Here is a 53,219-nt window from a genome sequence, read left to right as displayed (position 1 = left end):
GGCGACGCGGTGGGTGTAGCGCGAGAGATAGGCCAGCACAGCATGCGGCCCGGCGAAGGGCGGCTTGGCATAGACCACCCAGCGCTTCTTCCGGATCGGCGACAGATGCCGCAGGAAGGCCTTGCGTGTCGCGAGGCCCGCCAAGGTGCTGAAGAAAGCCAGCTTGCCAGCATCGAACAACGCCAGCAGGCGCGTAAGGAACAGCCGACGGAACAATGCGCCCAGCACGCGCACCGGCAGCAGGAATGCGGGGCGCGACGATATCCACCGCGTGCCGTCAAGCGCGATGCCGCCGCCGGGTACGATCATGTGCACATGCGGATGGTGCGTCAGCGCCGATCCCCACGTGTGCAAGACAGCGGTGATGCCGATCCGCGCGCCGAGGTGTTTGGGATCAGCGGCGATGGTCAGCATGGTGTCCGCAGCCGCGCGAAACAGCAGATCATAGACCACCGCCTTGTTCTGCCATGCTATATCCGCGACCTCTGCGGGCACGGTGAAGACGACGTGGAAGTAGATGGGGTGGTTGCCGCCCTCCCCAGACGGCATCGCAATGTGCCAGGTTAGTGGTGTTGAGGCCACTGAGCGGAAAGGACGGCAACCGTGTCAAAGGATACGATGATCGGCGTGGATTTGGCCAAATCTGTTTTCCAGCTGCACGGCGCATCGATGACCGGGCAGCCGACGTTTCGAAAGAAGCTGTCGCGGCAGGGTTTCGCTGAGTTCATGGCCAAGCAGCCTCCTACCATTGTAGTCATGGAAGCTTGCGGCAGCGCGCATTACTGGGCGCGCGAGATGAGCAGGCGCGGCCATGAGGTGAAGCTGATCGCTCCGCGTTACGTGAAGCCCTTCGTCAAGCGGCAGAAGAACGACGCGGCGGATGCCGAAGCCATCGTGATCGCTGCACAGCGGCCGGAGATGCGTTTCGTCGAGCCCAAGTCTGCGGAGCAGCAAAGCCGTACCATCCTGTTTGGCGCTCGAGAGCGGCTGGTCCACCAGCGCACGGAGCTGGTGAACGCTCTTCGAGCGTGCCTCTACGAATTTGGCCATGTCGTTCCGCTGGGAATTCACCAGCTGGGCAGGATCAAAGGCATCCTGGATGAACCAAACAGCGACCTGCCCGAACTGATGCGCGAGGAGTGCGGCGATCTGATAAAGCAAATTGCCGAGAAGACGGTCCGCATCGATGCCCGGACGGCAAAGATCAAGGCTCTCGCAGCTGAAGCGGATACTGCGCGGCGCTTGCAGACAATCCCGGGAGTTGGTCCGTTGACCGCCCTGGCTGTCGAAGCCTTTGCTCCACCAATGGAGAGTTTCCGCTGCGGCCGCGACTTTGCCGCCTGGCTTGGCCTCGTCCCACGCCAATTCTCCTCTGGCGGGAAAGAACGGCTCGGTCGGGTATCGAAGGCGGGGCAGAGCGATATCCGGAGACTTCTGTTTATCGGAGCAATGTCGCGCCTGAACTGGCTCGGCCGAAAATCAATTCCGGAAGGCTCGTGGCTGGCACGCATCGCAGCGCGAAAGCCCAGGATGCTTGTCGCGATCGCCTTGGCCAACAAGATGGCGCGGACAATCTGGGCTATGTTGACGAAAAACGAGGATTACCGAGATTCGGCGCAGGCAGCCGCAGCATGATCGACATGCCGCAAAAACTACCTGACGCCGGATAATGGGGGTGTGAGAAGGCGAAGGCTCGAATGGGCACAATGATCGAACAGATCTGGATCAGGAAAACCAGCCGGTTGGCATGAGCGATCAAGCTCGGGAAGTAGATTTGGACCTGATCCGCAGATCACCATACTGGCCCGCGGCTTCTGCAAAATGCCGCATAGGAAGGCCTGACAGAAGACCGCACTCGATCACGCGCGCATTCGATCAAAACCCTCTTGCACATCGGGCGGCAACCACAGAAGCCCACCGGCAACAGGTCGGCCTCACGCGCGGCCAGCCAGGTGCGCGCGGCCGCGCCCTGACACTTGGGGCAGTGCCGGTTGCGGCAGGAGTTGTAGGCGATCCGCCAATGCCCGCAGTCGTCGCAGGCCTCGACGTGACTGCCCAGCGCGGCGGTGCGGCAGTTCTCGATCGCTGTCATGACCTTGAGCTGGCCAAGGCTCATATGTCCGGCATGGGCCACCCGATAGGAGGGCCCGGCGCTGCGAAAGATATCGGCGACCTCGAGCGAGGCGCGCACGGGCTCAGCCGGGAGGTGCTCTGCCTTCCATCAAAGCCACGATTTGGTCGAGCGGGCTGGCCACCGCGCGCATGGTCTTGCTCGAAACCTTGGTATAGATGGCGGTGGTGTCGATGTTGGTGTGGCCCAGCAACACCTGGATGACGCGGATATCGACACCCTGCTCAAGCAGGTGAGTGGCAAACGAATGCCGCAATGTATGCGGGCTCACCCGCTTGTGGATCCCGGCGAACTCGGCCGCCCCATGCACGGCGCGGTTCAACTGGCGCGCCGAGATCGGATCCGTGCAGTTGCGGCCCGGGAACAGCCAGCCATGAGGTAACATCACTCCGCGGCGTTTGCCTTCACGCCACCATTGCCGCAGCAAATCCAGCAAATGCGGTGAGAGCATCGCGTTACGGTCCTTGCGTCCCTTGCCTTGCTCGACACGGATGATCATGCGCTCGCTGTCGATGTCTCCAACCTTGAGGTGGGTGACCTCCGACACACGCAGGCCCGCACCGTAGGCCACGCTGAAAGCCGCTTTGTACTTGATGCCTGGCGCTGCCTCGATGAGCCGCGCGGCCTCTTCGACGCTCAGGACATCTCGAAGCTTGGGTTCACACCGTATGACGGAAAGGCCCAGCGCAATCTCCGGCCGCTTGAGCGTCATGGTGAAGAGGAAGCGCAGAGCCGATACTGCGGCGTTGATTGTCGCCGGTCCAACGGCGCGCCGATGCTGGTCGAGTTGAAATCGCCGGAGGTCTTCTGCGTTTGCGGTGTCGGGAGGGCGGCCCAGAAACGCGGCAAAAGATCGGACGTGCCGAATGTAGTCCTGCTGCGTATGCGCCCCAAGACCCCGAAGCTTCATATCCTGCAGCATCCGCTGGCGCAGTGAACCGATCGGGGCGGAAGTAATCGTCGTGTCCATGGTGAGTTCCTTTGCGTTGAAGGAACCTCACAATCTCATGGCGACTCCGCCTCGCCCAACGCCCCGCAATTGCAGCGCGACCCTAACCCGAGCGCCCCTCCCGCGGAGCGGGTTCGTCCATGTCTCACGATGCGGCGTTCGCTTCCTGCGGCACGCGACCAGTTCTCAGCCGCGTGAATGTCTGTTCCTGATAGAATCTGCCGTTGCAGACGCACGCAGCTGATTGGCCGTTCGCATGCCAGCATGCCAGGCTAAGGGCTCCCAGATTGCCCCTCATCTAGCCTCTCCAGCCAAGTAACGCTTTGCCCGTCTGCAACTTCCGACACCGCCACATGCGTCATTGCGCGTTTCGGCTTCGCTCCATGCCAGTGTTTCACGCCCGGGCCGATCCAAACGGTGTCGCCCGCCTTGATTGTCCGAACGGGTCCACCTTCCGCCTGCACCAGACCTTCACCGGCAGTCACGATCAGCAGCTGACCGAGCGGATGAACGTGCCAATTGGTGTGGGCGCCGGGCTGGAAAGTCACGGTGCCACCGCCAAGGCGGCTCTCACCTGTGCCCTTGAAGCGGGAAGTAACCACTGCAGAGCCGGTGAAGTTCGATGGGGGAGCAGCGGCGCGTGTCTGTCCCGGCGGCAAAATTCGGACACCCGACTTGGCCGCACCTCGAGACGCCTGTGGCGCTGCGGTAACCTGCACCGCGGCCATAGCCTTCGGCCAGCCTGCATAGAAAGCGAGGTGAGTAAAGGCTTCGACCATATCGGGCCTCGTCAGCCCGTTCTCGACTCCGCGCTCGACATGGAGTTCGAGTTGACCGGTGTCGCCGTTGGCAGCCATTGCAGCGATGGTAACAAGGCTGCGATCCCGCGGCGCCAAATCGGTGCGGCGCCATAGATCCCTGAACAGCACGCTATCGGTCAACCGCGCTAGCTTGGCCGCGGTCGGTGCGACCTGATCCTCCAACGATTTCGCGCGGGCCGTGGCGGATGCGGGCAGTGACGACGGCGCACTAGGGGGCTGTCGCAAGGCTCGCGCATCGATCTTCCGCTCCGCAAAGACTTGCTCGACGACATTGAGCGCCGAAACTGCATTCGGCCAGCCGGTATAGAATGCAAGGTGGGTGACTATGCCGGCCAACTCGGTAGGCTTGATGCCGTTGTCCAATCCGCGTCCGAGATGACCATTGAGCTGCGCTGTTTTCCCTGTCGCGACAAGAACGGAGATCGTAACCAAGCTGCGGTCGCGCGGGCTGAGCTCGGAGCGTTCCCAGATGTCTCCGTACAGCACGTCATCGGTATAGTCGGCGAGAGCGGGCGCGATGGCCTGCATGTTCTTCGGCGCTACAGACGGTCGCTCCTGGGCCTGCACCGGCGTGATCATCATTGCCGATGCCCCGAGTACGGCTTGGAGTATCTGTTTCATCATTCCTGTCCTTGAATTTGACCAAGCCAGCCCTTCACCTGGGTCATCGTCCGGCGCTCCTGATCCGCTTCCATGACGAACGGCGGCTTGATAATCGCGCCTGGGGCATGGCTGGCGAGCACAGCGAGGCTGTTGCCGAGGCCGTAGCCGCCATGGGTGATGAAGGGCCGGATCGTCTTGCCGCGTAGATCGTGGGCTTTGAGAAACGAGCGGATCACGGGCGGCGCGGTTTCTCCCCAGATCGGCAGGCCTAGGTAGACTTCGTCGTGGCTTGCGATATTGGCGACCCGCCCGGCGAGCGGCGGCTCGAAGCCGCTGTCGCGCTCACGCGTTGCCTGCGCAACGGTCTCCTCATAGTCCTCCGGATAAGGACGTGCGGGCCTGATCTCGAAGAGTTCGGCACCAAGCGCGCGCTGGATTGTGCCTGCAATCACCTTCGTATTCCCCGAGCGAGTGAAGTAGGTGACGAGGGTCCTGCCACCCTGTGCAGTGGGAGCAGGCGTTGGCTGCGCGCACGCTTCTGTGCCGGCCAGCGCCAGCGCGGTGGCGCTGGCGAGCATCGTGCGCCGGGAGAGTTCGTCGCCTCCTGTCATGACGGCGATCTTCCGCTTTTGCGCGGCGCTTCCACATCCGAGAACGCTTGCACAGCAGCGGGCAAGCGGGCGCCTCGCACTTCGATTGCGCGTACCGCCCGGTTGAGTTCGGCCGCCTCTGCCGGGGTAAAGCGCACCGCTGAGGCGCCGATATTCTCCAGCATGTGCGCCATCTGGGTGGTGCCTGGTATGGGCACAATCCAAGGCTTCTGCTCCATCAGCCATGCCAGCGCGACTTGTGCGGGCCTCGCCTGCTTGCGTTCCGCCCATTGTTTCAGGAGCACCACCAGAGCCAGATTGTGCGGCAGATTTTCCGGCGAGAACCGCGTCTCGTTGCCGCGGATGTCACCGGGAGCGAACCGTGTCTGCTCATCGATCGCGCCGGTAAGGAAGCCGACCCCGAGCGGGCTCCACGGGACGAAGCCAATGCCTAGTTCCTCGCAGACCGGCAGCACGGCCTTTTCCGGACCGCGCCAGAGCATCGAATATTCGTTCTGCACGGCGGTGACGGGTAGTTCGGCGTGTGCGCGGCGAAGTGTATTCAGACCCATCTCGCACAAGCCCCAGTGCAGAACCTTGCCCTGCGTCAGGAGGTCCTTGATCGCTCCGGCCACATCCTCGATCGGCACCTGAGGGTCGACGCGGTGCTGGTAGAGGAGGTCGATGCGATCGGTCTGCAAGCGCTTCAGCATGTTGTCGACAACTTGCCGAATGTGCTCGGGACGGCTGTTTAGACCGGGCAAACGTCTCCCGCTCTGCTGGTCGATGTTCCAGCCAAACTTGGTGGCGATCACGATCTTGTCGCGGAAGGGCTTTACGCCTTCCCCCAGGATGCGCTCGACTTCCCAAGGGCCGTAGGCCTCGGCGGCGTCATAGAAAGTTACACCGCGGTCGAATGCGGTGCGGATGATGTTGTGCATCTCGGGCCGGCTGGGGATCGTGGTGTGATAGGTGCGGCTCATGTTCTGCACGCCAAGGCCGACGCTCGACACCTCGAGCGACCCGAGCTTCCGGCGCCCGCTCGCTGCTGCAGGCTGGTGCTGCGGAGTGCCTTGATCAGCAAAGGCCGGAGTCGCGCAGCCGCCAAGTAATGGTGCGGCGACAATGCCGCCCGCCACACCAAGCAGTGTACGGCGATTGAGAGTGTTCTTTGTCTCGGACGTCATGGCAGCCTCCTTGTTCAGCGATTGACGAAGCGCTGGTGTGACGCGGGGTAGCGGTCGCCCACAACGCGAACGGTGCCCAGCGCCTGTTCGATCCTGGCGAGGTCCTCCGTCGTCAGGTCGACGTCGATCGCACCGAGGTTCTCCTCCAGGCGGTGGAGTTTCGTCGCGCCCGGAATCGGTACGATCCAGGGACGCTGCGCTAGCAGCCAGGCGAGTGCAATCTGAGCAGGCGTTGCGCCCTTCGATGCCGCGATCGACTTGATGAACTCGACGAACGCCTGATTGGCGGCAAGGGCTTCAGGCGAGAAGCGCGGCACGGTGCTGCGGAAATCGCCATCAGCGAAGGTGGCGGTCTGATCGATCTTGCCGGTCAGGAAGCCTTTCCCGAGCGGCGCGAATGGCACAAAGCCGACCCCGAGTTCTTCTAGCAGCGGCAGGATCTCGGCTTCGGGTTCACGCCACCACAGCGAATATTCGCTCTGCAACGCGGCAACTGGCTGCACTGCATGGGCGCGCCGGATTGCGTCTGGTCCAGCTTCGGAAAGGCCGAAGTGGAGGACCTTTCCGGCGTCGATCAGCTCCTTAACCGCGCCGGCAACTTCTTCGATCGGAACTTCGGGATCGACGCGGTGCTGGTAAAAAAGATCAATCCGATCCGTCCGAAGCCGCTGCAAGGCTTCGTCGGCGACCCGCCGGATGCGCTCGGGACGGCTGTCGAGTCCTTCGGACGGAACGCCGCTCTTGAACCCGAACTTGGTTGCAATCACCACTTGGTCGCGCACCGGCGCCAGCGCCTCGCCGATAACTTCCTCATTAAGGCCGGGGCCATAGGCTTCCGCGGTGTCGAAGAAGGTGATGCCACGCTCATGGGCAGCGCGGATGAGCTTAATGGCGTCTTGCCGATCGGTGGAGGGGCCGTAGCCGTAGCTCAGGCCCATGCAACCGAGACCGATAGCCGAGACCTCAAGCTTGCTTGTGCCGAGGGTGCGCTTTTCCATGCCAATGCTCCTGTCTTGCCGGCGCAGCGCGAGAACGCCTGCAGGCATCGACGTGCGATCCGGCCAATCTGTTGCTGGCATTATTTAGGGCTCGCTTGAGGCTGCGATTAGGCGATATAATCGGGAAAGCTAGATTAGAGAGGCTAATGAATGGCGAGCGAGAACTTCAACAATCTTGCCGCGTTCGTTGCGGTGGCCAAGGAGCGAAGCTTCACGCGCGCCGCTGCGAAACTGGGGGTTTCGCAGTCAGCGCTCAGCCAGACGATAAAGGGACTAGAAGCACGTCTCGGCATGCGGCTGCTCACGCGCAATACGCGCAGCGTCTCGCCTACCGATGCCGGCGAGCGGCTACTCCAGACGCTGGCGCCTCGCTTCGAGGAGATCGAGCAAGAGGTGTCCGCGCTGAGCGACTTGCGAGACAAGCCCGCAGGCACGGTCAGGATCACAGCAGGCGAACACCCAGCCATTTCACTCCTGCAGCCGGCGCTGAAGCGTTTCTTACCCGAACATCCGGACATCAAGGTCGAGGTTATCACTGACTACGGCCTCACCGACATAGTCGCTGAAGGCTACGACGCGGGGGTCCGCATGGGCGAGCAGGTGGCCAAGGACATGATCGCGGTTCCAATCGGACCTGACATGCGCATGGCCGTGGTCGCGGCCCCGAGCTATTTTGAGAAGCATCCCCGACCAGTAGTCCCACAGGATCTTACCGGTCACAATTGCATCAATATCCGGTTGCCGACTTATGGGGGGCTGTCGGTCTGGGACTTCGACAAAGATGGGCGTGAGCTGCGCGTGCGTGTCGAGGGCCAGCTGGTCTTCAACAATGCCCCGATGCGGCTTGCCTCTGCCTTGGACGGACTTGGCATAGCCTATATGCCTGAGGATTTCGTGCTCGAGCACATCGCGACAGGTCGGCTGATCCGAGTCCTCGAAGATTGGTGCGAGCCTTTTCCAGGCTATCATCTTTATTATCCAAGCCGAAGACATGGGTCGTCTGCATTCGCCGTACTGATCGAGGCGCTGCGCTACCGTCGACCATCGACTTAGCGGCGGGAGCGGTCACCTTTCGCAGCGATGCGGGCCAACTTGCCGCCCGGTTTTATCGTCATGTCGGTGCTCGCCGGCCGGACTTAGTAGCTAAACTTATGATGCTATGCCGATTGTAGGCTGAAACGCGGATCGCGATCAGACGTTACCAGTTAGCGCTCGCTGCTGCTGGCGGAGCCCCCATCTGTTGACTCCCTACTTCGGAAGTCTGGAGAGCCAAATGTCCGACGACCGATTCCTACCTGTCTCCCGCCGCGGTGTACTCGCTACTGGCGCCGCTACGATGGCGGTCAGCGTCACACCGGCCTTCGCGCAAACTCATGAGCTGACCCGATCGCGTTCGAGCGCGGGCAAACCGTCGATGGCGAAGGTGTCGTTTCAGGTGAATGGCGAGCCCCATTCGTTGGAACTCGATACGCGAACCAGCCTCCTCGACGCACTGCGCGAACACCTGGAACTCACCGGCAGCAAGAAAGGCTGCGATCATGGTCAGTGCGGTGCCTGCACCGTCATAGTCGACGGCCGCCGGATCAATTCATGCCTGACTCTGGCAGTGATGAACGAGGGCCGGCAAATCACCACGATCGAGGGCTTAGGCAGCCCCGAGGCAATGCATCCGATGCAGCAGGCGTTCGTCGAGCACGACGGCTATCAGTGCGGGTACTGCACGCCCGGGCAGATATGCTCGGCGGTAGCGATGCTGGACGAGGTCAAGGCGGGCGTACCGAGCCACGCCACAGCCGATCTCACCGCCTCACCTAAGCTGACGAATGCCGAACTGCGAGAACGGATGAGCGGCAACATCTGCCGCTGCGCAGCCTATTCCAACATCGTCGAAGCGATCGAGGAAGTCGCGCGAGGTGCGGCATGAAGGCTTTCACCTACGAGCGCGCTTCGTCGCCGGCACAAGCCGCAGCGATCGTGGCGCGGACGCCGGGCGCCAAGTTTATCGCCGGCGGAACCAATCTCCTCGACCTCATGAAGCTCGAGATCGAAACACCCACGCACCTTGTCGACGTGAACGGGCTCGGGCTCGACCAGATTGAGCCAACCCCGGACGGCGGCCTGCGCATCGGAGCTATGGTGCGTAACACTGACCTCGCGGCCGACATGCGAGTTCGACGCGACTACGCAGTCTTGTCGCATGCGTTGGTCGCCGGCGCATCCGGCCAGCTGCGCAACGCGGCGACTACCGCCGGCAACCTGCTCCAGCGAACCCGCTGTCCTTATTTTTACGACACCAACATGCCCTGCAACAAGCGTAAACCCGGCAGCGGCTGCGGCGCCATCGGCGGTTATACGCGCCAGCACGCAATCATCGGTCATAGCGAGGCCTGCATCGCCACGAACCCCAGCGACATGGCCGTGGCGCTTCGCGCCCTCGACGCTACAGTTGAGACCATCCAGGCGGATGGGAAGACACGATCGATCCCCATCGCGGACTTTCATCGTCTCCCCGGTGATACGCCTCACATCGAGACGGTGTTGAACCGCGGTGAGATGATAACCGGAGTGGTTCTGCCTAAGCCGCTCGGCGGCGTGCAGCTGTATCGCAAGGTGCGCGACCGCGCGTCCTATGCTTTTGCGATCGTGTCTGTTGCGGCGGTCATGCGTCCAGACGGCGGCTCGCGTGTGGCGCTCGGCGGCGTGGCGCACAAGCCCTGGCGCGTGGAGGCAGCCGACGCGCGGCTGCCGGACGGTGCTCGCGCAACCACCGCTGAACTGCTCAGGGGCGCACGGCCTCAGCAGGAGAATGCCTTCAAGGTCATCCTGGCGGAACGCACTGTGGCCGCCGTGTTGGCGAAAGCGAAAGCCTGATCCATGAAATTCGAGACCGCAGCCACGACGAACCCCATCGATCAGTTGAAGGTGGTCGGCCGGCCGACCAACCGCACCGACGGCCCGCTCAAGACGACGGGGCGCGCGCCCTACGCCTACGAGCATCAGGTTGCCGCGCCCAACCAGGCGTATGGTTATGTCGTGGGCAGCGCCATCGCCAAGGGCCGGATCACAAAGCTCGATGTCAGCCGCGCGGAGGAAGCGCCAGGGGTCATCGCAGTGGTCACCGCAAGTAACGCCGGCCCGCTGAAGAAGGCTAACCGGAACACCGCCACGCTGTTCGGTGGTCCCAAGATCGAGCATTATCACCAGGCGATCGCGGTCGTGGTGGCGGAGACGTTCGAACAGGCACGGGCTGCAGCGGGGCTGCTCCAGATCGAATACGCCCGGGAGCAGGGCAAGTTTGACCTTGAGGCAAGCCGCGCGTCTGCGACTGATCCCAAGAAGATCACGGCCGGTGCGTCCGATACTTCCGTCGGCGACTTCGAAGGCGCCTTCGCCAAAGCGGCGGTCAAGCTCGATGCGACCTACACCACGCCCGACCAATCGCATGTGATGATGGAGCCGCCAGCGACCATCGCGACTTGGGAAGACGGCAACCTCACGGTGCGGACCTCGCATCAGATGGTCGATTGGGCGCGCAGCGATCTAGCGACGACGCTCGGGCTGGAAAAAGAGCAGGTCCGGGTTATCACGCCTTATGTCGGCGGCGGGTTCGGTGCGAAGCTGTTCCTGCGTGCCGATGTCATTGCAGCGGCCCTGGGCGCGCGCGCCGCCAAGCGGCCGGTCAAAGTCGCGCTTCAGCGACCGCTCAGCGTCAACAACTTGGTGCATCGTCCCGCGACCATTCAGCGCATCCGCATCGGGGCAGAACGCAGCGGCAAGATCACGGCGATCGGGCATGAATCCTGGTCGGGCGATCTGCCCAACGGAAAGCCTGACGGCGCGGTCCACCAAACACGGCTGCTCTATGCTGGCGCCGACCGCATGACCAGGACCAGGCTCGCGATCCTAGATCTGCCCGAAGCCAATGCCATGCGCGCGCCCGGCGAAGCCACCGGGCTGATGGCGCTGGAGATTGCCATGGACGAGATGGCTGAGAAGCTGGGTCTGGACCCAGTCGAGTTCAGGATCATCAACGACACGCAAGTTGTCCCGGACGTGCCTGCCGAGCCAAGCAGCGATGATCCACAGGCGCGCAGCGATAGCGGCGGTACCGACGAGCATTCGGCCAAGGAGCTCCGCTTCTCGCAGCGCCATCTTGTCGAGTGCCTGCGCACGGGCGCCGAAAAGTTCGGCTGGAGTAAGCGCAACAAGATACCTGGACAAATGCGTGAGGGCGATTGGCTCATCGGGCACGGTGTGGCCGGCGCGATCCGCGGTAACAAGCAGATGAAGTCTGCCGCACGGGTGCGACTTGACCGTGGTGGCGTGGTGACCGTCGAGACCGATATGACCGACATCGGCACTGGCAGCTATACGATCATTGCCCAGACTGCGGCAGAGATGATGGGCATTCCAATCGATAAGGTCGTGGTTCGGCTCGGCGATTCTGCCTTTCCCGTATCGGCCGGTTCCGGCGGTCAATGGGGCGGCAACTGCTCGACTTCGGGGGTCTATGCGGCCTGCGTTAAGCTGCGCGAGGCAGTAGCCCAGAAGCTCGGGTTCAACGTTACTGACGCGGCCTTTGAAGACGGCCAAGTGCGCGCGAGCGGCCGTGCGCTCCCGCTGGCCCAGGCGGCGCGCGATGGCGAACTGGTCGCTGAGGACGTGATCGAGTTCGGCGGTGTGACCGAGGAGTCCGAGCAGGCGACCTTCGCCGCGCACTTCGTCGAGGTCGCAGTCGATGCTTTCACCGGCGAAACGCGCATCCGCCGCATGCTTTCCGTATGCGATTGCGGCCGCATCCTTAATCCCAAATCCGCGCGCAGTCAGGTGATCGGCGGCATGAGCATGGGCGTCGGCGCGGCGCTCACCGAGGAATTGGCGGTCGACAAGCGGTTCGGCTTTTTCGTCAACCATGACCTCGCCAGCTACGAAGTGCCGGTTCACGCCGACATCCCGCACCAGGAAGTGATCTTCTTTGGAGACGCCGATCCAATGTCATCGCCGATGAAGGCTAAGGGTGTTGCGGAACTCGGCATCTCGGGCGTCGCGGCTGCGGTCGCGAACGCGGTCTACAATGCAGTCGGGGTGCGTGTTCGGGAATATCCTCTAACGATGGACAAACTGCTCGCCGGATTGCCGCAGATCGCTTGAGCAAGCCGCTGAGCCAAGCACACTAAGGACACGATATGACCAATAGCCCTCCCACGGTGACGCTGAACAATGGCGTTGAAATGCCTGTTCTAGGCTTCGGCGTCTTTCAGGTGACCAACCCGGCCGAGTGCGAGCGTAGCGTGTGTGATGCGATTGACGTGGGCTATCGTCTGCTCGACACCGCCGCATCCTACATGAACGAGGAGGCCGTAGGAACGGCGATCCGCAGCAGCGGCATCGATCGCGCCGAGCTTTTCGTCACTACCAAATTGTGGGTGCAGGATGCGAGCTATGAGGGCGCGAAGACCGCGTTCGAACGGTCGATCAACAAACTGCAGCTGGACTATCTCGACCTCTATCTGATCCATCAGCCCTATGGCGACGTTTATGGCGCGTGGCGCGCGATGGAGGAACTATACCGCGCCGGCCGCATTCGCGCGATCGGCATAAGCAACTTCTACCCCGACAGGACGGTGGACTTTGCGCTCCACAACGAAGTCATTCCGGCTGTCAATCAGATCGAGATACATCCGTTCCATCAGCAGGCCGAAGCGCAGACTTTGCTGAAGGAGTACGGCATTCAGGCCCAAGCGTGGGGGCCATTCGCCGAAGGCAAGAACGGCCTGTTTCAAAACGAAGTGCTTCAGTCCATCGGTCGCAAGCACGGCAAGAGCATCGCGCAGGTCGTGCTCCGTTGGATCACCCAACGCGGCGTCGTCGCGATCCCCAAGTCGGTGCGCAAGGAGCGTATGGCTGAAAACATCGACGTCTTCGACTTCGAACTCGATGATGACGACGTGGCAAGGATGGTAGAGCTGGACGAGAAGACCAGCAGCTTCTTCGACCATCGCGATCCGGCGATGGTGAAATGGCTGGGGACGCGCAAGCTGGACGCTTAGGCAGCGCGAGGGCGTCTGCATTGTCGCTCGTCTACGTCGCTTTCGGACAATAGCTGCCGTCCACCGCGATTGGCGCAATGGCGGGAAAGTCCCCAGACCCGGTCGTAAGGGATCACACGTGGTTCGTGGAGCCATGGGCAGGTTTCAGGTCGCGCCCCGCTGATTTGCGGTGTTCGCTATCACGGCGACAGCGGCCGCGCTTTCGTCCGTTACAGAAAGCGCTGCCCTGCGCTCGTGCACATGAAGTTAGGAGCCTCATGCTCGGATGAGGATCGCCTCTGACGATTCGCGAATCGACGCGCGGGGTGCTCGATTCCGGCTTTAAGAATCGAACCCAAACTGAAATCCGCTTTGATGGTATGACTGATGGACAGGAACCTGGAAATAAAATTATAGCTTTTTAAATCAGCATGTTGGCGGTCCAATTCGATTCCGGCTCGGTCCATTTTTGCTTCCAGAGATGCTCAAGTGCGTCCGCCAATTGGCTGCTCTCTGCGTAGTTTTTCGCAGTCCCCTACCCTCCCTAACCGATCGAGTTCCGGTCCATGCATGGGCCCGCATGGCGAATTGAGTGATCAGCCGTCGATTGGTTCCCCGAGGTCCATCAATCCCGGGGAGCGTAATCGTTCCTGCGGAGCCGAAGAGGGAATCCGCTGGGGCGGATCGTGTGAACTCCAGGGCTCTCCCAGATAGGCGGAGATGGCCTGCCAAGCCTGCTCAAAGCTATTCGCAGGGCTAAGGGCGCTATGTGGATAGTCGGAGTCCGATCCGGCAGGCAGCGACGACATTCGATGTAAGCATCTCCGACGTCGATTAGGCGGCGCAGGACTGGCGATGGAAGGTCATAGTGCGGCCGATTTAAAGGGTGGCCGCTGCTCAAAGGCGAATCACGAGTTTTTCAGCGAACGGTCGGTCCGTTCGCTGCTCCCAGCACGCGATCGAGCGTATTCTGGAAATCCGGCCTGGACCAGAGTGTGAGCAACATCGTGTAGATGTGCAGAACGGTCCTCGCCGCTTCGTCGTTGAGGATCATCGGATCGAGAGGCCCGCTCGCCTGCAATGCGTCCGGGACGCGCAGCCGGATGACCTTGGGAAGTGCCAGCACGCGGGCGACGCCCATCATGCCGACGTGAACGAAGAAGTGCTGCTTGAGCCCATCCGCGTCGATCGCGGGGCCGCCATGCAAGCGGTATTCTTCAGCGAACAGTGTAATCAATGCATCAAGGTGGCGCGTTCCCATGTCCAAGTGCGCCGCGCTGAGGCAGCCCCATAGGGCTGCGCCGAAGGTGATCTGCGACACTCGCCCCCAGTCCATCAGTCCGCAATGGAGCGCAGCCTGCCGGTCCCGCCAGAACCAGGCATTGTCGATGTGTGCGTTCCAGTGGCACAGGGCAATGAAGTCCTGGCTCCCAACGAGGTACTGCGCCAGCAGGTCGCGATGTTCGCGGATCATCAAGGCGTCGGCGAGAAGCCGATCATAGAACTCCGGCGCCCGCAAATCAGGGGGAAGCAGCTGGGGCAGATCTTGCGCGAACTGCCGAGCGCCTTCAACCACCTTGCGCAGGGCCGCTTCGTCGTAGGTGATGGGATCAGGCCCGGCGCGCGCGGGGTTCAGGGGAAAGCGTTCTTCAATATCGTCGACAAGCTGCCCCGCCTTGTGTGCCGCGGCGAGCCGAGCGAGAGCCGTAATCAACGCTTGGTAATAAGGCAGAGGATCATCGATCTCGTGATCGCAGCATTTTTCATGCTGTGCTTCGATTCCGTCTTTGCCGAACGCCACCCGCTCGGTGATCAGCAGCCCTGTGCCGCTCGCATGCTCGAAGTCGCCGAAGTATGCGGCGGGCACCCGGATCGGGAAGCCTGACGCGCGTGAAACCGGCGCGAAGCGAGCCTCGCTCTCCATCTCGTGGCGCGCATGGTCACGCCGGCTGTCGTCGAAGTCGCGCGAGAACTTGACGAAGAGATCGCGCTGCAGGCCCGGTTCATCGAATGCGTATTCGACCGACAGGAACAGCTTGTGGCCTGTGCTGCCGCCAGGGCATGGATCCAGCCGTGTAATCCGGGCTACGCTGTTCATGCGCGAGATCGAGCCAAACGCACGGAACGCCTCGGTCAGGAATGCCTCGCCAGCGGCCCGAAAGGCCGCTTCGTGCGCGGGCATCAGAATACCGGTATCGTCACCGCACGCGTAGTCGATCACCTCGGTCGTCAGGATTTTCGGATCACTCACCGGATCATGCCAGCGACGGGAGCTGGTCCAGGCGGAAGTCGCAGTGTTCGGCGGTCTGCTGCAGCTCGATCAGATTGCCTTCCGGATCGCGACCATAGACGGACTTCACATGCCCCATATCGATTGGAGCAGGCGCGCCGAAGGTCATGCCCAAGCCCTTCAGGCGCTCGTACTCGCCCTCAATGTCGCTGGCGACGTCGACGCAGAAGTGAGTGTAGCCCTTGTCATTCGGAGACAGCGGCGTGGTGTTGCCCTGTGGAGCCTGAAATTCAAACATCTCTATGTAGCAGCTGCCTGCCCGCAGCATGGCGCCGCGTGCCGCCGATCCTTTCACGTCGATCAGGCTGTCGAGCACGGGTTCATCCTTCCAGCTGAACTGCTCGCCCACCACTTCGAACCCGAACGCATCCTTATAAAAGGCGATCATCCGATCCAGATCATGAACGTGGATCGAGACGTGATGGATTCCTCTGATCATGGCTGCCTCTCCGGGGTGTCTGCCGGTGAAGTGCCGGAGCGGCCGCCCCGGAACAACATCGCCGGTAACCGCTGGCACGGGCAGACAAGTCGCGATGCATATGACGTCATCGGGCACGGAGGCGCGAGCCGGTAAAGCAGAATGCTGGAAGCGAAATGGCAGAGAGGCTGGTTCAATGGGCATCACAGTGATCCGCGGCGCTACCATCTGGGATGCCACCGGCGCCGATCCTTTCGCCGGCGACGTGCTGATCGAAGGAAATCGCATCCGCTCGGTATCGCGTGGGTCCGGTGGCTTCGCTACTGATGGAGCCGCAATCATCGACGGTGCCGGCCTGTTCCTGATGCCGGGCATGGTCGAGGGTCATGCGCACCTCTCATTCGAGAACGTCACACGGACCGAAGACCTCATCGGCCCCTCGCCGGAGCAGCAGGTGTTCACCGCCGCGCGCGGCGCCAAGGCGCTCCTCGACGCCGGCTTCACCAGCGCATACGGCGCCTCCGAAGCGAAACTGCGCCTGGCGGTGGCCGTGCGCGACGAGGTCAACGCCGGTCGCTTGCCGGGTCCGCGCATCCGCGCAGGTGGGCTGGAGATCAGCGTGACCGGCGCGATGGGCGATGAGGGCAAGGAGCACGATCCGCGGACCGGCCCATCGACCATCGTGGATGGCGTCGAAGAGATGCGCCGCGCGGTGCGACTCCACTGCCGCGAGGGCGTGGACAACATCAAGCTCGATGTGTCCGGCGACCCCTTCTATCCCTCGACGCCGGCCCATACGACACCGATGACCTTCGACGAAATCCGGGTCGCTGCCGAGACGGCACATGCCTATGGCCGCAAGATCAATGCGCACACCCGCTCCATCGAGGGCTCGAAGGCCTGTGTTCGGGCCGGCGTCGATGGGCTGTTTCATTGCGAGTACTCCGACGAGGAATTGCTCGACATGATGGAGGAAGCGAAGGACCGCATCTTCATCGTTCCGACGGTCGGCTTGTTTCATCAGATCTTGCAGGGTGAGGCTTCGGCTCACGGGCTCACGCCTGAGGTCGGCGGCTACATGAACATCCCGGAACTGATGGAGAATTCGATCCGCACCCACACGGAGCTGCGCAAGCGGGGCGTGCGCCACCTGATCGGCGGCGATTACGGCTTTGGCTGGAGCAAGCAGGGCGAGCAGGCGCGCGACCTGCAGTTCTTCCTGGAATACTACGGCTACAGCCCGGCCGACGCGCTCGCGTGCGCGACGCGGAACGGTGGCCTCGCCATGCGCGCTGAAGGCGATCTCGGGACCCTGACCGAGGGCGCGCTGGCGGACATGATCCTGGTGGACGGCAACCCGCTTTTGGACATCGCCGTACTGACCGACACCTCTAAGCTCGTCCTCATCATGAAGGACGGACAGATCCACAAGAATGAGAGCGCCACCCGCGTGAACAAATCCGCAGTGGCGCGAGACCTGGAGAATGTGGGATGAATTTCGAGACCGGCACCTTTGCGCTTGGCGAAGCGCGCTGCCCAGCGGAGAGCACGCAGGAAATCATCGCTCGCGACAAGATTCCGGCTCCTGAGTGGGCCCGCTCGGAGTCTTACCGGTACCTTGGCAGTGAAGACGTCTCGAAGGACCGCTACATCGATCCCGAGTTCCAGAAGCGCGAATTCGAGCGGCTCTGGACGCGCACCTGGCAGATGGCCTGTCGCGAGGAGCACATCCCCGAGGTCGGCGACTATTACGTCTATGACATTGGGCCCTACAGCTTCATCGTCACCCGGGTCGCCGAGAACGAGATCAAGGCTCACTTCAACGCCTGCCTGCACCGCGGCACGAAGCTGAAGCCGTCGAACACCGCCGGCTCGGCAAGCGAGATCAAGTGTCCGTTCCATGGCTGGACCTGGAACCTCGACGGCACCAACAAGAACATTCCCTGCCAGTGGGACTTCGGCCACGTCGACAAGGAGCGTATGCGCCTGCCCGAGGCGAAAGTCGAAACGCTCGGCGGCTTCGTCTTCATCAACATGGACCCGAACGCGCCCACCCTGGCGGAGTACTTCGGGCCCGAAATCATGAAGCACTTCGCGGCGTGGCGGCTCGAAGACCGCTACATCTACCTGCACGTACAGAAGAGCTATCCGGCCAACTGGAAGCTCACGGTCGAGGCATTTCAAGAGGCCTATCACGTTGCTGACACGCATCCGCAGGTCGCGCCGGCGAACGGCGACGTGAACTCGCAGTACGACGTCTACGGCGAACACGTGAACCGCTTCATCTCCACGCTCGGCGTGGTCAGCCCGAACCTCTACGGGCAGTACAGCGAGCAGGACATCGTCGACAATTTCACCATGGGCGACAGCTCGGCCCTGGGGGGCGCCAAGCCGCAGCTCAAGGAGGGAGAGCGCGCCCGCCAGGTGATGGCCGACATGTTCCGCTCGATGTTCGAGCAGGCGGCGAATACCGACCTCAGCCACGTGTCCGACACCGAGTTGCTGGACACGTACTCCTACACGATGTTCCCCAACCTCTACGTGTTCCCCGGCATCTCACTGCCGATGCTCTACCGCTTCCGTCCGGACGCGCGGGACCATCGCCGCTGCATCTACGAAGTCATGTTCATGCGGCCGATCCCCAAGGATGGTCCGCGCCCCGAAACTGCCGAAGTCGAGATCCTTGATGACGACCAGTCCTTTGCCGAAGCTGAAGGTATGGATCCGGGCTTCGGCAAGATTCTCGACCAGGACACCGACAATCTCTACGCCCAGCAGGAGGGCCTGGAGGCCAGCGCCAAGCCCGGCATAACCCTCGCCAATTACCAGGAAATCCGCATCCGGCACTTCGAGGCTGCGGTCGACAAGTACATGGCGATGGAACCGTTCAAGCCGGAATGGTGACTTGAAAAGACGGCACACTTGTCTGCCATGGCCAGCGGACACGCTGTGCCTGGCGCTTACGCAAACGTTGCGCTCAAGGTAGCCCGTGACCAAAACCGTCGTGACATTGCAGGACCGCTTCGAGCAGACCTCGGGACAAGTGTTTCTAACCTCGATGCAGGCGCTCGTTCGCCTGCCTCTCGACATGGCGCGGCGCGACCGTGCCGCCGGCCATAAGACTGGCGGCTACGTCACCGGCTATCGAGGATCACCGATCACGACGCTGGATGCCCAGTTGTGGGCGGCAAAGACGTTGCTGGATGCGCAGGACATCCACTTCGAACCCGGCCTCAATGAAGAGCTTGCGGCCACAAGCCTTCGCGGGACGCAGCAAGTACACTGGTTCGGCAACTCGCCTTTCGAGGGCGTCTTTGCAATGTGGTATGCCAAGGGCCTCGGCGTCGACCGCGCCTGTGAGGCTCTGAAGCTCGCCAATTTCGAGGGGACCCACGAGAAGGGCGGTGTGCTGGTTGTCGCGGGTGACGATCATGCGGCCAAGTCTTCTGCTTCGGCGCATCAGTCCGAACACACCTTGATCGCCGGCTTCCTGCCGATCCTCGCACCCTCCACGACGGACGAGATCATCTCCTACGGCCTGCTCGGCTGGGAGATGTCACGCTTCAGTGGCCTTTACGTCAGCCTCAAGTCGGTCACGGATGCGCTGGACCTGACCTCGTCGGTGATCCTGCCCGAACTCTCGATCGTTCGGCCCGAACTGCCCGGCGGCACGCAGCTCAACATTCGCCGCAGCTTGCCGCCGCTGGTGCAGGAATCGCTCGTCGTGAACGAGCGGCTGCCCGCCGCCGTACAGTTCGCGCGGGTCAATGGCTTGAACCGGGTGGTCATCGCGCCCGAGCAGCGCAACCTCGTCATCCTTACCGCCGGCAAGGCCTATCTCGACGTTCACGAAGCACTTCTGGCGCTAGGGCTCGACGAAGCACGCTGCCGCGCGCTCGGCGTGTCGCTGGTCAAGCTCGGCATGACCTGGCCGATGGACCAGGAATTCCTCCGCAGCGCATGCGCAGGCGCGCGCGAGATCCTGGTGGTCGAGGAGAAGCGCCCGGTCATTGAGGAACAACTCGCCGCCGCGCTCTTCGCCATGCCCGGTCCTAGTCCCATCATCGTGGGCAAGCGCGACGAGCAAGGACGCGCGCTCCTGCCGCTGGACAATGTGCTCGACGCCGGTCTCGTACGCCGTACGATCGTTGCGCGTCTGGAGGGGCTCGGCGTACTCGATGCGCCAGCTCGAGCCGATGCGGAGCGGTGGGCCGCCATGGAGGCCGCCACTGTCGCTCCCGCAGGGGCAGTCCGCCCCGCGTTCTTCTGCTCGGGCTGTCCGCACAACACGAGCACGAACGTGCCGGACGGCAGCGTGGCGATGGGCGCTACCGGATGCCACGGCCTTGCCGCCTTCATGCCCGAACGCCGCACGATGAATGTCGTGGGCATGGGAGCGGAAGGCCTACCCTGGCTGGGCGCGCAGCATTTCACCGAGACCGGGCACGTCTTCTCGAACATGGGCGACGGCACATACACGCACTCCGGGATTCTCGCGATCCGGGCCGCGCTTTCGGCCTCGGCGAACGTGACGTTCAAGATTCTTTACAACGACGCGGTGGCGATGACCGGCGGCCAGCCGTTGGAAGGCAACATACAGCCCGATCAGATCGTCGCGGAACTGATCGCGGAAGGCGTCAAGCCCGTGGCATTGGTCAGCGATCAGCCGGAGAAATGGCGGGGCAAGCTTCCGGTCGGAGTCCGCGTGCTCGAACGCGACCGGCTCGACGCCCTCCAACGCGAACTGCGCGAGGTTAAGGGCGTCTCAGCCATCATTTACGAGCAGACTTGCGCCAATGAGAAGCGCCGCCGCCGCAAGCGTGGCACCTATCCGGACCCCGACATGCGGCTCTTCATCAACCCCGCCGTTTGCGAAGGCTGCGGAGACTGCTCACGCCAGTCAAATTGCGTCAGCATAACGCCGCTGGAGACCGAATTCGGTCGTAAGCGCGCGATCGACCAATCAAACTGCAACAAGGACTACAGCTGCATCAAGGGCTTCTGCCCGTCCTTCGTCACGGTGCGCGGCGCCCGGATCGCCAAGCGCGCAGTCGACTCAGGCGCGCTGGAGCCGCTGGTCGCGAAGCTGCCTGATCCGGACGTCATCGACGTGTCCGGCAGCTATTCCATGCTAGTGACCGGCATCGGCGGCACCGGCGTACTGACCGTGGGCGCAGTGCTCGGGATGGCGGCGCACATCGAAGGCAAGGCCGCCAAGGTGCTCGACATGACCGGCATGGCGCAAAAGGGCGGCGGAGTGATGAGCCACATCCGCTTCGCCTCCAACGCCGAGCGGATCCCCAGCGCACGACTGGGCGTCGGTCAGACAGACCTGCTGATCGCCTGCGACCTTGTCGTCGCCGCGAGTCCGGACGTAGCCAAGACAGTCCGGGCCGACAGCCGCGTCATCGCCAACGAAGACGTCGTACCCACAGGTGAGTTCCAGACCCGCAAGGACCTGGACTTCCGTGCATCCGCCTTCATTCCGGCTATCAGCAGCCGCGTCGATGCGCAAAACATCGCCCTGGTGCGCGCCAATGCGCTGGCCGGCAAGCTGATGGGCGACACGATTTTCACCAATCTGCTCATCGTCGGCTACGCCGCTCAATCGGGTCTGCTGCCGGTGGGCATCGACGCGATCGCCGAGGCCGTCCGCCTGAACGGCACGGCTGTCGAGGCCAACCTGCGCGCACTGATGCTGGGCCGGATCGCCGCAGCCTTTCCGGACGAGATGGAGCGGTTCGCCCAGCTTGACCCCGCCTCCCCCTTCCCCGAGACGTTCGACGCGATGGTCGTAAGCCGCAGCCGGCACCTCGCCAGCTATCAGAGCGAAGCTTATGCCGCCCAGTATCGGGCATTCCTGGATGATGTCGCCGCCCGGCTGAATGCCCGTGAAATCGACGCGAACGGCCCCTTCCTCACGACAGTCGCCGGAGAGCTGTCGCGGCTGATGTCGTACAAGGATGAGTACGAAGTTGCACGCCTCTATAGTGCGCCCGAGTTCAAGGCCGGCCTCACCGCTCAGTTCGAGGGCGACTACAAGCTGGAAGTGAACCTCGCCCCGCCGTTGCTTGCCTTCCGCAAGGATCTCAAGACCGGGCGCCCGCGCAAGATCGCAATGGGGCGCTGGATCTTCCCGGTCTTCGGCCTACTGGCCAGGATGAAGCGATTGCGCGGAACGCCACTGGACATATTCGGCATGACTGCCGAGCGTCGGATGGAGCGTGCCCTTATCAGCGAGTATCGCGAGCTGATCCTGTCCCTGGCTGATCGGGCGACTGAGGAGAACCTGGAGCTCTGCACCGAGATCGCCGCGTCCGCGTCGCTGATCGCCGGCTTTGGTCCTGTGAAGGAAGCGGGTGTCGTGGCTTATCGTGAGCAGTTATCGAAACTGCTGGGGCGCCTGGACCAGCAATCCAATCCGCAGCCGACGCGACGAGCGGCGGCCTGAACGTCGTTCTCTCCGCATCGTGAGAAATCGGACGAGGCCTTGCCGTACCACCTTGTCGCTCGGGCGCGGGTTGAAGAGGTGCTAAACCCCCGGCCGAGCCCGCCACCGGGCTCAGGGGGAAATCCACTCAGTAGCCGGTCGGCGCGACCTCGACCTTGAGGCCGTCGAGTTCGTCTGTGAGAGGAATCTGACACGACAAACGGCTGTTAGGCTTATGGAATTCGGACACGAGATCCAGCATCTCTTCCTCGATCGAGTCCGGCGCTCCGACTTTCTCCATCCAGGCCTCATCGACATAGACGTGGCAGGTTGCGCAGGCGCAAGCTCCGCCGCAATCGGCGAGAATGCCCGCTACACCGTTGGTGCGGCCGACTTCCATCAACGATTGCCCCGTACTCACATCCTCAAACGTACGCTCCGTACCGTCTTCTTCGACAAACGTGACCGTGACACCCATTTTCTTTTATTCTCCGTCCGCCATGGCCGAGGCACGCGCGTCCATCAGCTCCTTGAAGTGATTGACTGGATCGCCTGCCGATATCCCGCCGTCAACCGCCAGCACAGTGCCGGTAATCTGCGCAGAACGATCGCTGGCCAGGAACAGCGCTGCCTGCGCCACATCATGGGGTACACCTTGCCGCTTGAGCGGCTTGTTGGCGTCCCAGACCGATTTCATCGCCACCTGAACCCGCGCTGCCTGCTCTGGAGTGGCTCGCGGAGGAGCAAAGGCGTTGAGATCCGTGGGGATGTGTCCAGGCGCGAGGCAATTTACCCGGATGCCATACTGGGCAAGATCAATCGCCATCGATTTGCTGGCGTGAATCGCCGCCACCTTCGACGTGCGGTACGCGAGCATTGCCAGACCTGGGATGAGGCCGGCGATCGAGGCGTTGTTGATTACGGAGCCGCCGCCGTTCTTCGCCATGTGCCGGGCCGCGCGTTGCGTCCCCAGGATAACGCCCAGCACGTTGACCTGCATGACACGCGCGAAGTCCGGCAGCTCGTCATCCAGGAAGTTTATACTCGGCTTGCAGGAGACGCCCGCGTTGTTTAACATCACGTGCAGGCCTCCGAACCGGTCGATGGCGGCGGCGACAAGTGCGTCGATGTCTTCGGCCAAACCGACGTCGGCGCGCTGGTAAATCGCCGCATGCCCCAACTCGCGTGCCACCGCTTCGCCGGCCTCATCGTTTATGTCGGCGATAACCACGCGAGCGCCTTCAGCCACGAACAGTTCAGCCGTTGCCCGCCCGATGCCACACGCTGCGCCAGTGACGATCGCCACTTTGCCTGCCAGTTCCTGCCCCAAGTCTCGTACTTCCCTTTTGTTCAGCTGCGATCCGGCACCTATGGGATCAGACCCGCTTCGTGAACGTGATCGGCAGGCTCGCAAGCGAGTGGGTGGCGACAGTGGGCAAGTACCGCAGGTCTTCGACCGGAACTGCCAGCTTGATGTCCTTGAGCCTCCGGATCACTTCCCGCGCGGCAACCCGGATCTCCATGCGTGCAAGCGATAAGCCGATGCAGCGGTGGGGACCGCCGCCGAACGAGACGTGGCGGCCGAGATTGCTACGCTCCATGTCGAACTGGCGTGGGCAGGCGAAGACGTCGTCCTGATCGTTGGCCGAAGCATACATCAGCAGCAGGTGCGCGCCGCTCGGCAAAGTCTTGCCGCCGAGCTCGACCTCCTTGGTCGTCATGCGCGACAGTCCGCGGACGGGCGGTTCGATGCGGAGCAGTTCCTCCACGAAACGCGCCAGCAGGCGATCGTCATCGGCAGCACCCTGCAGCAACTGCGCGACATCCGGCTGCGTGGCGAGGATGTAGAGCAGATTCGACATGGCCGTCGCTGTCGTTTCGTTGCCCGCGATCATCAGTGCACGCACCAGCGACACGACTTCTTCGAACGTCAGCGTGGGGTTTTCCTCGCCGTCCGCCCGCGCATGGACAAGGTCGGAGATCATGTCTTCCTTGGGGTTCGCCTCCCGATCCCGGATCTGGGCGATAAGGAAGTTCTGCAGGTCGCAGATCTCGCGGGCATTCTCTATCATCTGCTCGCGATCCTGCATGCGGCCGATCTGCTGCGTGACGGCATGCGACCATCGCTGGATCTTGTCGGCGTCGTAGGTTTCGATGCCAAGCTGCTTGCAGATGACGCGGATAGTCACCGGAACGCCGAAATCCTGGACTCCGTCGCACTCGCCGCGGTCGATAAAATCGTCGATGCACTCGCGCACGATGTCTTCGATCAGCGGCTCGAGCTGGCGCACCCGGTGCGCGGAGAACGCATTGTCCATCAGCTTGCGGATGCGGGTATGGTAAGGCGGATCGGACATGATCGCGTCGGGGAAGTAACCCTGCCCGTCGCGTTTGAGGATTTCCTGGAACTCGGCGAAGAATCCGGCGGCATATTGCGCCTTGTAGCCATGCTCGACCGAGTAGGTGATCGGATCGCGCTGGACTGTCTGGATGTCCTCGTAGCGCGAGATCAGGTACATGCCGAGCTTCTCGTCATAGTGCACCGGATCGCCTTCGCGCATCGCGGTGTAATAAGCCGCCGGCTGAGCCGAGATGGCTGGGTCGATCAGCGAAACGCCCTGCAGCAGGTCCGGCCCATGCGCGACGGGGCATTGCGGTGCGGCTTGATTGTCAGTGGCAGCCATGTCGAGTCTCCGGATTAGCCGTTCAACGCCGCGCTGGCGGGCTGCGAGGGTACGCGATCCAGCACAAGCGCGTCGTTCACCAGGAATTTTGTGGTGGTCCAGCCGCCGTCGAGAGCGATCGACTGACCGTTGATGTAGCTACCTTCCGGAGAGGCCAGGAAGAACACGGCGTTCGCCACGTCCTCGGGTGTACCCTCGCGGTCGAAGGGCGTCATCTCGTGGTTGAGGCGCTGAAACCCGCGGGCATTCCAGTGATCCTTGGTCATGTCCGTCTTGATGACGCCCGGCGCCACCAAGTTGGAGCGGATTCCCTGCGAGCCATACTGCGCGGCGAGAGTCTGGGTCAGGCCCACCAAGGCCGCCTTGACGGCGCAGTAGATTCCTCCGTCGAGCCCGCCGATCAGGCCGAACGTCGAGCCCACCGTCACGATGGCGGAACCGGGGCGCAGCACCGGCACCGCCTCGCGGCAGAACCGGAAGGTGGCCTTCAGGCTGACGTCGATCACCTCGTCCATCGCCTCGTCGTCCGTCTGGTGCACTGGAGCCCAGCGACCGGACCCGGCATTGTTGACGAGGCAGTCGAGCCGACCGAATGTGTCGATGGCAAAGGAGACGGCGCGCGCCGCGCTGGAAGGGTCGCTCACGTCGAGCGACAGTGTCGCGACTTCCGCTTGGCCGGCGAGCCCTTCGGCCAGGGCGGCCAGCTTCTCCGGGCGCCGGGCAACTGCGACGATCCGGTAGCCCGCTGCCGCGAAACGGCGCGTGATCGCCTCGCCTATCCCAGCACTCGCGCCGGTGATGAGGACGACCGGCCTCGTAGTCGGATCCTGAACCGACGACCCTTCCAAGACCGCTTGCTCTCCCATTCCCACTCCCACTCCATTCTGCCTCACTGCTGAGGCCACGGGTCGGCGCAAGATGCACCGCGTGCTCCTCGACATAGCCCCAAGGGAGAGCGCGCGGCCAAGGCAAAACGGACTTTTCACCTCCGCTGACAGGCAAGAGCAAGTGCCATGTCAGTTTCGGGCAAAGGGAAGGAACCTGGCGCGACATCTCGCCGACAGGCGCGTGCCATTGCCAGTGCAGACATGGCATGTCACTTTCAGGCAACTTATGACTTCTCGGGCAAATAGAGTGTCCTGCAAGGGCCATCTGGGAGGATCACGTGAAGCTGCAGCCTGACCGATCGCGCTCCAGGTTCGGCAGCGGTGCGACGCTGGCTGTTGCATCTCCTCCTTCGCCCGCAGCCTTGGAGCATGACTGCAGAGGCGACATCGCGGTGCGCCAGGACGGGGCAGGCAATCTAGATGTTTCGGAGGCGCGCGTGACGCACGCGTCCGTCACCGATTCCGTTCCTCATGACTTCGATCTGTAATTGATTATACATCGTCAACACGCCGCAAGAGCGTTCCAAGGAGAAGGATAAGCCCATGCCAGTCCTCGCATTTGACATGACGACAGCGAACCACGAGTCCCGGCGATTTGAATTCCGGGGCACGAACAAGGCGGATTACTACGACGGGGACCTGAAGCCGCTTTCGTCGCATAATGTCGATGTTCGCATCGAGAAGAGCCTCGCTGGCGAATACGCCATCTGCAAGGAAGTCTCGCGCTCGGGCCTCGCATTCCGGCGCTCCTGGGGACATATCCGCAACGACAAGACGAACCTCGTCATCTTCTGGTTCATGCGCCGTGGCCACATGAGCATCGCTCATGCAGGGGGACGCCATACCGTTCATGCCGGGGAGTGCGCGATCACCCGCTCCACACGCCCGTTCTACATGGAACTGGTGCCGCCCGAGAACGGCGAACTGGAGGTGATGCACGTCATCGTGCCCTCACACAAAATCTACTCGGTACTGGGTGACAACATCGAAGTCGGCCGCCCGTTTCCAACATCCAGCGGCGAACTGGCGCTGACCGACCGCATCCTCGACCTGGTGTTCGAGCAGGACGACCAGATCGACCAGGACATGGCCGAGCAACTGGTGCAGGCGCTGCTCACCGGGATCAGCAAAACAATCACCCGGCTCTCCGGCAACCCGCCGGCGCGGGAGTCCATCTCCGACAAGCGGATCCGCGACATCACCCGCTACATCAACCAGAACTTCGCCAATCCCGATCTCAATGCGAAAATGGTCGCGGACTGCTGTGGCATCTCGCTGCGCTACCTGTGCCACGTCCTCAAGAAGAGCGAGTTGTCGTTCTCCAACCTGGTCTGGGACAAGCGCATGAGCACCGCGCACGATTGGCTTAGCGACGAAAAGATGCAGCACCACGCCATCAGCGAGATCGCCTACCTCGCAGGTTTCAAGAGCAGCGCCCACTTCAGCCGCATGTTCAAGGCGCGCTACAACGTCGCCCCGCGTGAATTCCGTGGAATGCAGGCTTCGGCGGGCTCGCAGCCAGCGTTATAGTGCCAGTCGGTTCGGGTGGGTCCAACACGTCCCACCCTGGGAGGCCCTCCGCCGCACATCGCAAGCTGGAGCCCTCTACACCGCGACTTCGATCCAATCGTCCGCGACGCGCACCGGGTAAGTTGCGATCGGCCGCTTCGCGGGCGGGTTCTTCGCCTTGCCGCTTGCCAGGTCGAAGCGCGCGCCATGGACAGGGCAGGCAATCCAGCCGTTGCCCATCCGCCCGCACTCCAGCTTCTCGTCGGCGTGCGAGCAGATATTGGACACCGCGAACAGCTTGTCCCCCACCTGGCAGACGAGAATGGACTTGCCGGCAACCTCGACGGCCTTCTTCTCTCCAGGTTGCAGTTCGCTCTGCGGCAGGGCGCGCAGGAATGTCGGTTGGGTCATGAAATACAAACGTCCGTTCGCGTGAACACAGCCTGCAGGCGCTAGCATGCGTCCCGCCTTAGGCGCTGTGCTCACACTGCACTCTGTCTTGCCGGATGTGGCAGCAGCCGCGCCGTTGCTTGCGGACCATCTGGGCGCCGCTTAGCGAACAGGCTGAAGATGCACGTCACCATGGGCGGTGCTCGGGAGAATTGCAGGATGCGGCGAAGCTCAAGAAAGGACTCCGGCAACGGCGCTGTCGTTCCGCAGCAGGCCAAGCCCGCCACAACCCGCGGCGTCGATCTCGGCCTTGCCTTGTCGGTCTACGGCAAGCGCGAGGACGGCTCGCTGTTCGAGATCGGTGACGCCACGTCGCCGCTCGCCCAGCAATCCGCGGACGGCACCTGGCCGACGGAGCAGTGAGAAAGGATTCGCCTCATGTCCTTTGAACTCAATCGCAAGCTCGCGGCCAAGCCGCCGGCATTGAAGACACAGGCCAATATCGATCCGGTTACCGCCGATATCATCCGTGGTGCGTTCGAGACGGTCTGCTTTGAGGCGGCGACGCATCTCGGCCGCGCCGCTTCGTCGCCCATCATCAACCAGTCGAACGAGCGTAATGCGGCTATCGTCGATGCGCACGGCCGCCTGGCCATGGGCGCGATCGGCACTCCGCACCTGACCTTCGTCAATCAGATGATGGTGCGCTGGGGCTTGCTGAACTTCGACACATACGATTGGGGGCCCGGCGACGTCTTCGTGGCCAACGACCCCGACCACGGTGGCGGCCACTTGCCGGATTACTGCGTCTATGCGCCCGTCTTCGACGATGCAGGCGAGTTGATCGTGGTACAGACGCTGCAAGCGCACCAGGGCGATACCGGCGGCAAGGACCCTGGAGGCTTTACGCTGGAGGCGACGGACATCTTCACCGAAGGGGTGTCCTATCCTTGCCTGAAGCTGGTCCATCGCGGCGCCAAGCGCCTCGACGTGATCCGCATGGTCGAGCGCAACAACCGCTTCCCCTCGTTCTCGGGCGATCTCGCGGCCATGATCACCGGCGTGCAGAAAGGCGCAACGCGGCTTCAGGCTCTGATCCGCAAGTACGGCTCGGACATGGTGAAGGCCGCGATCAACTACTCGATCGATCACACCGAGGCACGCTGTCGGCAGGAGGTTTCGAAGTGGCAAGACGGCACCTACGAGGCGACCGTCTTCATCGATCACGACACGGCCGGGACGAAGGACGTCAAGATCCACGTCACCTGCCACATCGAAGGCGACCAGTTGACCGTCGACCTGACCGGCACTGACGATCGCCCGGAGCTGGTCGGTGTCTGGAACACCTTCGCCAACACGCGCAGCTACATCATGACGCAGGTCGTGGCAGCCATGGATCCCGACATCGTCAAGAATGAAGGATACTTCAACGCAGTCGATATGGTGATACCCGAAGGGTCCATCGCCCAGCCGCCGCCGAACAAGCCTGCTGCGCTTGGCTCTTTCCATCCGGCCTGCGAGATTACCGAAGCGGTGTGCCTCGCGTTGAGCCATGTGGCGCCGGAACGCTCGGCACCGCAACTCTACAAGATCGGCATGCCCAACTCTGTCATCGGCTTTGACGAGGCGGGGGCGATGTGGATGGACCAGGGCGTCGACTGCCGCTCGATGGATGTGTCCGCAGTGGCCGGCATCGACGGCTGGGGTTCGTGTCCCGTCAGCCTGGGCAACCTCATCCTGTCCGAGGCTGAAGATGCCGAAACACGCTTTCCTATCCTCAACATCAGCCGCGAGATGACGACGGACGGAGGCGGAGCCGGACAGTGGCGCGGCGCCCCCGGCAGCCTCAACGTCAAGCAGGTGCTGCAGCCCGCCACGGCGATGGCCTGGATGGTTTCTGCCGCCCACCCCTTGCGCGGAATGTGCGGGGGCGACGACGCCCTTCCCTACTCCAACCACTTCGAAGTCGGCACGTCGAACGAGCGCAAGATCGAGCACACGGCGCAAGCCATGCTGCCCGCTGGCGCAGTCATCGCGTACCAGCACGGAGGTGGCGCCGGTTTTGGGCGTCCGCTTGAGCGGGACGCCGAAGCGGTGAAGGAGGATGTGCTCGACGAGTACGTCAGCATCGAGGCCGCACGCACCAAGTATGGCGTCGTACTGACCGGCAGCATCGAGGATTATGACCTCGCCGTTGACCTTGCTGCCACCGCCGCGTTGCGCCGCGAAATGACTACGGCTGCGGCCGCTTGAGGGGGAATTGATGGGTTATCGCGTCGGCATCGACATCGGGGGAACGTTCACCGATTTCGCGTTACTCAAGGGAACAGAGGTCCGGCTCCACAAGAACTTGTCGACTCCGGAGGACCGCTCCATCGGAGTTATGACCGGTCTGCAGAAGCTGGCGGACATGGAGGGGCTCACACTCGCCGAGTTCCTCGGCCAGTGTGATGCCATCGTTCATGGCACAACCGTTGCGGACAACACCCTGATCGAGATGAACGGTGCGATCACCGGCCTCATCACCACCGAGGGTTTCCGCGACGAGATCGAATACCGACGCGGCTTCAAGGAGGACATCTGGGATGTTCGCCTGGAACCTCCCATACAGATCACGCCGCGCCGCCGCCGCCTGACGGTGCCCGAGCGCGTGCTGCACGACGGTACCGTCCACAAGCCGCTGGACGAAACCGCGGTGCGCGAAGCCTGTGCCCGACTGCGGAAGCAGGGCGTGGAGTCCGTGGCGATCTCGCTGCTGTTCTCGTTCGTCAACGCGGTTCACGAGAAGCGCATCGCGCAGATCGTTGCTGAAGAACTGCCGGGCGTGCAGATCTCTTCCAGCCACGAAGTGCTGCCCCGCGCCCCCGAGTACGACCGCACCAGCACCACCGTGGTAAACGCCTACGTGGCGCCGCGCGTGTACTCCTACCTCGAGAAGCTGGTGCATCGCGTGCGTGATGCAGGCTACACCAATCAACTGATGGTCATGCAGGCGAGCGGCGGCGTCATGACCGTCGACTACATCGAAGGCTCACCGATCCGGGTGCTGGCCTCCGGACCGGCCGGCGGCGTGATTGGGTCGGCCCACGTCGGCTCGGCCAAAGGCTACGACGACATCCTGTGCGTCGACATGGGCGGCACCTCTTACGACATCTCCGTGGTGATCGGCGGCAGGGCACCTGCCGAGGCAGGGTGGAACATGCACCACCGCTACCTTGTCGGCGTGCCGATGGTGAAGGTGGAGACTCTGGGAGCCGGTGGTGGCTCGATTTGCCACGTCAACAACGGGGCGCTCCAGGTCGGCCCCGCTTCGGCTGGGTCGGAGCCGGGCCCGATCTGCTACGGACGGGGCGGCACCCAGCCGACGATCACCGATGCGCTCGTTATGCTTGGCATTCTCTCGACGGATGAAGGGTTCGCAGGCGGAAGCTTCTCGCTCCGTCGTGACGGCGTCGAGGAAGCCTTCGCGGAAATCGGGCGGCAGATGGGCTATGGCGCCGAAGAAGCCGCGTTCGACTGCTGGCGCATGGTCAACGCCAACATGTCGCAAGGTGTGCGCCGGACCACCGCAGGCAAGGGCATCGACCCCGCGGAAATGGTCATGCTGGCCTACGGAGGCAACGGCCCGGTTTTCGCTGCAATCCAGGCCGAAGACCTGGGCATCGAGCGTGTTCTTGTGCCCAAAGCCTCACCGACATTCTCGGCTCTCGGTACGCTCGTGGCCAATCCGAGCATCGACGAAGAACGCTCGTACATCGTACCGGCCATGTCCGCCGACAGGGCAAGGCTGACTTCGATTTGGCGGGAGTTGTCGGATCGCGCAGAGGGCTACTTCAAGGCGGCAAACTTCGCGTCCGACCAGATCACTGCGCGTTACCAGATGAACATGCGGTACCCGGGACAGAACTTCGCGCTCACTTTCGACGTGCATGTCGGTGAAGGCCTCGGTGACCTCAGCTTCATCGACGATGAGATTTCCACTCGTGCGATCGAGCTGTTCAACCAGCGTCACCAGGAAGAATACGGCCACGTCCGCGAACACGAATTGCCGGAGATCACCGGCCTGCGTCTCGCCAGCGTGGTGGAGACGACCTCCCCCCACGCGCTGAAAGGCACGAGTGTTTCGCCGCGAGCGGCAGAACCGGCCAAGCGGCGCCGCGCCAATCTGGGTAACGGGTTTCGGGAGACGCCGATCTACTCCGGCGCCACGTTGGCTCCGGGGCACGAGATCAAGGGTCCGGCCATCATCGAAGAGACCTTCACGACCATCGTCGTCTACAGCGGCTGGAAGGCGGTTGTGGACGATGCCGGCGACTATGAACTCGTGCGGGATCGCACCTGAGACAGATCCTCGCCCCCTATCGCGGGGGGCGAGGCTAAACGGGGCAGGGCAGGAACCAGCTCCGGCGCGAAGGAACGCTTGCACGCTGGTGCAATCAGGACTGCCCTTCGACTTCGCGAGGGACTTGCTTAACGGAGCGCCCCAGCCTCCCGCAGACGCTCCTGTTCCTCTACGCCCAGTCCCATGATCTCGCCCAGAACATAGGCGTTGTGCTCACCCAGGCGCGGCGCCGCCCGGGTGATCTCGGCCGCATCGGACATTTGCCACGACGGGCCGAGCACGGGCCGCGCATTGCCGTCCTGATCATCGACATACCGGTAGAAGCCGCGGGCCCAGAGGTGCCCATCGCCGATCAGATCGACTGAATTGGCGCTCTTGGCCGCCGCCACGCCGGCCGCCTGCAGTTCTTCCGCCAGCTGGACCGCATCGCGGCCGCGCGTCCATTCTGACACGATCCCATCCAGTTCCGCCTCGCTCGCCTTGCGCTGTGTGAGCGTAGCGAACCGCAGTTCGTCAGCGATGCCGATGCGGGCTGCGAGGGCCTGCCACTGCGCGTCCGATTGCGCAGCGATCGCGATCCAGTCGTCACCAGCGCAGCGATAGAGACCGTGCGGCGCCATCTCCGCGTGGCGATTGCCGTCGCACGACGCAGCCCGGCCATTCAAGCTGTAGTCCATCACAGTGTCGCCGATCAGGCTGGTGAGGATCTCTACCGCGGAAACGTCGACGAACTGGCCTTCCCCAGTGGCCTCACGGTGCCGCAAAGCGACCAGCGATGCGAACGCTGCAGCCGCACCAAAAGAGGAATCGGAGTAGCGGATGTTCATGCCTGCAGGCGCCTCACCGTCATAGCCCACCAGCGAGCTCAATCCGCTCAGCGCCACGAAGCACGGGGCATAGCCGGTCTGGTAGGCGAGGGGCCCATCGGCGCCGTACATGCTCATCGAACTGAGAATGATATTGGAGCGCACTTCCTTCAGGGCCTCGTATCCCAAGCCGAGCCGCTCCAGAGCACCCGGTCGCATGTTTTCAATGACGATGTCGCAAGTGCCGGCCAGCTGCTTGAGCAGCCTGAGGCCTTCCTTGCTCTTCATGTCGATCTGCACGGAAAGTTTCTGCGGATTGACCGCAAGGAAACCGGGCGCCTTGTTCATGTCGCTGACGCCGAAAGTGCGGGTCACGTCCAGCGAACCGAGGCTTTCGACGCGGATCACCTCGGCACCCAGGAACGCCAGCAACTTGCCAGCGAACGGGCCTGCCCAGACCTTCGTGAGCTCCAGAACGCGAACGCCGGCGAGCGGCCCCTTCCCCGGCTCCTGCAACGCTCGCGACCGTGCGGATCGTTCGGCAACCTCTGCCGAGTTCGCGAGCTTGGGAGCCGGTGTCTCGATCTTCGCAGCCGAAGCGCCGAGCTTGTAGCCGACAGTCGGATAGAGCGTGGGACCCGCGTCCGGGTGCTCGAGCTTCTGGAAGTAGCCGCGGTGCTGGACTTGCGGCGACTTGGCGAGGTCGCTCATGTTGTTGACCGGCACCAGCGTGATGCCATTCTCCTGAGCGACAGCGGCAGCCTGATCCTTGTCCAGCCCAGCCAGCCAGAGCACCAGATGCTTGCGGCACAAGGTTATGCGATCCGGAGTCAGCCCGCGTTCCAGCCAATCCTCGGGGAACTCACGCAGTTCCTCGGGATCGCCCATCAACGTGCGCAACGCCCGCCAATGGGCGGGGGTCGATAGGAATATGTAGATGAAGCCATCGCGGCACGGGAAAATCCCGGCCGGCCCTCCAAGATCGAACTGCTGGCGGCTTTCGCTCACGTCCATGTCACCGGCGATCATCTGACCCAGCACATAGTCCAGCCGTCCCGCCAGCACGTCTTGCGCGGAGACGTCTATGAAAGTGCCGCGCCCGGTGCGTTCCTGGCGATGCAGCGCCGCGGCGACGCACAGCGCCCCCTCCAGCCCTGCCTCGTAACTCGCATGGAAGCGCCCTGCCCCCTTGAGCGGCGGTTTGGACGGACCGGCGGCGCTCGGCGTGTGATAGCCCAGCCCGCTGGCATGCATGACCGTCAGGTCGGTGGCGTGCGCACGCTCCGCAGGAGCATCGAGCCCGAACGGCGTCACCGAGCAAAGGATGACACCGGGATAGTCATCGAGGAAGCTGTCAGGCGCCAGTCCTGCGGCTTCAAGCCACTGCTGCCCATGATCGTCTATCACCGCGTCGGCACCGGCCACGAGATCGCTCAGCCTCGCTCGGCCCTCTGGCGTTTCGACATCCAGAACGAGCGACTGCTTGTTGGTATTGAGGTAGGCGAACAAGCCACTGCGCTCAGGCCCCGGCTGGTCGCCAAGGAAGGGGCCGAGGTGCCGCGTGGGGCTGCCCTGGGGGCGCTCGATCTTGATAAGCTCTGCACCGAAGTCGGCCAGTAGCTTGCCGCAATACTCACCCGCCACATGCTCGGCGAGTTCGATGATCCTGAGGCCCTTCAAAGCCGACACTGGCTCTCCCCTGCATGCTGATGCGCTTTCAGGACGCGGTATATGCTGGCCCTGCCCCAGGGTAGTTGTCCTGATTAGCAGCCCAACCAGCCCAGCGGCGCAGTGCGGCATGAAGAACAGTCGAACCCCGTCCCAATCATGGCTACGCCCTCGGGTCGACAGGGAGTGAGATAAAGAGGATGGCGATGAGCGAGACCTTTGACGTGATCGTTGTCGGTTCCGGCGCGGCAGGGATGACTGCGGCCCTGCGCGCCCGCGACCTCGGCTTGCAGGTGCTCGTCGTGGAAAAGGCGCACAAGTACGGCGGCACCTCGGCGACATCCGGAGGCGTGGCATGGATTCCGAACCACGGCCTGGGCGGAAGCACCGACACCCGCGAAGAGACGCTGACGTATCTGGATGCCGTCATCAAGGAGCCCGTCAACCGGGAACGGCTGGAAGCCTATGTCGACACGGGCCGCGAGATGCTCGGCTGGCTGGGCGGCGAAGGCATCAACATGATCTCGATGCCTTGGCCCGACTACTTCGCAGAGCTGCCCGGCTCGCGCACCGACCGCAGCCTGGTCATGCCGCCATGGGACGGCCGCCAACTGGGTGACAAGTTTCCGCTCGTGCGCGAGCAATACCCCCGGTTCAAGCTCTTCAACCGCTACTCGATGAACCTGGAAGAGACCTTCACGATCGCGGCGCGGGCGCCCGGATGGAAGAAGAAGGTCGCCACTGTGATCGGTCGGTACTGGAAGGATCGCAGCACCCGCAAGATGACCAAGCGGGACCGCTTGTACGTCTCGGGAGCGGCGCTCATCGGCCCGCTCCTGGCAAGGCTGGACCACAAAGGGGTCAAGATCCGCCTGGAAACCAAGCTGGAGACGCTGATCACCACCGGAGACAAGATCACCGGCGTCACCGTCAGCCACCTGGGCCGCATCTATGATATCGAGGCCCGCCACGCCGTGGTGCTCTGCGCCGGCGGGTTTGAGTGGAACCAGGAACTGCGTGACCGCTTCTACCCGGTCAGAACCTCGATCTGGTGGACCAGCACTCCCCAGGGGGCAAACACCGGCGACGCGCTGATCGCGGCCGAGAAGATCGGGGCGGCAACTGAGCATACCGCCGAAGGCTGGTGGGCGCCCACCATGATCCTGCCCAACCGGTCGGCCTCGAACTTCGAGGAAGTGCACCAGGCGGTGTTCGATGTCGGCCGCCCCTACAGCGTTTGCGTGAACCGCAACGGCGATCGCTTCGTCAACGAGGCGTGCAGCTATGACCGCTTCGGCGCGGCGATGGCTTCGGATCAGCTCGCGACCGGCGCCAATACGCCATGCTGGCTGGTATTCGACGCGGTGTTCCGCCAGAAGTTCACCGCTGGCGGGATCCTTCCCAGTGCGATCATGTCGGACCGCTCGATCCCGATGGACTGGTGGGATCACTACATTTTCAAGGCCGACTCTGTGGCGGAACTGGCGCGCAAGATCGATCTCGATCCGGCCAAGCTTGAAGATGTGACCCGGCGCATGACCGAGTATGCCGCCAAGGGCGAGGATCCAGAGTTCGGCCGCGGCTCCACCATTTACGACAAGACCTTCGGCGATCCGACGTGCCAGCCCAATCCAGCGCTGGGCGCGATCTGCAAGGCACCGTTCTACGCAGTGCAGATCCACCTCGGCGACCTTGGCACCAAGGGGGGCCTCAAGGCGGATCACAAAGCGCGGGTCGTGGACGGCAGCGGCAACCCGATCCCCGGTCTCTACGCCGCCGGGAACGCCACCGGCAGTCCGTTCGGACTTAACTACCCGGGAGCAGGCGGCACGATCGGCCCGGCGATGGTGTTCGGCTATATCGCCGCCAACGACATCGCCAGCCGCGCGACGAACCGGGACGTCGCCAGCGCCCGCGAACCGGTGGCGACCTGAGTTGGCCAGGGAACGGGCAGTGGGATGATGCACACGGCCAGGACGTTCTGCCGCAACTGCAGCGCCTTGTGCGCGATGGAGATCGACGTGGAGAACGGGGTGCCGCTGCGCGCGCGCCCTGACGCGAGCGCGTCGCCTTACGGCGGCTACTTGTGCCCCAAGGGCATCTCCAGCATCGAGTTCCAGCAAGGCGCGGAGAGCCGCCTGTTCGGCAGCCTCAAGCGGGGCGCGGACGGAGAGCTGCAACCGATCTCCAACGATGCGGCAACGGCAGAAATCGGCGACAAGCTCGCCGCTCTGCTGGCAGAGCACGGCCCGCGCGCGATCGCGGTCTATCATGGCACCGGCGCGTATCGCAGCACGCTGGGCGGGTTGCTGGAGCGAGCCTGGGTCTCGGCGATCGGCACACCGAACTTCTTTTCGTCCATGACCATCGACCAGTCCGCGAAGTGGGTGACGATGGGCCGGATGGGTATCGTCGCCAGCGGACGGCACGCTTTCCGCGATGCCGATCTGGTGCTGCTGGCAGGCGGCAATCCGGTCGTCACGCACCAGGGCGCTCCTTTCGCGCTCTCCGAAAGCGGCGCACCGGGCCGCGCGTTCGAGCATATCAAAAAGAAGGGTGGCCGCGTCATCATCGTCGATCCGCGGCGGACCGAGACCGCGCGCTACGCCGACTTGCTGATCCAGCCTCTGCCGGGGCACGATGCCGCCGTCTTCGCGGCGATCGCGCACATCCTCTTGCGCGACGATACGTATGACCAGGACTTCGTGTCGCGACACTGCGGGCAGTTGGACGCGCTGCGCGCCGCCACTGCGCCGTTCACGCCCGAGTTTGCGGCCGCGCGGGCCGACATTCCTATGGAGGTCATTGAGACCGCCGCCCGGTGGCTTGGCGAGGCCAAGCGCCCCACCGTGGGTAGCGGCACCGGTCCATCGATGGCGGCACACTCAAATCTAGCCGACCACATGATCGAGGCGGTGAACGTGCTCTCTGGCGGCTATCGCCGCGCGGGCGACCGCGTGCGGAACCCCGGAACGCTGAAAACGAAAGTCGCTCGGGAGATGGCGCTGGCGCCGACCCGCACCTGGGAGCAAGCGCCCAAGTGTCTTTCGCAGGACGTTGGTGCGATCATGGGTGAGTTTCCCACGGCGCTGCTGCCAGGCGAAATATCCGCCGATTCACCCGACCGCATTCGTGCGCTGATCGTCTTTGGCGGTGATCCGTTGGTCGCAGTCGGCGATCCGGGGCGAGCCAGGGCAGGCTTTGAAAAGCTGGAACTACTCGTCTCCCTCGACTCACGCTTGAACGAAACGGGCAAGCTGGCCGATTACGTCATTGCTTCCTCGCACCCGCTGGAACGCCACGACTTGTCGATCTCCGCCGATTCACTCGCGCCCGAACCGTTCGTGCAGTACGCCGAGCCTGTGGTCGCGAAGCCGGAAGGGGTGATCGACGACTGGGAGTTCTTCTGGCGCGTGTCCAGCCGCATGGGCATACCGCTCGACCTCAAGTTCTGGTCCTATGGCTTGCGCTACGAGGACGTACCGTTGGCCTTGCCACTGTCCATGACCAACCGGCCCGATCCCGAGGCCATGTGCCGTTTCCTGTGCAGTGAAAGCCGCGTTCCCTTTGACGACTTGAAAAACGCTCCAGGCGGCGTGCGTCCGCAGATCGAGCCACAGTTCGTGCAACCCGCGCCCGCGGGCTGGCAGCAGAAACTGGAACTGTGCCCTTCGGACGTTGCGCAGGACTTGAACGACCTTGCTCTTGAGAGACCATCCCGCCCGTCCATGCAGCTGATCTGCCGCCGCGTGCTCCACGCGCTCAACGGCGCGTTTCGGGACTCGGCGCGGACCCGAAGCCGTCTGCCGGTCAACTACGCCTATATGGCGAGTGACGACATGGCCGCATTCGGCTTGACGGATGGCGACATGGTGGAGCTGCGCTCAGAGTACGGCATGTTGCAGGCTTTGGCCAAGGAGGATGCGCGGTTGCGCCGGGGCGTCGTCTCGATGACCCACATGTTCGGTCCGCTGATCGGCGGCGATGACCCTATAGCAGACGGCGGCAGCAACGTCGGCCAGCTCACATCGCTAAGCCAGCGCTTGCAGCCTATCAACTTCATGCCACTCTTCTCCGGAATTCCGATCAGCGTCCGCAAACTCGTGCCGATGCAAACGCCCCCACCCCATCAGGAGCACCTGCGTGTCTGAGATTGTTGTCGAGCAGTCAGGAAACATCACCATCGTGCGGCTCGCGCGCGCGGCGGCCCGCAATGCGCTTACAGTCGCAATGGCAGCCGAGCTGACTTCCGCGCTGGCGCAAGTCAGCCAGGACAGCAGCTGCCAGGTCGTTGTGCTCGCCGGCGATGGAGAGACCTTCTGCGCGGGGCTGGACCTCAAGGCGGTAAGCTCCGGCGACGAGCCGCCGAAGGGTGCGGCAGAGTGGATGGCGCTCCAGGAAGTGTTCTCTGGATTGATGACTCAGGTTCACAAGATGCGCCAGCCGGTGATCGGTGCCATCCAGGGCGCGGCAGTCGGCGCCGGACTGGGGATCGCGCTTGCCTGCGACGTCCGCATTGCGACACCGACAGCCAAGTTCCTGGTCGGTGCCGTGAAGGTGGGCCTCAGTGCTGGTGAATGCGGGATCAGCTACCACCTCCCACGCCTCGTCGGCGCCGGTCGGGCTTTCGAGATCATGCTGACCGGGCGGCCCGTGAGCGGCACAGAAGCGCACGCAATCGGCCTTGCTAGCGAGCTGGCGGAAGGCGACGCCCTGCTCGCACGTGCGCTGGACCTGGCCCGCACCATCGCCAGCAACGCCCCGTACTCCATCAAGCACACCAAGCAGGTGATGTGGGCCAACCTCGAAGCCAACTTCGAAAGCGCTCTCGAGCTGGAGAACCACGTCCACGTCGTGGGACTACTCACAGAGGACTTCGCCGAGGCGGCCAAGGCGTTCACCGAAAAGCGGGCTCCGGTATTCCGCGGACGTTAGCGCTCAGTCGAGCTTCAGGAGGGTGTAGCTGGGGTCGTTGGGCCACCGCCCGCCCGGCTCGACCGGAGTTCCGAAGGGACCCACGCTCCAGTCCGCCGAGTCCGGATAGTCGCGGAACCAGTCAACGATGACGAGACGGCGGATAATTCGCCACTCGTCATCCCGCCGCTCGAACGTATCGACATAGCGTCCCGACCCGATCGAATCGCGAGCCTGGCCATCCTGGCTCAGGCGGTGGAAACCATAGTAGTAGGACTCGACGTCCGCAGTATCGCCATGGATGCGGATCAAGATGTTGGCGATCATGTGCATGGACTGATCCATGGTCCGCAGGATCGGCAGCGACCACGCGATCAGTTCCTCGCGCGTACCTGCGAAGCTCAAGTGATCGTCATGCGCATCGGGCCAGTACGCGCTGCGCAGCATCTCCTCGTCGCAACGATCGACGCCGCGTGAGTAGCGGTAAAGGCAATCCCGGATCGCCTCACGGTCGGCAAGCTCATCGCGAAATTGACTGACCTTGCGTGTCATCCTGCGCCTTTCCCTTGTTTGTGACCGACGTAGCATGTCTGACAAGCCGCTCCCTTGCCGCAGCACGCAGCCAGGCTTGCCTCCATGACCCTGGCCGCGCGATGGCGATGGCGCGATGAGTGTGGTTTAAGTTCACCGCCAGTCATTGCCGCCCAGCGGGCCGCAGGGGACTAGAGAGACTGCGAAGACACGAAATCAGCGGCGCAGGGTGCGCTTGCTCTTGAGCAGCAGCCCCCACTCAACCAAGCGCGCAAAACCGGAAAGGACAGGATGCATGGCGAAGACCGATCGCCCGGACCCAGAGGACATCATCCTCTACGAGAAAGATCCCAAGACCAAGATCGCGACGATCACGCTTAACCGTCCGGACTTCCTGAATGCACCGACGATCGCGGCACGTCTGCGCTACTCCGACCTCATTCACCGGGCCAACGTCGACGACGACGTCAAGGTGCTGCTGATCCGCGGTGCCGGCAGCAACCTGGGCGGCGGGGCCGACTTGCCTGAACAGGAGGAAATGCTGGCATCCGATGGCGAATATTCGCTGTTGCACGAATTCCGCATCGGTGAGGACGAGGACGTCAAGTACCCGCCCAAGGGCAGCTATCGCTACCTTGCGCAACTTACGCAGCTCTACGCCAATCCCAACTTCGGATGCCGCACGCTGCAGGACTTCAAGAAGATCAGCATTCTTGAGGTGAAGGGCTATTGCTACGGCTGGCACTTCTACCAGGCGGCCGATGCCGATCTGATCATCTCGTCCGATGACGCGCTCTTCGGTCACCCCTCTTTCCGCTACGTCGGCTGGGGTCCTCGCATGTGGCAGTGGGCGCAGATGATGGGCTTGCGCAAGTTCCAGGAGATGGTCTTCACCGGCCGCCCCTTCACCGCCCAGGAAATGTACGACTGCAACTTCGTCAACAGCGTCGTCCCGCGCGACCAGTTGGAGGACGAAGTAGCCAAGTACGCGCATGCCTGCTCAGTCACGCGCCCGACCGATGTCGTCTACATGCAGAAAACCCTGTTCGAGGTGTTCAAGCAGCAGCAGGGCGAATACATGGGCTCGATCATGACCGCGTGGCTCGAATCCATGCTTGGCCAGGTCAAGAATGACGCCGACGAGTTCACTCTCGACAAGGAGACGTTCGGCAAGGGCCTCAACAATGCCGTCAAGGACAACGACGGCATGTATCCGCCCGACTGGCGCCTGAGCAAGGGCGGCCGCAAGGCGCCTCAGTAACTCCACTTGGCTGGTAGGGAGAGGGCCGGAACCAATCGGCCCTTCCCGCCATCCGCCTCCCACGTCGGCGAACATACCTATGCAATATGAGCGGCTTGGCAACACTGGCCTGATCGTCTCGCGGCTCGCGCTAGGCGCCTTCACCTTCACGCAGGGAAACCGCTCGCTGAGCTCGGTGTACAAGGTTGGCGCCGAGCTCGCAGACGCGTTGGTTAACCGGGCGATCGATGCCGGCATCAACCTGTTCGACACTGCCGACGTCTATGCCGATGGCGAGTCAGAGGCGCTGCTAGGCGCCGCGCTGAGGCCACACCGCGACAAGATCGTGATATCAAGCAAAGTCGGCAACCGCAGCAACGGCCAGCGCGAGCTCACGAAGGGCTGCCTCTCACGCCGGCACATTTTGTGGTCGATCGACGAGAGTTTGAAGCGGCTGGGCACCGACTGGATCGACCTGTACATCGCGCACCGCGAGGACACTTGTACGCCGCTTGAAGAGACGCTCGACGCCTTCGACAGTGTCGTGCGCGCGGGCAAGGTGCGCTATCTCGGATTCTCGAACTGGTCGGCCTGGACGGCGTCAGCGGCGATGGAAATCCAGAAGGCCAACGGCCTGGCCCCCTTTACCCACGGGCAGATGTACTACTCGCTGCTCGGGCGCGACATTGAGCGGGACGTGCTGCCAATGATGGCGCGGTACGGTCTCGGACTGACCGTGTGGAGCCCACTGGCTTACGGCTTTCTTGGGGGTCGCTACACGCGGGAGAGCATGACCCAGGCAGACAACCGCTTTTCAAACTTCGACATGCTGAAGTTTGACCATGACAAAGGATTCGAGCTGCTCGACCTCATGCGCAAGATCGCCACCGCGCGTGATATTACAGTGGCGCAAGTGGCAATCGGCTGGCTGCTGCGGAAGCAGACGGTGACCAGCATCATGCTCGGCGCGACGAAGATCTCCCAGTTGGAAGACAATCTGGGCGCCGTGAACGTGCAGTTGAGCGACGAGGACATGGCGCATCTCGACGCCGCGACCACGATCCCGCCGATATACGCCACCTCCCAATGGATTGAGCCTGACGTGCGTATCGCGCGCGCGCTCACAGCAGGAAGGCGTCCCGACGGCGCATGTTGATCGCGGCACGCAGCCGTATCCACGTCGAGTTCATCCCCAGTCGCCTGACAACTCACCTGAGTACAATGCAGGCGTCTTCCGTCGCCCGACCCTGGCATCTAGAACATGGCCCTGAGGGGCGGAATGCTGCCCCCGGATGCAAGCGGCGGTGTGCCCCGAACAGCGCGGCGGCAAGGGAGATTGACGATGAACGACCTTAGCTTCGCCGATCATTTCGGTGAGGGGCGGACCGACAATCCCTATTGGAACGAGAGCGTCTGGTTCTCCCTCTCGATCCCCGAGCGCCGGATCCACGGCATGATCCAGTACTACTTCCGCCCCAACATGGGGATGCTGAACGGAGGCCCCTGCCTGTGGGACCCGTCCGGCACCTTCCAGTGGAACTGCCTCTACTACAACTGGAGCCATCTCCAGGCGCTGCCCGAAGGCGCGGACAAGTTCGACATGCGGGCCCGCAACTCGCTGCGCGTCAAGATGATCGAGCCGCTGCAACAGTACAAGATCGACTACGACAAGGACGGATTCGAACTCGACCTGACATGGCAGGCGATCGGCCCGGTCCATGAGCTCCGCACAGGTGATCCGGGGCAGCAGTCGACTGCCAAGTTCCACATCGAACAGCCTGGCCGGATGGTCGGCACGATCCGGCGCCATGGCGAGTCCTTCGCCGTGGACTGCTTCTCCATGCGCGACACGTCCTACGGCGCGCGCGAGTACGAGTCGCTGGCGCGCGGTGGCTACTTCTGGGGTATCGCCCAGGACAGCGCCTTTCACGCCCTATGCATGGGCGAAGGCCGCGAAGCGACCTGCATTGGCGGCTTTATCTGGAAGGACGGCAAACTTGGCAGCCTGGCCACCGGCAAGCGGACGATCACCGAGTATGGCGCGTTCGGTCCGTCGCAATTCCTATTCGAGGGCGAGGACAAGTTGGGCCGCACGGTGCGCGCTTCAGGCAGTATCGATCCCGGCCTGGTCTTCACGGGCTATACCGACCACACCGTCGTCTGGTCCTTGGCTGAGTGGGACTGGGACGGCGTGACACATTGGGGCGACAACCAGGAGTTCGCCCCTTCCGAGTGGTTCCGCCAAATGGCGCGAGGCGAGCGCCGGCTAGGAGAATGAGCGTGCCCGGTCAGATCGTCATCATCAATGGCACCTCCGGCTCGGGCAAATCGACTGCGGCCGAGCTCTTCCAGAAGCGTTCAGACGATTACTGGCTGCTCTACGGCATCGACCACTTTCTGGCCGGCACCCAGCCGGCGCAGTATGGACATCACGGCCCCAAATCGCGCGAGGGCATTCACGCCGAGCCTGCCGATCCGGCGCAGCCAGACGGTCCCTTGCGCTGGAGCCTGGGTCCCAAGGGCATTCAGGCCTTTGCCACGCTGCATGAATGGCTCGCCGCGGCATCGCGTCAGGGATGCAACATCATCTTCGACCATCTGCTACTGACCGATCCGCCGATCCTCGCGGATTGCGTGCGGCGCCTGGCCGGATTGCCGGTACTGCTGGTGACGCTTAAACCGCCGTTCGAAGTGCTGGAGAGCCGCGTGGCGCAGCGCGCCATGGACAAGAAGCTGCCCACCGACATCCTGGGCGAAGATGTCGTCGCCAAGATCGTAGACCGGCTCTCGCGACTTCGTCCGTGGTTCTACGAATCCGTCTACGCAAACACGGTGTGCGACCTCGAGATCGATACGAGCAACCACGATCCGCGCGCGGTGTGTGAGATGATTGAGCAGCGTTTGGCGGAGGGCCCCGGACTGGCCTTCGAGCAACTTTGGCAGGCCGAGGCGCACCAGCAGCACGGGGCCGACTGATCGAGGAGAAGGCGCCGCAAAGAGGCCGGGCGAACCGCTCCATGCGCCCCCGTCTGCTAGAGCATTTTCAAGTTGACCGTTTAGGGTCAATGGCTCGGAAAATGCGGCATCGAAGATCGAGAGCGTCTCCGCTCATAGTGGAAACGCTCCAGACGTCAGGTGTCAAACCCAACAAATGTTGCCGCTTCGTCCACACCTCTGCGCTCGGAGACAACGGCGTTTGCAGCGAAACTCATGTCGGGCCATCCCAGCGCGATGCTTTTCATGATCACCCGATCCTCGGGGATCTCCGCCACTTCGCGCACAACAGGCGATTGCATGATGCCCTGGCTGTTGATGACTGTCCCCAGACCGCGCGACCATGCTGCATGGACAAGCGCAGTGGCCACCGCACCGCAGTCGAAGGCCGTATCGTCGCTATCGGACAGCAGGCGGTCGTAAGTGATAATGATGCAGACCGGCGCATCGAACTGGCGGAACCCACGCAGCACCCAATCCTCACGCCCGCGCTCATCCTCGCGAGCGATCCCCATAGCGCCAAGCAACTGTTTGGCGACCGTAACCTGGCGTTCGCGATGGACCCCCGTGAACGCCTGGCCCGTACGAAACTCCCGTGCGTCAGGACATCCCTCGCGGATGCGCTTTACGTTACCCGCTCTGATCCGCTCCAGCGGCTCACCCATGATAACGTGGAAGTAATACGGCTGACTGTTGTATGATGAGGGTGCCCGCATCGCGAGACGAAGGACCTCTTCGATGATCTCTCGCGACACCGGATCCGGCCTGTAGCCCCGAATGCTTCTCCGCCCGAGAACAACCTCATCATAATCCATTTTGGTGCCGCCAAGTGTTTTTGCGCGTCCAGTTCCTAGGGGAATCGGGTGCACCTCCCAATGCCTCCAACTCGCATGCCAGTTGCGCCTCCGTGCAGCGTTTGGGCCGGTCGCCATAGTGGGTCATAATTCAAGCACCCCCGACACCGCGCCCCAGCTTGGAGCGCCTGCCGCTGTCATTGCGGTGTGGCTATCCCGCCAAGACCATTTTTGACAACGCCACCGCTCGCAACCCTGACCTGCATCAGCCTGAGCAACCCGAGTAGCGGGAGCCTCACTCCCTCGCCCCGTGGGGTGAATTTCGGAACATTGTGGCGGAGCGGGAGGGATTCGAACCCTCGATACGCTTTTGACGTATACTCACTTTCCAGGCGAGCGCCTTCGACCACTCGGCCACCGCTCCGCATTGCTCTGGAGGGAGCCCCCTAGCGTGCGGCGGGGGGTTACGCAAGCGATGCTCTCGTGCCATTTGGCGGCATGGCCATTCGTCGCGCATTTGCTTTGCTTTCTCTTCCGGTTCTGGTGTCCGTCGGCGGCACGTCCGGAGCGGCGCCCGCGGAAAAGCGAGCCGTGGCTGCGCATCCAGCCTCTCCGGCCGAGATCGTGGCGCAAGCGCCAGCGGCACATTGGCGGGCCATCCCTGCAAGAGACCTCCTGGTCATGGAGTTGCCTGCACTCACACCCACCGTCACGCTGGCGGCCCTCCCTGTGGAAGACACTGGGGCTGCTGCCGAAGCAGCGCTGCCGGACAATGCGCCGAGCGAGCCGTCAGCCATACCGATGGAGGGGGACGATCCTGAGCCTGCCCGCCTGCCTCCAAGGCGGATCGTCATCCAGCTTATCACGCCACCTTACTCTCAGGGGTGGGTCGCGAACATCCGGGCCCTGGCCGCAGCGCACTGGTGGGACGGGCTGGCAATCGTCCGAGCACAAGACAACTACGTCGTCCAATGGGGTGACCCTTTTGCCGCGGATGGCGCGCTCGCGCGGGCTTTGCCTGCGGGGCTGCAAAAGATGCCTTCCGAGGACTATGCGGCAGGAAAGGCAGGAGGTTGCGGCCAGTTTGCGGAGATCTGCCCGCCAGCCCCCCTGTCATTTATCACCAGCGACACCATTCGCGATGTCTATGCCGACCGTGCCGGCTTCGTGGCAGGATGGCCGGTAGCCGTTACCGGCGCACGCACCTGGCCGGTCCACTGCTACGGCACCGTAGGCGTCGGGCGTGACGTGACCCCGGACACCGGGAGCGGCGCGGAACTCTACGCCGTGATCGGCCATGCCCCCCGCCAGCTGGACCGGAACATCGCCGTGGTCGGGCGCGTGATCGAAGGCATGGAGCACCTCTCCACACTTCCTCGCGGCACTGGCGAGCTGGGCTTCTACGAAACTACCGAGGAGCGCACGCCGATCCTCTCGATCCGCTCCGGCGAGGAGGTCGAGGGCCTCGCGCAGTACGAGTATCTTGCCAGCGCGAGCGACAGTTTCGCTCGTTATATGAAGGCGCGTGCGAACCGGCAGGACGATTTCTACGCGATTCCGGCAGGAGCGGTGGACGTCTGCAACGTACAAGTGCCGATCCGCAAGGCCGCGCAGCCTGCTCCCGAAGCCGAAAACACCGGGAAGAGACGCCGGCGGCGCTGAGGGGTCAGACCCGCTGCGCCTCGGCCACCGCCTCGCTGGCCCGCAGAGAGCCGACGATCCGGGTGAGATGGGCTAGGTCGATCACTTCCAGGTCGACCTCATACGTGCCGAATGGTTCGTCCCGCTGCACCATCTGCAGGTTGACGACGTTGGCACGGCTGCGCGCGAAGATGTCGGTGACTTCGGCAAGTGTACCGGGACGATTGTAGAGCACCAGCCGCAAGCGGCCGACAGCGCCAGTGGTCCGCTCCCCCCAGGAGACGTCTAGCCAGTCCGCATCGACGCCGCTTGCCAGCGTCAGGCAATCGATCGTGTGCACTTCCACCTTATGGTCGGGACGGCGCAAGCCGACGATGCGGTCGGCCGGCACGGGATGACAGCACTCGGCAAGATGGAAGCCCATCCCCGGCGTCAGCCCCTTGATCGAGATCGCCCGCTCCTGCATCGGCCAGTCCGCCTCGTCCGGCAACTCGGCAGTGCTACCCGGTGCAATCGCCTCCATGACCTGCCGGTCGCTCAGGCGCGCCGACCCGATCGCCACCATCAACTCTTCCTCGTCCGTCAGGCCCAGACGGCCGACAGCGGCGGTGATCGCCTTCTTGCCAATTCGTCCGGGCAGGCGCGAGGCGATCTCGTCCAGCAGCTTGGCGCCGATCGCGGCGATCTCCTGCCGCTCCTTCGCACGCACGGCGCGACGGATGGCGGCCCGCGCCTTACCGGTGACGACGAAGCCCAGCCACGTCAGTTGCGGCTCGGTGTTGCCGCTCTTGATAATCTCCACCACGTCGCCATTCGCCAGCCGGGTGCGCAGGGGCATGAGGCGTCCGTTGATCTTGGCGCCTACGGCTGCGTTGCCCAGATTCGTGTGAACCGCATAGGCGAAGTCCACCGCGGTCGAACCCTTGGGCAACTGGTGCAGCGCGCCCTTGGGGGTGAACGCGAAGATGCGGTCCTGGTAGATCGCGAGCTTGGTATGCTCGAGCAGTTCCTCGGCGTCGTGGCTGGCATCGACGATCTCGATCAGGTCGCGCAACCAGCCGACTTGCCCGTCCGGTCTGGAGCCCCCCTGCTTGTAGGCCCAGTGCGCGGCAAGACCGAACTCGTTGGTGCGGTGCATGTCACGGGTGCGGATCTGCACCTCCATGCGCATCGAGTTCTCATAGATGAGCGCGGTGTGCAGCGACTTGTAGCCGTTCGACTTGGGAGTCGAGATGTAGTCCTTGAAGCGGCCGGGGATCATCTGCCACGTCTGGTGCAGGATGCCGAGCCCGCGATAGCAGTCCTCCGGCGAATCGACGAGGACGCGGAACGCCATGATGTCGGTGATCTGTTCGAAGGTGACGTGGCGCTCGCTCATCTTGCGCCAGATCGAATAGGGGTGCTTCTCGCGCCCTGCCACTTCGACGTTCAGGCCAGACTCCGCCAGAGCCTGACGGATGGCGAAGGCGATCGCGTCAACCTGGCCGCCTTCCTGGTTGCGGATTTGCGCCAACCGCCCGGTGATGATCGCGTAAGCTTCGGGCTCCAGTTGCTCGAAGGCGAGCAACTGCATCTCGCGCATGTATTCGTACATGCCCACGCGCTCGGCCAGGGGCGCGTAGATATCCATGGTCTCACGCGCGATGCGCCGGCGCTTGTCCTCGCTCTTGATGAAGTGGAGCGTGCGCATGTTGTGCAGCCGGTCGGCCAGCTTGACGAGGAGGACGCGCAAGTCCTCGCTCATGGCCAGCAGGAACTTGCGCAGGTTCTCCGCCGCGCGCTCGTTCTCGGGCATGGCCTCGATCTTGGAGAGCTTGGTCACACCGTCGACCAGGCGCGCCACGTCGGGCCCGAACATCTGCTCGATGTCGCCGATGGTCGCGAGCGTGTCCTCCACCGTGTCGTGCAGGAGGGCAGTGATGATCGTCTGCTGATCGAGCTTCAGCTCGGTCATCAGTCCCGCCACCTCGATGGGGTGGCTGAAATAGGGATCGCCGCTGGCGCGCTTCTGCGTCCCGTGCTTCTGCACGGTGTAGACATAGGCGCGGTTCAGCAAAGCCTCATCGGCTTCGGGCGCATATTCTAGGACGCGTTCGACGAGTTCGTACTGGCGGAGCATTCGACACGGTCCATGTGGAGATTTTCACCCGCGCGGCAAGAGCTAAGTGGCCGCGCCTGTCCATTGCTCCCGAAGAAGCATGGGCCCGCGCTCAACTCCAGGTGGCGTGTGGCGGCAGACTCATAAGGATGGCGTCGATATTTCCGCCCGTCTTCAGGCCGAACAGAGTGCCGCGGTCGTAGACGAGATTGAACTCTGCATAGCGCCCACGCCACTCCAGCTGCTGCGCCTTGTCCTCGGCGGTCCAGACCTGCCCCATGCGGCGGCGCACGATGCGGGGGAACACTGCCAGGAACGCCTCTCCGACTGCCTTGGTGAAGGCGAAGTTCGCCTCCCAGGTCTCTTCGTCAGGACACTCCAGATGGTCGTAGAAGATGCCGCCCACCCCGCGATGGACGCCGCGGTGCGGAATGTAGAAGTACTCGTCGGCCCATGCCTTGTACCGCTGGTACGCATCGGGTGCGAAGCTATCGCAGGCCGACCTGAACGCGGCGTGGAACTCGGCAGTGTCATCGGGGTAGGGCAGCGGCGGGTTGAGATCGGCGCCGCCGCCGAACCAGGCCTTGGTCGTCGTCAGGAAGCGTGTGTTCATGTGCACGGCCGGCACATGCGGATTCGCCATATGCGCGACGAGGCTGATGCCGGTGGCGGAGAAGGCATTCTGCTCGGCACTGGCTCCGTTGATTGTTGCGGCGAAGTCCTTCGCGAGTCCGCCAGCCACGGTCGAGACATTGACGCCGACTTTCTCGAACACCTTGCCCTTCATCAGTCCACGGGTACCGCCGCCGGTGTCTTCGCTCTCGCCCTCGAGCGCCTCACGCTTCCACGGCGTGTATTCGAACGCCGCGTCGCTTCCGGCCTCCCGCTCAATCGCTTCGAACTCAGCGCAGATGGCGTTGCGCAAGTGCTCGAACCAGTCGCGCGCGCGGGCGGTGTAGGGAGTCCAGTCGGTCATCGGGTCGGCTTGCCAAATCGCGCCGCCTGCGGCAAGGGCATGCCATGGTTCCCTTTTCGTTCTGTGGCGAGGAATTCCGGCTGGTCGGCGAGAGCGCGCGACGGCACGCACAGGCGGCTGCACACGGGGCGCTACAGGGTCGCGCGCTGTACTGGCCGCGCGAGCAGGCGCTGCTGGTCGCGGACCTCCACCTGGAGAAAGGGAGCTTTTTCGCAGGCACCGGTCAGATGCTGCCTCCCTATGACAGCCGCGAGACGCTGGAGCGGGTCGCCCTTGCGATCCGTGATACCGGCGCGCGGCGGGTCTTCGCTCTGGGCGACAACTTCCACGACGATTCTGGCGCCGACCGGCTGGAGCCGCACGCGGCAGGCATGCTGGCCGCGCTGACCCGCGCCGTGGACTGGGTGTGGATCGTCGGCAATCATGACCCCTCGCTGGAAAAGAGCGTGGGCGGAGAAGTGCTGGAAGAAACGGTGCTGGCAGGAGTGGTGCTGCGCCACAAGGCCCGTGCTGGCGAGACTGCGCCCGAGCTTTCGGGCCACTTCCACCCCCGGCTGCGCCTGACGGCTCGCGGGCGCCGGATCGCAAGGCCCTGCGCGGTCATGAGCGAACGGCGGATGATTCTGCCGGCGTTCGGGGCCCTTACCGGCGGAATGGATGCCGGATCGCCAGAGATCCTGTCCGCGATGCAGCCGGCCGCGGCAATCGATGCGATCCTGCCTGCGCGCGGACGGCTGGTGCAATACCCCCTCTGGCGCGCCGCCGCCTGAATACCCATAATTGGGTAAACAGGGATGACGAATTCGCCTGACGACGTTAGCCGCGCGAATTCACACTTTGCGTGCAAGGGCGATTCGCAGTATTCACCCGCGCACTTTCGCCAAGACTGACGAACGATACAGGAGAACGCATATAGCACCCCCACCCCGGCGCATGATGACGCCACCGGTCAAGAGCGGACCGCGCTACAACAATCTGATCCAGTCAGACAAAGTCCGCGTGATCGATGAAAACGGAGAGAACCTGGGCGTCCTTTACACGCGTGAGGCGATCGAGCAGGCGGCCGCGGTAGGCCTGGACCTGGTCGAGGTTTCGCCCAATGCGGACCCGCCGGTCTGCAAGTTCCTGGATGTGGGCAAATTCCGCTACGAAGCGCAAAAGAAGGCCAACCTGGCCCGTAAGTCGCAGAAGACGCAGGAGATCAAAGAGATCAAGATGCGTCCGAACATCGACGATCACGACTATGACGTGAAGATGCGCAACGTGCTGCGCTTCATCGATGATGGTGACAAGGTGAAGGTTACCCTGCGCTTCCGCGGCCGTGAGCTTTCGCACCAGCAGCTTGGCATGGACTTGCTGCGCCGGGTGCAGGCTGACGTGGCTGAAGTGGCCAAGATCGAAGCTTATCCGCGCATGGAAGGCCGTCAGATGCTGATGGTGCTCTCGCCCAAATAAGCAAACAGGCAAAGGGGAGCATGATCGCCGCGTGGGCGCTCCCCTTCGCTCTCCCCCCAGGCCGCCTCGGACAAGCCAGACCCTCTGGAAAGAAAGCGATTCACTCGATATCAGCCCGTTGTCACTCGACGCATGCGGTGCGTGGAGTATCGGACATGATCTCTGCGTATCGGGTTTCTGCAACGCCGTAGAAGCGGCCGCAGTACCGTTCAAGTCCGGCGCGATCGCGGATGGTGATCAAGCCTCGTTGTGCCTTGATCAGGCATTCAGCCTCGAGATTGTGCACTGCGTTGGTGACACTTGCACGACGCACACCAAGCATGAGGGAAATGTTCTCGTGCGTTAGCGGGAGATCGTCGGCGCCCACACGATCATGGTACATGAGCAGCTTGCGCGCTAGCCGCTGTTGTACGTTAGCCCTGACTCCCGCACTCGCGGCGAGACTGATCTGTACCATTTGCGCCTGGACGTAGCGGGACAGGAATGAGCGCAAGCCTGGACTGGCGGACAGGCACTTCTGCAACTGCACGCAGTCGAGCACAAGTGCCTGCCCCTCGATCTGGACAAGGCTGTCTCTTTGCGGGATCAAGTCAGCAATTGCGCTTGTGCCGATCAGGCCTTCGCGGCCGATCACCCCCACCTCGATCGGGTCGCGAACGTCTCCTGTCTCCAGGCTGGAAACCACGCCGGATTCGATGAAGTATACTTTGCTCGATAGCGAGCCGCTGCGCTCAAGATATGTCTTCGCCGGAAGGTGCTCACGACGAAGTCGCGGCCAAAGATGCCACAACTCCTGCCCGGCCAGCCCTAGAAGCAACCAATTGGTCGTACTACGAAATCTCTCGTCACTGTGCATCGGCGGGCTCTCCCCGCCAGTCGTCGAACCGACCCCGCACGGTGGGCGAATCTGGCGCTTCTCTCTCTTTATCGCTTCCATGCAACGGCTGAACGAGCCCCCAGTTCCTTAGAGCATGTTATGTCGACGTGGCAGAGGCCCAAGTGGCGCTCTACTGTAATCTGCAGGATGATTTCTTCAACGTACGAAAGCGTACACAGATTCACTCTGTTCATTTATCATCATCGTGTGAATAATAATCAGGCCGAACAGTTACGAAGACATCGTGATAGTAGTCGATCTTCTGTTCTGTAAAGGCATGATGGCAATCATGCTACATGTCGAGGCAGGAAGTGACGGGGGAGTTTTGCCGCACATGACCGAGGTAGTTGATCGCAGAAGAGACTGTGCGAGTTCTTCATGCGCACTACCTCGGTCAGAATCCTGCACACGAAATTCACAACGCGAACCGCTTACTCCTTGCCAGCGCGAAGCGATGCAGCAGTTCTGGGCGGTTTTGGACAGCATACCGGACAGGCTGCCGCTCTCACGCGCGCCTTCGAAGCTGACCCGTCGAAGGGGAGGAATGCCTGTAGGACGGCCGAGAACCGCTCGGTTCTGAAACCGTTCGGCCAGACTTCCCAAACAGAGAATTCATCGAGGCGACCCGAGGAAAAGTTCACTTGCTGAACAACCTCATAACTGCCGGCGAGGGACCCACCCTCGCCGGCCTTTTACGCCAATCGCCAAGATGCAGGCTCCCTTGACAAAACAAACCATATAGGTTATATGCCGCAGCCGCCGGACATAGCTCCGGCGGCGGGTGCGGGTGAGCGGGGCCACGCTCAACCATCCCGCACCATGCGGCCGGCGCTCCAGACGGGCGCCTGCACCCAAATGCGAAGCCCCGATCGGCTTATGAGACCTGTGCGCGGGTGGGCGTAGACAGGTGCGATGAATGCTGATTCTATGCGCTTTCCCAGGAGGAGAGCAGGCGATGGCGCATCGT

Annotated in this window: 41 protein-coding genes, 1 tRNA gene and 2 pseudogenes; 23 read left to right on the top strand and 21 right to left on the bottom strand. The window is 63.0% G+C overall.

Translation table 11 applies throughout. The features are described 5' to 3' along the window. A pseudogene (locus ABUH87_RS08730) lies at positions 1 to 516 on the bottom strand (IS91 family transposase); the annotation flags it as partial. 87 nt (positions 517 to 603) lie between these two features. Here ABUH87_RS08730 and ABUH87_RS08725 point away from each other — a divergent pair. After that, positions 604 to 1,635, top strand: a complete 1,032-nt coding sequence (locus tag ABUH87_RS08725) for an IS110 family RNA-guided transposase (protein WP_419956683.1) — start codon at positions 604 to 606, stop codon at positions 1,633 to 1,635. A 274-nt stretch (positions 1,636 to 1,909) separates the two neighbouring features. Here the strand turns inward: ABUH87_RS08725 and ABUH87_RS08720 are convergent. From ABUH87_RS08720 to ABUH87_RS08695, 6 genes and pseudogenes are all read right to left on the bottom strand, one after another. Continuing rightward, positions 1,910 to 2,191, bottom strand: a pseudogene (locus ABUH87_RS08720) (transposase zinc-binding domain-containing protein); the annotation flags it as partial. A gap of 4 nt (positions 2,192 to 2,195) precedes the next feature. After that, complete coding sequence (locus ABUH87_RS08715; RefSeq protein ID WP_367772579.1) at positions 2,196 to 3,101, bottom strand: tyrosine-type recombinase/integrase; 906 nt, start codon at positions 3,099 to 3,101, stop codon at positions 2,196 to 2,198. Between the two features lie 251 nt (positions 3,102 to 3,352). Beyond that, positions 3,353 to 4,525 carry a (R)-mandelonitrile lyase gene (locus ABUH87_RS08710; RefSeq protein ID WP_367772577.1) on the bottom strand — a complete coding sequence of 391 codons (1,173 nt, stop codon included), beginning with the start codon at positions 4,523 to 4,525 and terminating at the stop codon, positions 3,353 to 3,355. Then, a complete protein-coding gene (locus tag ABUH87_RS08705) occupies positions 4,522 to 5,115 on the bottom strand; it encodes a flavodoxin (RefSeq protein ID WP_367772575.1) in 594 nt (197 codons plus the stop codon). The genes ABUH87_RS08710 and ABUH87_RS08705 overlap by 4 nt, the downstream gene beginning before the upstream one ends. Beyond that, entirely contained in the window at positions 5,112 to 6,281 is a 1,170-nt protein-coding gene (locus tag ABUH87_RS08700; RefSeq protein ID WP_367772573.1) for an aldo/keto reductase, read from the bottom strand. The genes ABUH87_RS08705 and ABUH87_RS08700 overlap by 4 nt, the downstream gene beginning before the upstream one ends. 14 nt (positions 6,282 to 6,295) lie before the next feature. After that, complete coding sequence (locus tag ABUH87_RS08695) at positions 6,296 to 7,279, bottom strand: aldo/keto reductase (RefSeq protein WP_367772569.1); 984 nt, start codon at positions 7,277 to 7,279, stop codon at positions 6,296 to 6,298. Between the two features lie 150 nt (positions 7,280 to 7,429). On the opposite strand from ABUH87_RS08695, the gene ABUH87_RS08690 reads away from it, so the two are divergent. The 5 genes from ABUH87_RS08690 to ABUH87_RS08670 all read left to right on the top strand — a co-directional run bounded on the left by ABUH87_RS08690 (position 7,430) and on the right by ABUH87_RS08670 (position 13,329). Further along, the gene (locus tag ABUH87_RS08690) at positions 7,430 to 8,332 is read left to right on the top strand and encodes a LysR family transcriptional regulator (protein ID WP_367772566.1); all 903 of its coding nucleotides are present in this window, start codon (positions 7,430 to 7,432) and stop codon (positions 8,330 to 8,332) included. Between the two features lie 220 nt (positions 8,333 to 8,552). Then, a complete protein-coding gene (gene paoA / locus ABUH87_RS08685; RefSeq protein WP_367772564.1) occupies positions 8,553 to 9,203 on the top strand; it encodes an aldehyde dehydrogenase iron-sulfur subunit PaoA in 651 nt (216 codons plus the stop codon). Next, the gene (locus tag ABUH87_RS08680) at positions 9,200 to 10,150 is read left to right on the top strand and encodes an FAD binding domain-containing protein (protein ID WP_367772562.1); all 951 of its coding nucleotides are present in this window, start codon (positions 9,200 to 9,202) and stop codon (positions 10,148 to 10,150) included. Before paoA ends, ABUH87_RS08680 begins: the two co-directional genes overlap by 4 nt. Positions 10,151 to 10,153: 3 nt before the next feature. Continuing rightward, entirely contained in the window at positions 10,154 to 12,430 is a 2,277-nt protein-coding gene (locus tag ABUH87_RS08675) for a molybdopterin cofactor-binding domain-containing protein (RefSeq protein WP_367772560.1), read from the top strand. Between the two features lie 35 nt (positions 12,431 to 12,465). Continuing rightward, entirely contained in the window at positions 12,466 to 13,329 is an 864-nt protein-coding gene (locus ABUH87_RS08670) for an aldo/keto reductase (protein ID WP_367772558.1), read from the top strand. 898 nt (positions 13,330 to 14,227) lie between these two features. Here the strand turns inward: ABUH87_RS08670 and ABUH87_RS08665 are convergent. Continuing rightward, entirely contained in the window at positions 14,228 to 15,559 is a 1,332-nt protein-coding gene (locus tag ABUH87_RS08665) for a hypothetical protein (protein ID WP_367772555.1), read from the bottom strand. A gap of 4 nt (positions 15,560 to 15,563) precedes the next feature. Beyond that, positions 15,564 to 16,037, bottom strand: a complete 474-nt coding sequence (locus tag ABUH87_RS08660) for a VOC family protein (RefSeq protein WP_367772551.1) — start codon at positions 16,035 to 16,037, stop codon at positions 15,564 to 15,566. Positions 16,038 to 16,212: 175 nt separating this feature from the next. Between ABUH87_RS08660 and ABUH87_RS08655 the strand changes: the two genes are divergently transcribed. From ABUH87_RS08655 to ABUH87_RS08645, 3 genes are all read left to right on the top strand, one after another. Next, complete coding sequence (locus ABUH87_RS08655; RefSeq protein ID WP_367772545.1) at positions 16,213 to 17,511, top strand: metal-dependent hydrolase family protein; 1,299 nt, start codon at positions 16,213 to 16,215, stop codon at positions 17,509 to 17,511. After that, the gene (locus tag ABUH87_RS08650) at positions 17,508 to 18,920 is read left to right on the top strand and encodes an aromatic ring-hydroxylating oxygenase subunit alpha (protein ID WP_367772543.1); all 1,413 of its coding nucleotides are present in this window, start codon (positions 17,508 to 17,510) and stop codon (positions 18,918 to 18,920) included. The genes ABUH87_RS08655 and ABUH87_RS08650 overlap by 4 nt, the downstream gene beginning before the upstream one ends. Before the next feature lie 85 nt (positions 18,921 to 19,005). Then, positions 19,006 to 22,467 (top strand): indolepyruvate ferredoxin oxidoreductase family protein, encoded by a 3,462-nt coding sequence (locus tag ABUH87_RS08645; RefSeq protein WP_367772541.1) that lies wholly within the window; start codon positions 19,006 to 19,008, stop codon positions 22,465 to 22,467. Between the two features lie 127 nt (positions 22,468 to 22,594). On the opposite strand, the gene ABUH87_RS08640 is transcribed toward ABUH87_RS08645, so the two are convergent. The 4 genes from ABUH87_RS08640 to ABUH87_RS08625 are packed head-to-tail and all read right to left on the bottom strand — an operon-like array spanning position 22,595 to position 25,996. Then, complete coding sequence (locus ABUH87_RS08640; protein WP_367772539.1) at positions 22,595 to 22,924, bottom strand: 2Fe-2S iron-sulfur cluster-binding protein; 330 nt, start codon at positions 22,922 to 22,924, stop codon at positions 22,595 to 22,597. Positions 22,925 to 22,930: 6 nt separating this feature from the next. Further along, positions 22,931 to 23,776 carry an SDR family oxidoreductase gene (locus ABUH87_RS08635; protein WP_367772537.1) on the bottom strand — a complete coding sequence of 282 codons (846 nt, stop codon included), beginning with the start codon at positions 23,774 to 23,776 and terminating at the stop codon, positions 22,931 to 22,933. A gap of 46 nt (positions 23,777 to 23,822) precedes the next feature. Continuing rightward, positions 23,823 to 25,130, bottom strand: a complete 1,308-nt coding sequence (locus ABUH87_RS08630; protein WP_367772535.1) for a cytochrome P450 — start codon at positions 25,128 to 25,130, stop codon at positions 23,823 to 23,825. Between the two features lie 14 nt (positions 25,131 to 25,144). Then, positions 25,145 to 25,996, bottom strand: coding sequence for an SDR family NAD(P)-dependent oxidoreductase (locus ABUH87_RS08625; RefSeq protein WP_367772533.1), 852 nt, complete (start codon positions 25,994 to 25,996; stop codon positions 25,145 to 25,147). Positions 25,997 to 26,560: 564 nt separating this feature from the next. On the opposite strand from ABUH87_RS08625, the gene ABUH87_RS08620 reads away from it, so the two are divergent. Continuing rightward, a complete protein-coding gene (locus ABUH87_RS08620; protein ID WP_367772531.1) occupies positions 26,561 to 27,547 on the top strand; it encodes an AraC family transcriptional regulator in 987 nt (328 codons plus the stop codon). A 75-nt stretch (positions 27,548 to 27,622) separates the two neighbouring features. Here ABUH87_RS08620 and ABUH87_RS08615 read toward each other — a convergent pair whose 3' ends face one another. Beyond that, a complete protein-coding gene (locus ABUH87_RS08615) occupies positions 27,623 to 27,937 on the bottom strand; it encodes a Rieske (2Fe-2S) protein (protein WP_367772529.1) in 315 nt (104 codons plus the stop codon). Between the two features lie 198 nt (positions 27,938 to 28,135). Here ABUH87_RS08615 and ABUH87_RS08610 point away from each other — a divergent pair, with 198 nt between their 5' ends. The 3 genes from ABUH87_RS08610 to ABUH87_RS08600 are packed head-to-tail and all read left to right on the top strand — an operon-like array spanning position 28,136 to position 32,258. Further along, positions 28,136 to 28,339, top strand: coding sequence for a hypothetical protein (locus ABUH87_RS08610; RefSeq protein ID WP_367772527.1), 204 nt, complete (start codon positions 28,136 to 28,138; stop codon positions 28,337 to 28,339). A gap of 15 nt (positions 28,340 to 28,354) precedes the next feature. Further along, positions 28,355 to 30,169, top strand: coding sequence for a hydantoinase B/oxoprolinase family protein (locus tag ABUH87_RS08605; protein ID WP_367772525.1), 1,815 nt, complete (start codon positions 28,355 to 28,357; stop codon positions 30,167 to 30,169). Positions 30,170 to 30,179: 10 nt separating this feature from the next. Beyond that, entirely contained in the window at positions 30,180 to 32,258 is a 2,079-nt protein-coding gene (locus ABUH87_RS08600; RefSeq protein WP_367772522.1) for a hydantoinase/oxoprolinase family protein, read from the top strand. A 128-nt stretch (positions 32,259 to 32,386) separates the two neighbouring features. On the opposite strand, the gene ABUH87_RS08595 is transcribed toward ABUH87_RS08600, so the two are convergent. Continuing rightward, a complete protein-coding gene (locus tag ABUH87_RS08595; RefSeq protein ID WP_367772517.1) occupies positions 32,387 to 34,753 on the bottom strand; it encodes a CaiB/BaiF CoA transferase family protein in 2,367 nt (788 codons plus the stop codon). A gap of 185 nt (positions 34,754 to 34,938) precedes the next feature. Here ABUH87_RS08595 and ABUH87_RS08590 point away from each other — a divergent pair, with 185 nt between their 5' ends. The 3 genes from ABUH87_RS08590 to ABUH87_RS08580 are packed head-to-tail and all read left to right on the top strand — an operon-like array spanning position 34,939 to position 39,667. After that, entirely contained in the window at positions 34,939 to 36,666 is a 1,728-nt protein-coding gene (locus ABUH87_RS08590; RefSeq protein WP_367772515.1) for an FAD-dependent oxidoreductase, read from the top strand. 24 nt (positions 36,667 to 36,690) lie between these two features. Continuing rightward, a complete protein-coding gene (locus ABUH87_RS08585) occupies positions 36,691 to 38,883 on the top strand; it encodes a molybdopterin-containing oxidoreductase family protein (protein ID WP_367772513.1) in 2,193 nt (730 codons plus the stop codon). Next, positions 38,876 to 39,667, top strand: a complete 792-nt coding sequence (locus ABUH87_RS08580) for an enoyl-CoA hydratase/isomerase family protein (RefSeq protein WP_367772511.1) — start codon at positions 38,876 to 38,878, stop codon at positions 39,665 to 39,667. The genes ABUH87_RS08585 and ABUH87_RS08580 overlap by 8 nt, the downstream gene beginning before the upstream one ends. Positions 39,668 to 39,670: 3 nt before the next feature. Here ABUH87_RS08580 and ABUH87_RS08575 read toward each other — a convergent pair whose 3' ends face one another. Beyond that, a complete protein-coding gene (locus ABUH87_RS08575; protein ID WP_367772509.1) occupies positions 39,671 to 40,198 on the bottom strand; it encodes a nuclear transport factor 2 family protein in 528 nt (175 codons plus the stop codon). A 274-nt stretch (positions 40,199 to 40,472) separates the two neighbouring features. Between ABUH87_RS08575 and ABUH87_RS08570 the strand changes: the two genes are divergently transcribed. The 4 genes from ABUH87_RS08570 (at position 40,473) to ABUH87_RS08555 (ending at position 44,393) form a co-directional block, all read left to right on the top strand. Then, positions 40,473 to 41,438: an enoyl-CoA hydratase/isomerase family protein gene (locus ABUH87_RS08570; RefSeq protein ID WP_367772507.1), complete on the top strand. Its 966-nt coding sequence runs from the start codon at positions 40,473 to 40,475 to the stop codon at positions 41,436 to 41,438. Positions 41,439 to 41,517: 79 nt separating this feature from the next. Further along, positions 41,518 to 42,573, top strand: coding sequence for an aldo/keto reductase (locus ABUH87_RS08565; protein WP_367772505.1), 1,056 nt, complete (start codon positions 41,518 to 41,520; stop codon positions 42,571 to 42,573). Positions 42,574 to 42,759: 186 nt separating this feature from the next. Next, positions 42,760 to 43,695 carry a hypothetical protein gene (locus ABUH87_RS08560; protein ID WP_367772503.1) on the top strand — a complete coding sequence of 312 codons (936 nt, stop codon included), beginning with the start codon at positions 42,760 to 42,762 and terminating at the stop codon, positions 43,693 to 43,695. After that, complete coding sequence (locus ABUH87_RS08555; protein WP_367772501.1) at positions 43,692 to 44,393, top strand: phosphotransferase-like protein; 702 nt, start codon at positions 43,692 to 43,694, stop codon at positions 44,391 to 44,393. Before ABUH87_RS08560 ends, ABUH87_RS08555 begins: the two co-directional genes overlap by 4 nt. Before the next feature lie 155 nt (positions 44,394 to 44,548). Here ABUH87_RS08555 and ABUH87_RS08550 read toward each other — a convergent pair whose 3' ends face one another. Beyond that, positions 44,549 to 45,226 carry a nitroreductase gene (locus tag ABUH87_RS08550; protein WP_367772499.1) on the bottom strand — a complete coding sequence of 226 codons (678 nt, stop codon included), beginning with the start codon at positions 45,224 to 45,226 and terminating at the stop codon, positions 44,549 to 44,551. Between the two features lie 312 nt (positions 45,227 to 45,538). Beyond that, positions 45,539 to 45,629, bottom strand: a tRNA-Ser gene (locus ABUH87_RS08545). A gap of 74 nt (positions 45,630 to 45,703) precedes the next feature. On the opposite strand from ABUH87_RS08545, the gene ABUH87_RS08540 reads away from it, so the two are divergent. Next, positions 45,704 to 46,867: a peptidylprolyl isomerase gene (locus ABUH87_RS08540; protein WP_367772497.1), complete on the top strand. Its 1,164-nt coding sequence runs from the start codon at positions 45,704 to 45,706 to the stop codon at positions 46,865 to 46,867. 4 nt (positions 46,868 to 46,871) lie between these two features. On the opposite strand, the gene ABUH87_RS08535 is transcribed toward ABUH87_RS08540, so the two are convergent. Next, entirely contained in the window at positions 46,872 to 48,965 is a 2,094-nt protein-coding gene (locus tag ABUH87_RS08535; protein WP_367772495.1) for a RelA/SpoT family protein, read from the bottom strand. Between the two features lie 91 nt (positions 48,966 to 49,056). Next, positions 49,057 to 49,920 (bottom strand): oxygen-dependent coproporphyrinogen oxidase, encoded by an 864-nt coding sequence (gene hemF / locus ABUH87_RS08530; RefSeq protein ID WP_367772493.1) that lies wholly within the window; start codon positions 49,918 to 49,920, stop codon positions 49,057 to 49,059. A 44-nt stretch (positions 49,921 to 49,964) separates the two neighbouring features. On the opposite strand from hemF, the gene pdeM reads away from it, so the two are divergent. After that, complete coding sequence (gene pdeM / locus ABUH87_RS08525; protein WP_367772491.1) at positions 49,965 to 50,690, top strand: ligase-associated DNA damage response endonuclease PdeM; 726 nt, start codon at positions 49,965 to 49,967, stop codon at positions 50,688 to 50,690. A 163-nt stretch (positions 50,691 to 50,853) separates the two neighbouring features. Then, positions 50,854 to 51,375: a translation initiation factor IF-3 gene (infC, locus tag ABUH87_RS08520; RefSeq protein ID WP_353984367.1), complete on the top strand. Its 522-nt coding sequence runs from the start codon at positions 50,854 to 50,856 to the stop codon at positions 51,373 to 51,375. A gap of 121 nt (positions 51,376 to 51,496) precedes the next feature. Here infC and ABUH87_RS08515 read toward each other — a convergent pair whose 3' ends face one another. Further along, positions 51,497 to 52,231: a Crp/Fnr family transcriptional regulator gene (locus ABUH87_RS08515; protein WP_367772489.1), complete on the bottom strand. Its 735-nt coding sequence runs from the start codon at positions 52,229 to 52,231 to the stop codon at positions 51,497 to 51,499. Positions 52,232 to 53,219 lie beyond the last annotated feature (988 nt).

This window comes from Novosphingobium rhizovicinum (assembly GCF_040813635.1).
In the GTDB taxonomy this organism is placed as follows: domain Bacteria; phylum Pseudomonadota; class Alphaproteobacteria; order Sphingomonadales; family Sphingomonadaceae; genus Novosphingobium; species Novosphingobium rhizovicinum.
This window is presented reverse-complemented; position numbering and strand designations above follow the sequence as displayed.

Coding starts and splice junctions, on each gene's coding strand:
- ABUH87_RS08630 (WP_367772535.1), bottom strand. CDS start 25,130: ATGGCTGCCACTGACAATCAAGCCGCACCGCAATGCCCCGTCGCGCAT.
- ABUH87_RS08640 (WP_367772539.1), bottom strand. CDS start 22,924: ATGGGTGTCACGGTCACGTTTGTCGAAGAAGACGGTACGGAGCGTACG.
- paoA (WP_367772564.1), top strand. CDS start 8,553: ATGTCCGACGACCGATTCCTACCTGTCTCCCGCCGCGGTGTACTCGCT.
- ABUH87_RS08565 (WP_367772505.1), top strand. CDS start 41,518: ATGCAATATGAGCGGCTTGGCAACACTGGCCTGATCGTCTCGCGGCTC.
- ABUH87_RS08675 (WP_367772560.1), top strand. CDS start 10,154: ATGAAATTCGAGACCGCAGCCACGACGAACCCCATCGATCAGTTGAAG.
- ABUH87_RS08670 (WP_367772558.1), top strand. CDS start 12,466: ATGACCAATAGCCCTCCCACGGTGACGCTGAACAATGGCGTTGAAATG.
- ABUH87_RS08570 (WP_367772507.1), top strand. CDS start 40,473: ATGGCGAAGACCGATCGCCCGGACCCAGAGGACATCATCCTCTACGAG.
- ABUH87_RS08605 (WP_367772525.1), top strand. CDS start 28,355: ATGTCCTTTGAACTCAATCGCAAGCTCGCGGCCAAGCCGCCGGCATTG.
- ABUH87_RS08600 (WP_367772522.1), top strand. CDS start 30,180: ATGGGTTATCGCGTCGGCATCGACATCGGGGGAACGTTCACCGATTTC.
- ABUH87_RS08610 (WP_367772527.1), top strand. CDS start 28,136: ATGCGGCGAAGCTCAAGAAAGGACTCCGGCAACGGCGCTGTCGTTCCG.
- ABUH87_RS08620 (WP_367772531.1), top strand. CDS start 26,561: ATGCCAGTCCTCGCATTTGACATGACGACAGCGAACCACGAGTCCCGG.
- ABUH87_RS08550 (WP_367772499.1), bottom strand. CDS start 45,226: ATGGATTATGATGAGGTTGTTCTCGGGCGGAGAAGCATTCGGGGCTAC.
- ABUH87_RS08555 (WP_367772501.1), top strand. CDS start 43,692: ATGAGCGTGCCCGGTCAGATCGTCATCATCAATGGCACCTCCGGCTCG.
- ABUH87_RS08660 (WP_367772551.1), bottom strand. CDS start 16,037: ATGATCAGAGGAATCCATCACGTCTCGATCCACGTTCATGATCTGGAT.
- ABUH87_RS08655 (WP_367772545.1), top strand. CDS start 16,213: ATGGGCATCACAGTGATCCGCGGCGCTACCATCTGGGATGCCACCGGC.
- ABUH87_RS08590 (WP_367772515.1), top strand. CDS start 34,939: ATGAGCGAGACCTTTGACGTGATCGTTGTCGGTTCCGGCGCGGCAGGG.
- ABUH87_RS08680 (WP_367772562.1), top strand. CDS start 9,200: ATGAAGGCTTTCACCTACGAGCGCGCTTCGTCGCCGGCACAAGCCGCA.
- ABUH87_RS08695 (WP_367772569.1), bottom strand. CDS start 7,279: ATGGAAAAGCGCACCCTCGGCACAAGCAAGCTTGAGGTCTCGGCTATC.
- ABUH87_RS08535 (WP_367772495.1), bottom strand. CDS start 48,965: ATGCTCCGCCAGTACGAACTCGTCGAACGCGTCCTAGAATATGCGCCC.
- ABUH87_RS08705 (WP_367772575.1), bottom strand. CDS start 5,115: ATGACAGGAGGCGACGAACTCTCCCGGCGCACGATGCTCGCCAGCGCC.
- ABUH87_RS08715 (WP_367772579.1), bottom strand. CDS start 3,101: ATGGACACGACGATTACTTCCGCCCCGATCGGTTCACTGCGCCAGCGG.
- ABUH87_RS08650 (WP_367772543.1), top strand. CDS start 17,508: ATGAATTTCGAGACCGGCACCTTTGCGCTTGGCGAAGCGCGCTGCCCA.
- ABUH87_RS08540 (WP_367772497.1), top strand. CDS start 45,704: ATGGCCATTCGTCGCGCATTTGCTTTGCTTTCTCTTCCGGTTCTGGTG.
- ABUH87_RS08625 (WP_367772533.1), bottom strand. CDS start 25,996: ATGGGAGAGCAAGCGGTCTTGGAAGGGTCGTCGGTTCAGGATCCGACT.
- ABUH87_RS08615 (WP_367772529.1), bottom strand. CDS start 27,937: ATGACCCAACCGACATTCCTGCGCGCCCTGCCGCAGAGCGAACTGCAA.
- hemF (WP_367772493.1), bottom strand. CDS start 49,920: ATGACCGACTGGACTCCCTACACCGCCCGCGCGCGCGACTGGTTCGAG.
- pdeM (WP_367772491.1), top strand. CDS start 49,965: ATGGTTCCCTTTTCGTTCTGTGGCGAGGAATTCCGGCTGGTCGGCGAG.
- ABUH87_RS08515 (WP_367772489.1), bottom strand. CDS start 52,231: ATGCACAGTGACGAGAGATTTCGTAGTACGACCAATTGGTTGCTTCTA.
- ABUH87_RS08700 (WP_367772573.1), bottom strand. CDS start 6,281: ATGACGTCCGAGACAAAGAACACTCTCAATCGCCGTACACTGCTTGGT.
- ABUH87_RS08560 (WP_367772503.1), top strand. CDS start 42,760: ATGAACGACCTTAGCTTCGCCGATCATTTCGGTGAGGGGCGGACCGAC.
- infC (WP_353984367.1), top strand. CDS start 50,854: ATGATGACGCCACCGGTCAAGAGCGGACCGCGCTACAACAATCTGATC.
- ABUH87_RS08690 (WP_367772566.1), top strand. CDS start 7,430: ATGGCGAGCGAGAACTTCAACAATCTTGCCGCGTTCGTTGCGGTGGCC.
- ABUH87_RS08585 (WP_367772513.1), top strand. CDS start 36,691: ATGATGCACACGGCCAGGACGTTCTGCCGCAACTGCAGCGCCTTGTGC.
- ABUH87_RS08575 (WP_367772509.1), bottom strand. CDS start 40,198: ATGACACGCAAGGTCAGTCAATTTCGCGATGAGCTTGCCGACCGTGAG.
- ABUH87_RS08710 (WP_367772577.1), bottom strand. CDS start 4,525: ATGATGAAACAGATACTCCAAGCCGTACTCGGGGCATCGGCAATGATG.